The organism is Metabacillus schmidteae, from assembly GCF_903166545.1.
GTDB lineage: Bacteria > Bacillota > Bacilli > Bacillales > Bacillaceae > Metabacillus > Metabacillus schmidteae.
Genome location: NZ_CAESCH010000002.1, coordinates 230,687 through 288,357 on the forward strand (window position 1 = coordinate 230,687; position 57,671 = coordinate 288,357).

The 57,671-nt window shown below is 36.2% G+C and carries 58 protein-coding genes and 1 pseudogene (2 of these 59 running past the window's edge); 55 read left to right on the plus strand and 4 right to left on the minus strand.

Annotated elements, in window-relative coordinates:
- Positions 1-447, plus strand: partial view of a glycosyltransferase family 4 protein gene (locus HWV59_RS21950; RefSeq protein ID WP_102230874.1) — the final stretch only. It extends 633 nt beyond the left edge of the window; only the last 447 of its 1,080 coding nucleotides appear in the window; its start codon lies beyond the left edge, outside the window; its stop codon occupies positions 445-447.
- Positions 448-518: 71 nt separating this feature from the next.
- Here HWV59_RS21950 and HWV59_RS21955 read toward each other — a convergent pair whose 3' ends face one another.
- Positions 519-1,553, minus strand: coding sequence for an LCP family protein (locus tag HWV59_RS21955; protein WP_175640266.1), 1,035 nt, complete (start codon positions 1,551-1,553; stop codon positions 519-521).
- A gap of 21 nt (positions 1,554-1,574) precedes the next feature.
- Positions 1,575-2,213, minus strand: coding sequence for a YigZ family protein (locus HWV59_RS21960; protein ID WP_175640267.1), 639 nt, complete (start codon positions 2,211-2,213; stop codon positions 1,575-1,577).
- Between the two features lie 163 nt (positions 2,214-2,376).
- Between HWV59_RS21960 and HWV59_RS21965 the strand changes: the two genes are divergently transcribed.
- The 46 genes and pseudogenes from HWV59_RS21965 (at position 2,377) to HWV59_RS22190 (ending at position 48,048) form a co-directional block, all read left to right on the plus strand.
- Positions 2,377-3,513 carry a sensor histidine kinase gene (locus HWV59_RS21965; RefSeq protein WP_235991898.1) on the plus strand — a complete coding sequence of 379 codons (1,137 nt, stop codon included), beginning with the start codon at positions 2,377-2,379 and terminating at the stop codon, positions 3,511-3,513.
- 80 nt (positions 3,514-3,593) lie between these two features.
- A complete protein-coding gene (locus HWV59_RS21970; RefSeq protein ID WP_102230878.1) occupies positions 3,594-4,280 on the plus strand; it encodes a response regulator in 687 nt (228 codons plus the stop codon).
- A 355-nt stretch (positions 4,281-4,635) separates the two neighbouring features.
- Positions 4,636-5,478, plus strand: coding sequence for a DegV family protein (locus HWV59_RS21975; protein WP_175640269.1), 843 nt, complete (start codon positions 4,636-4,638; stop codon positions 5,476-5,478).
- Between the two features lie 124 nt (positions 5,479-5,602).
- On the plus strand, positions 5,603-5,812 hold the full coding sequence (locus HWV59_RS21980) for an SANT/Myb-like DNA-binding domain-containing protein (protein WP_175640270.1): 210 nt from the start codon (positions 5,603-5,605) through the stop codon (positions 5,810-5,812).
- The gene (locus HWV59_RS21985) at positions 5,809-7,293 is read left to right on the plus strand and encodes a DEAD/DEAH box helicase (RefSeq protein WP_175640271.1); all 1,485 of its coding nucleotides are present in this window, start codon (positions 5,809-5,811) and stop codon (positions 7,291-7,293) included. The genes HWV59_RS21980 and HWV59_RS21985 overlap by 4 nt, the downstream gene beginning before the upstream one ends.
- A gap of 68 nt (positions 7,294-7,361) precedes the next feature.
- Positions 7,362-7,634, plus strand: coding sequence for a late competence development ComFB family protein (locus HWV59_RS21990; protein WP_102230882.1), 273 nt, complete (start codon positions 7,362-7,364; stop codon positions 7,632-7,634).
- Positions 7,635-7,643: 9 nt separating this feature from the next.
- Positions 7,644-8,342: a ComF family protein gene (locus HWV59_RS21995; protein WP_175640272.1), complete on the plus strand. Its 699-nt coding sequence runs from the start codon at positions 7,644-7,646 to the stop codon at positions 8,340-8,342.
- Between the two features lie 56 nt (positions 8,343-8,398).
- Entirely contained in the window at positions 8,399-8,818 is a 420-nt protein-coding gene (locus HWV59_RS22000; protein ID WP_175640273.1) for a TIGR03826 family flagellar region protein, read from the plus strand.
- An 80-nt stretch (positions 8,819-8,898) separates the two neighbouring features.
- Entirely contained in the window at positions 8,899-9,162 is a 264-nt protein-coding gene (flgM, locus tag HWV59_RS22005) for a flagellar biosynthesis anti-sigma factor FlgM (RefSeq protein WP_175640274.1), read from the plus strand.
- A 92-nt stretch (positions 9,163-9,254) separates the two neighbouring features.
- Entirely contained in the window at positions 9,255-13,019 is a 3,765-nt protein-coding gene (locus HWV59_RS22010; protein ID WP_175640275.1) for a rhoptry family protein, read from the plus strand.
- Positions 13,019-13,315 carry an EscU/YscU/HrcU family type III secretion system export apparatus switch protein gene (locus HWV59_RS22015; protein WP_407941661.1) on the plus strand — a complete coding sequence of 99 codons (297 nt, stop codon included), beginning with the start codon at positions 13,019-13,021 and terminating at the stop codon, positions 13,313-13,315. Before HWV59_RS22010 ends, HWV59_RS22015 begins: the two co-directional genes overlap by 1 nt.
- A gap of 44 nt (positions 13,316-13,359) precedes the next feature.
- A complete protein-coding gene (gene fliS, locus HWV59_RS22020) occupies positions 13,360-13,815 on the plus strand; it encodes a flagellar export chaperone FliS (RefSeq protein ID WP_175640276.1) in 456 nt (151 codons plus the stop codon).
- Positions 13,816-13,818: 3 nt separating this feature from the next.
- Positions 13,819-15,612, plus strand: a complete 1,794-nt coding sequence (locus tag HWV59_RS27440) for a flagellin N-terminal helical domain-containing protein (protein WP_175640277.1) — start codon at positions 13,819-13,821, stop codon at positions 15,610-15,612.
- A gap of 133 nt (positions 15,613-15,745) precedes the next feature.
- Positions 15,746-16,183: a YaaR family protein gene (locus tag HWV59_RS22030; protein WP_102230890.1), complete on the plus strand. Its 438-nt coding sequence runs from the start codon at positions 15,746-15,748 to the stop codon at positions 16,181-16,183.
- Between the two features lie 65 nt (positions 16,184-16,248).
- Complete coding sequence (locus tag HWV59_RS22035; protein WP_175640278.1) at positions 16,249-16,734, plus strand: flagellar protein FlgN; 486 nt, start codon at positions 16,249-16,251, stop codon at positions 16,732-16,734.
- Positions 16,735-16,751: 17 nt separating this feature from the next.
- Positions 16,752-18,338 carry a flagellar hook-associated protein FlgK gene (gene flgK, locus HWV59_RS22040; protein ID WP_175640279.1) on the plus strand — a complete coding sequence of 529 codons (1,587 nt, stop codon included), beginning with the start codon at positions 16,752-16,754 and terminating at the stop codon, positions 18,336-18,338.
- A gap of 14 nt (positions 18,339-18,352) precedes the next feature.
- Positions 18,353-19,231: a flagellar hook-associated protein FlgL gene (gene flgL, locus HWV59_RS22045; protein WP_175640280.1), complete on the plus strand. Its 879-nt coding sequence runs from the start codon at positions 18,353-18,355 to the stop codon at positions 19,229-19,231.
- 40 nt (positions 19,232-19,271) lie between these two features.
- Positions 19,272-19,832, plus strand: a complete 561-nt coding sequence (locus HWV59_RS22050) for a DUF6470 family protein (RefSeq protein WP_175640281.1) — start codon at positions 19,272-19,274, stop codon at positions 19,830-19,832.
- Positions 19,833-19,850: 18 nt separating this feature from the next.
- Positions 19,851-20,288: a flagellar assembly protein FliW gene (fliW, locus tag HWV59_RS22055; protein ID WP_102230895.1), complete on the plus strand. Its 438-nt coding sequence runs from the start codon at positions 19,851-19,853 to the stop codon at positions 20,286-20,288.
- Between the two features lie 12 nt (positions 20,289-20,300).
- Positions 20,301-20,534 (plus strand): carbon storage regulator CsrA, encoded by a 234-nt coding sequence (gene csrA, locus HWV59_RS22060; RefSeq protein WP_102230896.1) that lies wholly within the window; start codon positions 20,301-20,303, stop codon positions 20,532-20,534.
- 248 nt (positions 20,535-20,782) lie between these two features.
- Positions 20,783-21,559: a flagellin Hag gene (gene hag, locus HWV59_RS22065; RefSeq protein ID WP_175640282.1), complete on the plus strand. Its 777-nt coding sequence runs from the start codon at positions 20,783-20,785 to the stop codon at positions 21,557-21,559.
- A gap of 346 nt (positions 21,560-21,905) precedes the next feature.
- A pseudogene (locus tag HWV59_RS22070) lies at positions 21,906-22,019 on the plus strand (flagellin); the annotation flags it as partial.
- A 144-nt stretch (positions 22,020-22,163) separates the two neighbouring features.
- Positions 22,164-23,810: a glycosyltransferase gene (locus tag HWV59_RS22075; protein WP_175640283.1), complete on the plus strand. Its 1,647-nt coding sequence runs from the start codon at positions 22,164-22,166 to the stop codon at positions 23,808-23,810.
- Positions 23,811-23,898: 88 nt separating this feature from the next.
- A complete protein-coding gene (locus tag HWV59_RS22080) occupies positions 23,899-25,014 on the plus strand; it encodes a CDP-glycerol glycerophosphotransferase family protein (protein ID WP_175640284.1) in 1,116 nt (371 codons plus the stop codon).
- A gap of 79 nt (positions 25,015-25,093) precedes the next feature.
- Positions 25,094-26,152, plus strand: a complete 1,059-nt coding sequence (locus tag HWV59_RS22085; protein WP_175640285.1) for a glycosyltransferase family 2 protein — start codon at positions 25,094-25,096, stop codon at positions 26,150-26,152.
- A gap of 208 nt (positions 26,153-26,360) precedes the next feature.
- Entirely contained in the window at positions 26,361-27,713 is a 1,353-nt protein-coding gene (ispD, locus tag HWV59_RS22090; RefSeq protein WP_217708543.1) for a 2-C-methyl-D-erythritol 4-phosphate cytidylyltransferase, read from the plus strand.
- Positions 27,714-28,923: 1,210 nt separating this feature from the next.
- Complete coding sequence (gene flaG, locus HWV59_RS22095; RefSeq protein ID WP_175640287.1) at positions 28,924-29,265, plus strand: flagellar protein FlaG; 342 nt, start codon at positions 28,924-28,926, stop codon at positions 29,263-29,265.
- Between the two features lie 13 nt (positions 29,266-29,278).
- Complete coding sequence (locus HWV59_RS22100) at positions 29,279-30,844, plus strand: flagellar hook-associated protein 2 (RefSeq protein WP_102230902.1); 1,566 nt, start codon at positions 29,279-29,281, stop codon at positions 30,842-30,844.
- 18 nt (positions 30,845-30,862) lie between these two features.
- Positions 30,863-31,264: a flagellar export chaperone FliS gene (gene fliS / locus HWV59_RS22105; RefSeq protein ID WP_102230903.1), complete on the plus strand. Its 402-nt coding sequence runs from the start codon at positions 30,863-30,865 to the stop codon at positions 31,262-31,264.
- A complete protein-coding gene (locus HWV59_RS22110; protein WP_102230904.1) occupies positions 31,264-31,617 on the plus strand; it encodes a hypothetical protein in 354 nt (117 codons plus the stop codon). The genes fliS (HWV59_RS22105) and HWV59_RS22110 overlap by 1 nt, the downstream gene beginning before the upstream one ends.
- Before the next feature lie 9 nt (positions 31,618-31,626).
- A complete protein-coding gene (locus HWV59_RS22115; protein WP_175640288.1) occupies positions 31,627-32,010 on the plus strand; it encodes a hypothetical protein in 384 nt (127 codons plus the stop codon).
- Between the two features lie 120 nt (positions 32,011-32,130).
- On the plus strand, positions 32,131-32,352 hold the full coding sequence (locus HWV59_RS22120) for a hypothetical protein (protein ID WP_175640289.1): 222 nt from the start codon (positions 32,131-32,133) through the stop codon (positions 32,350-32,352).
- A gap of 326 nt (positions 32,353-32,678) precedes the next feature.
- The gene (hpf, locus tag HWV59_RS22125) at positions 32,679-33,233 is read left to right on the plus strand and encodes a ribosome hibernation-promoting factor, HPF/YfiA family (RefSeq protein ID WP_175640290.1); all 555 of its coding nucleotides are present in this window, start codon (positions 32,679-32,681) and stop codon (positions 33,231-33,233) included.
- Positions 33,234-33,285: 52 nt separating this feature from the next.
- Complete coding sequence (gene rbsK / locus HWV59_RS22130; protein ID WP_175640291.1) at positions 33,286-34,179, plus strand: ribokinase; 894 nt, start codon at positions 33,286-33,288, stop codon at positions 34,177-34,179.
- 100 nt (positions 34,180-34,279) lie between these two features.
- Positions 34,280-34,876, plus strand: coding sequence for a CBO0543 family protein (locus HWV59_RS22135; RefSeq protein WP_235991868.1), 597 nt, complete (start codon positions 34,280-34,282; stop codon positions 34,874-34,876).
- Positions 34,877-35,027: 151 nt separating this feature from the next.
- Positions 35,028-37,538 carry a preprotein translocase subunit SecA gene (gene secA, locus HWV59_RS22140; protein WP_175640292.1) on the plus strand — a complete coding sequence of 837 codons (2,511 nt, stop codon included), beginning with the start codon at positions 35,028-35,030 and terminating at the stop codon, positions 37,536-37,538.
- A gap of 309 nt (positions 37,539-37,847) precedes the next feature.
- Positions 37,848-38,949, plus strand: a protein-coding gene (prfB, locus tag HWV59_RS22145) for a peptide chain release factor 2 (protein ID WP_102230910.1) whose coding sequence is annotated in 2 segments (ribosomal slippage) — positions 37,848-37,919 and positions 37,921-38,949 — 1,101 coding nt in all. Because the reading frame shifts where the segments join, the coding sequence is not laid out codon by codon here.
- A gap of 119 nt (positions 38,950-39,068) precedes the next feature.
- Positions 39,069-39,350, plus strand: coding sequence for a hypothetical protein (locus HWV59_RS22150; protein ID WP_175640293.1), 282 nt, complete (start codon positions 39,069-39,071; stop codon positions 39,348-39,350).
- A 223-nt stretch (positions 39,351-39,573) separates the two neighbouring features.
- Positions 39,574-40,431 (plus strand): YitT family protein, encoded by an 858-nt coding sequence (locus HWV59_RS22155; protein ID WP_175640729.1) that lies wholly within the window; start codon positions 39,574-39,576, stop codon positions 40,429-40,431.
- 53 nt (positions 40,432-40,484) lie between these two features.
- Positions 40,485-40,820: a cytochrome c551 gene (gene cccB, locus HWV59_RS22160; protein WP_175640294.1), complete on the plus strand. Its 336-nt coding sequence runs from the start codon at positions 40,485-40,487 to the stop codon at positions 40,818-40,820.
- A 288-nt stretch (positions 40,821-41,108) separates the two neighbouring features.
- Positions 41,109-41,795, plus strand: a complete 687-nt coding sequence (gene ftsE / locus HWV59_RS22165) for a cell division ATP-binding protein FtsE (RefSeq protein ID WP_102230913.1) — start codon at positions 41,109-41,111, stop codon at positions 41,793-41,795.
- Entirely contained in the window at positions 41,788-42,678 is an 891-nt protein-coding gene (gene ftsX / locus HWV59_RS22170; RefSeq protein ID WP_102230914.1) for a permease-like cell division protein FtsX, read from the plus strand. The genes ftsE and ftsX overlap by 8 nt, the downstream gene beginning before the upstream one ends.
- A 79-nt stretch (positions 42,679-42,757) precedes the next feature.
- Positions 42,758-44,116, plus strand: a complete 1,359-nt coding sequence (locus HWV59_RS27445) for a murein hydrolase activator EnvC family protein (protein ID WP_175640295.1) — start codon at positions 42,758-42,760, stop codon at positions 44,114-44,116.
- Between the two features lie 663 nt (positions 44,117-44,779).
- Positions 44,780-46,240, plus strand: coding sequence for a S41 family peptidase (locus tag HWV59_RS22180; RefSeq protein ID WP_175640296.1), 1,461 nt, complete (start codon positions 44,780-44,782; stop codon positions 46,238-46,240).
- A 203-nt stretch (positions 46,241-46,443) separates the two neighbouring features.
- Positions 46,444-46,791, plus strand: a complete 348-nt coding sequence (locus tag HWV59_RS22185) for a swarming motility protein SwrAA (RefSeq protein ID WP_102230917.1) — start codon at positions 46,444-46,446, stop codon at positions 46,789-46,791.
- Between the two features lie 81 nt (positions 46,792-46,872).
- On the plus strand, positions 46,873-48,048 hold the full coding sequence (locus HWV59_RS22190) for a PDZ domain-containing protein (RefSeq protein ID WP_175640297.1): 1,176 nt from the start codon (positions 46,873-46,875) through the stop codon (positions 48,046-48,048).
- A 76-nt stretch (positions 48,049-48,124) separates the two neighbouring features.
- Here HWV59_RS22190 and HWV59_RS22195 read toward each other — a convergent pair whose 3' ends face one another.
- Positions 48,125-48,697 (minus strand): hypothetical protein, encoded by a 573-nt coding sequence (locus HWV59_RS22195; RefSeq protein ID WP_175640298.1) that lies wholly within the window; start codon positions 48,695-48,697, stop codon positions 48,125-48,127.
- Positions 48,698-49,258: 561 nt separating this feature from the next.
- Between HWV59_RS22195 and HWV59_RS22200 the strand changes: the two genes are divergently transcribed.
- On the plus strand, positions 49,259-49,813 hold the full coding sequence (locus tag HWV59_RS22200) for a tyrosine-type recombinase/integrase (protein ID WP_102230922.1): 555 nt from the start codon (positions 49,259-49,261) through the stop codon (positions 49,811-49,813).
- A 283-nt stretch (positions 49,814-50,096) separates the two neighbouring features.
- On the plus strand, positions 50,097-51,425 hold the full coding sequence (locus tag HWV59_RS22205; RefSeq protein ID WP_235991869.1) for a hemolysin family protein: 1,329 nt from the start codon (positions 50,097-50,099) through the stop codon (positions 51,423-51,425).
- 173 nt (positions 51,426-51,598) lie between these two features.
- Here the strand turns inward: HWV59_RS22205 and rpsN are convergent, their stop codons facing one another.
- The gene (rpsN, locus tag HWV59_RS22210) at positions 51,599-51,868 is read right to left on the minus strand and encodes a 30S ribosomal protein S14 (RefSeq protein WP_175640299.1); all 270 of its coding nucleotides are present in this window, start codon (positions 51,866-51,868) and stop codon (positions 51,599-51,601) included.
- A 528-nt stretch (positions 51,869-52,396) separates the two neighbouring features.
- Here rpsN and HWV59_RS22215 point away from each other — a divergent pair.
- The 6 genes from HWV59_RS22215 to HWV59_RS22240 form a co-directional block, all read left to right on the plus strand.
- Complete coding sequence (locus HWV59_RS22215) at positions 52,397-52,585, plus strand: hypothetical protein (protein WP_175640300.1); 189 nt, start codon at positions 52,397-52,399, stop codon at positions 52,583-52,585.
- A 278-nt stretch (positions 52,586-52,863) separates the two neighbouring features.
- Positions 52,864-54,348 carry a nickel ABC transporter substrate-binding protein gene (gene nikA, locus HWV59_RS22220; RefSeq protein WP_407941662.1) on the plus strand — a complete coding sequence of 495 codons (1,485 nt, stop codon included), beginning with the start codon at positions 52,864-52,866 and terminating at the stop codon, positions 54,346-54,348.
- Complete coding sequence (nikB, locus tag HWV59_RS22225; protein WP_175640301.1) at positions 54,349-55,293, plus strand: nickel ABC transporter permease; 945 nt, start codon at positions 54,349-54,351, stop codon at positions 55,291-55,293.
- Positions 55,293-56,138, plus strand: coding sequence for a nickel transporter permease (nikC, locus tag HWV59_RS22230; RefSeq protein ID WP_175640302.1), 846 nt, complete (start codon positions 55,293-55,295; stop codon positions 56,136-56,138). Before nikB ends, nikC begins: the two co-directional genes overlap by 1 nt.
- Before the next feature lie 71 nt (positions 56,139-56,209).
- A complete protein-coding gene (locus HWV59_RS22235; protein ID WP_328824386.1) occupies positions 56,210-56,938 on the plus strand; it encodes an ABC transporter ATP-binding protein in 729 nt (242 codons plus the stop codon).
- A protein-coding gene (locus HWV59_RS22240; RefSeq protein ID WP_175640303.1) for an ABC transporter ATP-binding protein crosses the window boundary here: on the plus strand, positions 56,935-57,671 show its 5' portion. The gene runs 25 nt beyond the window's last position; the window shows 737 of its 762 coding nt (coding positions 1-737); it begins with the start codon at positions 56,935-56,937; its stop codon lies off the right edge, out of view. The genes HWV59_RS22235 and HWV59_RS22240 overlap by 4 nt, the downstream gene beginning before the upstream one ends.

Below are 57,671 nucleotides of genomic sequence, written 5' to 3' on the forward strand. Positions count from 1 at the left end.
GATACAGGTGCTTTGTTTTTGGGTTATTCAATATCGATCATATCAATGTTAGGATTGTTTAAAAACATTACTTTATTCAGCTTTATTATACCAGTTATTGTCCTAGCTGTTCCTATATTTGATACAATCTTTGCGATAATTAGAAGGCTTCTGAATAAGCGTAATATTGCTGCACCGGATAAACTACATCTTCATTATTGTTTAGTGGATCTGGGGTTTAGTCACAGATCAGCTGTTTTGGTCATTTACTTTTTTAGCGCATGCTTTGGATTATCAGCAATCATTTTCTCAAATGCGACATTATGGCTATCTTTATTGATTTTAGTCATATTATTAATTGCTATTCAGTTTATTGCAGAAATTGTAGGATTAATTGGGATGAATCGCAAGCCGCTAATTAATACGTTTAAACGTATAATGGGAATGAAGCCACAAAAGGATAATTAAAAGGATCAGTCGGCCGACTGATCCTTTTTAATATGAAAAAAGAGGACCATTTATTTGGTCCTCTCAATATTTTATTCAGTTGCAGCAGAATTTTCGAAATCGTTTGTTGTAGGATCTGTTTCATCAGAACTATCAGTCACTGTAATACCTAAGTGTCCCTTTAATTCATCTTGAACTTCTATCACACTTTCTTCTTCAGGTAACCAATATGAAATGCCATTAATTTTTTCACCAACACCGTCTAACGTAATGGTTTCGATATTGCTTGTGCTAAATCCAGAGTATTTCTGATAAAAACCTAGTAACTCAGAAACCTTCATATTAGTTTCGACATTATTACCAACTTCATTTGTTAGTTTGTCAACCTTTAAAAGCGTATCAGCAGAGGCAATTTTATCAATAACTGCTTTCACAACTTGTTGCTGTCGTTCATTTCGTCCGATATCACCTCTAATGTCTACCATTCTCATCCGTGCATAGGCAAGTGCGTATCGCCCATCTAGCTCCATTGGTCCTTCATAAAATTGAAGCTTTTCTGCTTTACGGTCATCACTGTTCTGTTCAAAGCTAAATGGAACATTAACCGTAATACCGCCAACAATATCGACAATATTTTTAAACCCGTCAAAGTTAACTGTTGCATAATAATCAATAGGAATTTCTAAAAAGTCTTCAACAGTTTCAATTGTTAGCTCTTTTCCACCTTTGGCAAAAGAGTGGTTTATCTTATCTAATCCCTTACCAGGAATCTCTACTCTGGTATCACGTGGGATACTTAAAAGCTTCATTGTTTGATCTGCGGGATTAAACGTAGCCACCATTAATGTATCTGAGCGTCCGCCTTTCCCACCACTAGAATAATCTTCAACACCCAGTAACAAGATAGAAACAGGATCATTTGAGATACTTACAGCACTCTCACGAAGCTTGGATTTTTCTCGACCAAGATCATCATATGAGTTATTAGCTGCTTCTAATGTTTGATAAAAGACATATCCGACGTAGGATCCAATTCCTATTAACAATAAAAGTGTAAAGAAAAGTAACCGCCTAAGAATTGGGCGTTTCTTTTTCTTTTTCACTCTCTTCATTTCTTTTCTATTCATATATACGTTCTCCTCTAACCATTAAATTTGGACATCTTCTTCCAAATAAACAACATCACCCTCCGAAATTTCACTCTGTCCATTCGTCAGTTCTGTCATCCACTCAATAAAGTCTGTCTTTTTCTCTTCTTCTACATAGGCTTCCACATTTACGTCATTTAAATAGTGGATTTCCTTTATTAAAAATGTGGAAGATCGTAATTCATTTTCCACCTTTCCAAGCCAGGTATAGTCAATGTTCGTATTCATAATGCGCATGAGCTTTCGTTCCACCATTCCAGTCGCCTGCAAGCCCTCTGAAACGGATTTTCCATAGGCACGAATTAACCCGCCGGTTCCAAGCTTTATGCCGCCGAAATAGCGTGTAACAACGACAACTGTGTCTTTTAGTTTCTTTTTCTTTAAGACCTCAAGCATTGGCACCCCAGCAGTCCCGCTTGGTTCGCCATCATCATTTGCTTTTTGGATTTGGTCATTTTCCCCGATTAAATAGGCTGAGCAATTATGATTTGCATCATGATGCTTCTTTTTTATTTTTTGAATAAACTCAGATGCTTCTGATTCAGTTGTAGCACGTTCTACATAACAAATAAAACGTGATTTTTGGATAATTATCTCATGCTCTCCATAGTCTTTTACGGTATAATAATGTGAAAGCATGCTTGTACACCTCCTGACAAGCAAGCAAAATTAGAATAGCACATTCTTTTATTATAAAACGACATAATTTTTACTTCAATCGTAAAAAATGTGGCAAACTAAAAATAACTGTCGAAAAAACGGAGGGGTATGCGTGAACTCCAGTAAAAAAATAGATAGCGAAATGCTTGATCTCATTTTAGATAAGATGATCGGAACCGTTGCCGGAAGCAAGGACGAGATTTTTAAAATCGGTGAACAGTCCCGGCAGCAATATGAATCATTGGTCGAAGAGTTAAGGGAAATAAAAATTCAAGTAAGCAAAGTGATCAATGAAGGAGATAAGCTTGAAGTACAAGCCCGACTTGCTCGAAATCGTCTCTCACAGGTGAGTAAGAATTTCCAGCAATTCTCTGAAGATGAAATTAGGGAAGCGTATGAAAAGGCGCATGGGCTTCAGGTTGAACACACGATGCTTCAGCAGCATGAAAAACAGCTTCGCGATCGCCGTGATGACTTGGAGAGACGTCTGTTAGGCCTTCAGGAAATTATTGAACGGTCAGAGTCCCTTGTTGGCCAAATTTCCGTTGTGCTGAATTATTTAAACAGTGATTTACGCCAGGTTGGAATGCTTTTAGAAGATGCACAGCAAAAGCAGGATTTTGGCTTGCGAATCATCGAGGCACAGGAGGAAGAAAGAAAACGTGTATCAAGGGAGATACATGATGGACCGGCACAAATGCTTGCGAATGTGATGATGCGTTCTGAGTTAATCGAGCGAATTTTTCGTGAGCGTGGGACAGAGGAAGGCTTTAAGGAAATTAAGAGCCTTAAGGTAAATGTTCGAAACGCATTATATGAAGTAAGACGAATTATTTATGACCTAAGGCCAATGGCTTTAGATGACTTAGGACTCATCCCGACCCTCAGAAAATATATGGATACGATCGAAGAATATAATGGTAAAATTAAGATTCATTTCCAAAGCATAGGGAAGATGGAAGAAAAGCGACTTCCTCCCCGCTTTGAAGTGGCTTTATTCCGCCTTGCACAGGAGGCTGTCACCAATGCGTTAAAGCATGCAGAGGCAACAGAGATATCTGTCAAGGTCGAGATCACCTGTGAAAGTATCACCATGGTCATTAAAGACAATGGAAAAGGGTTTAATATTAAAGATACTAAAGTAAATAAAGATAAGAAATCATTTGGGCTTATTGGTATGAAGGAGCGGGTTGATCTATTAGGAGGAAAAATGACAATTGACTCCAAAATTGATCTAGGGACTTTTATCATGTTCCAGGTTCCGTTTAATGGAAATTAAGCCATGTTGCATGACTATAGGCATATTGACGTAGGAATGAACTGGCAACTAGACTATAAGAGATATGGGGAGGCGTAAGCATGAAGACGAAAATTGTTATTATAGATGATCATCAATTATTTCGTGAAGGTGTAAAACGCATTTTAGATTTCGAACCAAGCTTTGAGGTAATTGCAGAAGGTGATGACGGAGAAGAAGCATTAGCACTCGTTGATGCACATAAACCGGACGTTGTCATCATGGATATCAATATGCCGAAAGTAAATGGTGTAGAAGCCACGAAGCAATTGATTGAAGCAAACGAAGAAACAAAAGTGATTATCTTATCAATACATGATGATGAAAACTATGTAACACATGCATTAAAAACAGGTGCAAGAGGCTACCTATTAAAAGAAATGGATGCTGATACGTTAATTGAAGCAGTCAAAGTTGTCGCAGACGGCGGCTCATACCTGCATCCAAAGGTTACACATAATTTAGTAAATGAATTCAGACGACTTGCCGCATCAAGTGGACAAGCTGCATCCATGCAGCCATTACAGCCAGAAATTCGTCGACCATTACATATTTTAACACGTCGCGAATGCGAGGTTCTCCAAATGCTTGCAGACGGAAAAAGCAACCGCGGTATAGGAGAAGCACTATTTATTAGCGAAAAAACAGTTAAAAACCATGTAAGTAACATTCTTCAAAAAATGAATGTGAATGATCGTACGCAAGCCGTTGTTGTGGCGATTAAAAATGGTTGGGTTGAAGTGAAGTAATGATGATGAATTAGAGTCAGAATCTTTTTTAAGGTTCTGGCTTTTTTGTTTACGCTGAACCAATCTTCGGTTCTTGTTTTGGCACTTTGTGGATTGGAAAGGAAGGCATGAGACTCCTGCGGGAGTGCGAGTCAAGGGGAGACCCCGCAGGAGCAAAGCGACGAGGAGGCTCCCGGACCGCCCGCGGAAAGCAAATGCCTGCAGAGGAAATCCACAACCATGTACAGAGCCTTATAGTTACATTGAAAAAAGTCATAATAATCCGAACTTCCCCCATATACTAAACGAATAGTGAAATTTTAACGTTTATCCGTTAAAATGAGATAGAAAATATGGACAAGGAAGGAATAAAAACATGAAAACGGCTATTGTCACAGATAGTACTGCCTATATACCCGAACAAGTTCGCGAACAGCATGACATACATATGATTCCGCTAAGTGTAAACTTCGGAAACGAAACATATCAGGAAGAAGTAGAAATCACCTCAGAACAATTTTTTGAAAAGATGCGAGGACAACAACAGCTCCCAACCACATCACAACCACCAGTAGGAAAATTCGTTGAATTATTTGAACAACTGTCTAAAGAATATGATGCCATCATTTCCATCCACCTCTCCAGCGGAATTAGCGGGACATACAACGGAGCAGCAACAGCAGGAGATATGGTCGAAAACATCGAGGTTTTTGCGTATGACTCAGAAATTAGCTGTATGGTTCAAGGCTTCTATGCGCTTGAAGCAGCAGAAATGGCTCGCACAGGAGCTGATCCTAAGGAAATTTTGGCCCGCTTGGATGAAATGAAAAAAACAATCAAAGCTTACTTCATGGTAGATGATTTAAGCAATCTTCAAAAAGGCGGTCGTTTAAGCGGAGCTCAAGCCTTAATTGGCAGCTTGCTTCAAGTAAAACCAATTCTACATTTTGAAGACAAAGTCATTGTTCCTTTTGAAAAAGTACGCACACGTAAAAAAGCATTAAATCGAGTATTTGAGCTTCTTGATGAAGTAGCAAGCCAAAACGATCCAATGCGTGTGGTCCTTATCCATGGAAATCGACAAGAAGAAGCGGAAAAGATGCAGCAGGAACTTATCAAGAAGTACAGCAATATCGAATGTATGGTCAGTTATTTTGGTCCTGTGATCGGTACACATCTTGGTGAAGGTGCAATGGGGATCGGCTGGTATAAAAAGTAAATATTTATAAGAGGAAAGTACTATTTATTCATGGTGCTTTTCTCTTATATTTAGGTAAAATCATAGACATATGGTTAAAATTCCCTCATACTATGTATAGATTATGCAAGGAGGCTTTTAACCGTTGAATAATAGTTTAAACCAAGCAATGCAAGTACAGGAAGAAAAAAAACGTACATATCGTCACTGGACAACCCTTGAGGATCGAAAGCTTTTACAATTACGTCAAAGTGGAATGAGATTCAGACATATTGCAGAACAATTATCACGCACACCAATCAGTGTAGAAAAGCGTTATCGAAAAATTTGTCAAACCTATATAGGTGGATCATGAGATTTACCATGATAAATGGTTCCCTAACCCCGATATTCTCCAAAGAAGAAGGCCAGCCAATTTCACACTACAACCAACTACCAGAGATAAAAACAAATCCACAATTTCAATTTTTACCAAATCTTCAAAAACATCTAGCTGGAAAAGAGTTGCTTTTAACGGAAATTCCTTTCTCACTAGAAATATTACAAGCTCACTATGAGCAGGGCTATGTCAAAGTAAGTGCAGGCATTGAAAAACGAAAAAGCTTAACATGTAATCGTTGTGATAATTCAAATCCTTCCTTATTTTCTTCATTTTCATGTGCAAAATGCGGGGAACAGAATTGCCACTACTGTCGAAACTGCATAATGATGGGGCGTGTGTCCGAGTGTACACCACTTTATAGCTGGAGTGGTCCGCCTGTTCTAGAATCTCAAGCCTCATATCTTTCTTGGGAAGGGGAGTTATCAAAAGGACAAGCTCTTGCATCAGATCGTGTTGTCACAGCAGTAAATGATTATACTGAGCTGCTGGTTTGGGCAGTTTGCGGCGCTGGAAAAACAGAAGTTCTATTCAAAGGAATCGAGCAGGCCCTCTCTGACAACAAAAGAATCTGCATCGCAACTCCACGCACAGATGTCGTTTTAGAACTAGCACCACGTCTTCAAAAAGTCTTTCCATCAACCTCTATCTCGGCATTATACGGAGGAAGTGAAGACCGCCACAACTATGCATCCCTCACAATTTCGACCACACACCAGCTCCTGCGATTTAAACAAACGTTTGATTGCATCATTGTTGATGAAGTCGACGCCTTTCCATACTCAGCTGATGCATCCCTCCAAATCGCAGTACAAAAATCCCGAAAAGAAAAAAGCTCTCTCATCTATTTAACAGCAACTCCTAATAAGAAATGGAAAAATGAAGTTCAGCAAAAGAAGCGGGAAGCCGTGCGAATCGCGGCAAGGTATCATGGTCATCCACTTCCTGTCCCTGAATTTGTTTGGGCAGGTAACTGGAAAAAGCAGCTTGAAAAAGGGAGGTTGCCTCCTAAAGTAATAGAGTGGCTAAAGATGAGAATCTCGACTAATAAGCAGGCATTTCTATTTATTCCATCTATCTCAATCATTGATGATGTTGTTAAGCTTTGTAGAAAACTGGATGAAAGAATAGAAGGGGTTCACGCAGAAGACCCTGAACGACGCGACAAAGTGAAGAAGTTCCGAAGTGGGAGCATGCCGGTTATTGTCACATCTACCATTCTGGAAAGAGGAGTAACGATTCCTAACAGTGATGTTGCTGTTTTAGGCAGTGAGGATGAGATTTTTACAGAAAGTGCCCTCGTGCAAATCTCAGGCCGGGTCGGGAGAAGTGCCAGTTACCCAACCGGAAATGTTACACTCTTTCACTATGGGAAAACACAAGCGATGGTAGAGGCCAGAAGTCATATTTTGAAGATGAATGAGGAAGCGAAACAAGGAGGCTTTCTAGAGAGTTGAAACTTTGAGAAACCTGCTCTCTATGGCATAATATAGTATTATCTAGATGCACAAGGAGAGCAAGTTTAATGGTCATTAACGCAATGGAACGAATTATGAAGGATTTATTAGATGAATACAAAGGCCGCCTGCAATTAAATTGTACATGCAGCACATGTCTGGACGATATTCTTGCTTTGAGCCTTAACAAAACCACTCCTCGCTACGTTACAAACCAAGACAAAGTGATGTATATAAAAGCTCAATTCATAGATAAACAAGAAATGACATCTCTACTAGTGAAACTGGCAGAATGCGCAAAAATTGTATCTGATAACCCGATGTGTGATACCTACAAATAAAGGGGGGAGATGTCCATTTCATATTGCTTAATCTGTAAGGAGCAAGTAGATCTTCAAATCACATGGAAAAGCCTTATACCTGGATCCGAAACAAATACCTGTGACTCATGCTATCAAACCCTCGTGAAAATTAACATGCCAACCTGTCCAGGCTGTTTCCGCCCTCAAAATAACCACGACCTTTGCCCGGACTGTCAATCTTGGGAAAAAGATACTGCCTGGAAAGGGATCCTAGAGCGTAATGTCTCTGTCTATGAATACAATGACGCCATGAAGGAGATTCTCTCAACATATAAATTCCGCGGTGATGCAGCCTTAGTTGCAGTCTTCGAAAAAGATTTCTACATAAGCTATAAAGCAAACTTCAAGAAGAAATCAATCGATGCGACAATCCCAATACCGCTAAGCCCAGAACGACTCTACGAACGCGGCTTTAACCAAGCAAAGCTTTTAGCCGATTTTCTCCCCCTCCTACAGCTGGAAGTCCTCGAGCGAACCCATCATGAAAAACAATCAAAAAAATCCCGTCATGAACGACTCTCCTCTTCAAATGTGTTTTCTATTACGAACCGTAGTATAATAGAAGGGAAAAACATCTTATTAATAGATGATATCTATACGACAGGAACCACACTAAGACACGCGGCTCAACGCCTAAAAGAAGTTGGTGCAGCATCTGTTTCTTCTTTAACATTAATTAGAAGTTAAAAAGTGAAAATCCCAGCCGATATAATAAATAGATTATATCGATAGGAGAAATGACAATGGGTGAATTAGCGAATTGTCCGAAGTGTAATGCGTTGTTTGTGCAAAGCCAATTTAGAACTGTGTGTGATAAGTGTTATAAAAAAGAAGAGGAATCTTATGAAGCTGTATTTAAGTATCTTAAGAAGCGTGAGAATCGAAAGGCTCAATTAGATGAAGTTGTAGAAGCAACAAATGTTTCTAAAGAACTTATCTTAAAATTTATTCGTCAGGGAAGAATTCAGCTAACAAATTTTCCTAACTTAGGATATCCTTGTGAAAAATGTGGGAAGACAATCAGAGAGGATCGCTTATGTGGAGATTGCAAAAAGAATATTCATAAGCAAATCCATCAAATGGAACAGGAAAAAATGATTAGTGAACGTAATAAGCAATCTAACCGGAGGACGACCTTTTATTCCCAAAGTCCTAAAAAGTAATGGAAAGCTTAATGTTTTTCTATAAATGCCGATACTATAATTAATGACAATGCACCTTCGAATGAAAGTGAGGGATATTTATGAAAATAAACAACATAGGTTCCATGGGTGTCAATCCGTATAAAAAAAGTATGGAAAAAAATGCAGCTACACCATCAAAAGCACAACCGAGAGAAGATAAAGTAGAAATTTCCTCAAAAGCGATAGATTTACAACAATCAAATGAACTGAATAAAGCAAGACAGGAAAAAGTACAAGCGATTAAAGCTCAAGTAGAGAATGGATCTTATACGATTGATCCGCAGGCGATTGCGAAAGGGTTGCTAAACTTTTATAAAAAGTAAAACTATTAGCATTTCTTCTAAACAAGGATGTTTACTATAGCTCAAGGACGAGCGTACCTATAACATTCAATAATTGTGGAGAGTGAGAAAAAGTGCAAATTAATCAAGACCTTAAAGTCTCTTCTCAAATCCCTTCTACAAAATCAGTACAATTAAGAGAAGGGGACATTTACAGTGCGCTCGTCAAAGAAAGATTGCCTCAAAATGAAGCTATTCTACAAATAAGAGGGCAGGATATAAAAGTAAAATTCGAAGGAGAGCCTCCTAAACAAAATCAAGTGACAGTTGAGGTAAGAAACAATGAACAGAATATTCCAAGAGTAAAAACAATTCCTTTGCCTACGTCTACAGCACCACAGGCAAATGCTCAGAGTAATGCAAAGGTATTAGCTCGTCAATTAAATGGGGGTACGCCTGTTTCTTCAGAAACACAAACAGCTGTCGATTCACTTCTTTCAAAAGGGATTCCTCTAAATAAAGTAACCTTTCAGCATATCCAATCCTTTATAGATAATCATCCTAGCACACTCGATCAAAAGCTTGAAACAATTTCAGCTTTGATGAAAAAAGGACTAGAGCCAACTGCTACTCATTTAAAGGCTGTTTTTCGAGCATTGCATGATAAGTCATTTGCAAGCTCGATTGAGGAACTGATAAAGGAAATAGATCCAGAGTTCCGCTTTAAGGTACAAGAAAGCCCTGCAAACTCAATTAAATCTGCTGATCAATTGACTGAGCAAGCAAAGCGGCAACTAAAAGCGGCTGTTCAACGAGTGATAGAAGCAATAAATCAATTAGAAAAGAAAATGATCGATCCAAAAAAACTTGAAATGCTCCAGCAAATTAAGAATGGGATCCATAAGAATGATGTTACCACAGCTGTACAAAGTCTAAAAAAATCATTTTCATCAGAGATTATCCAAGCTCCTGAAGTTTCTTCAAAATTATCAGATGCAATAAAGCTAGATAATATGGTGAAAGCAGAAAGCCAGAATCAACTGGCTAAAAACCAATCCAATACTCAAGCGATGGTTTCCGCTCCAAAACAAATAGCTCAACAAGCTTTATCAAGACTTAACCATGCAATCGATCAACTAGGAAAACTGATCGTAGATCCAAAAAAGTTACAAATGCTGCAACAGATAAAAAACAATATTGGTGAGAAAGATATCGCGATAACTGCTCAGAACCTGACCAAACTATTTGCAACAGAGGTCATGAAAACACCTGTAGTTTCTTCAAACTTAACAGAAGCAGTTAACTTAGATCGTTTGGCAAAACTAGAAACGCAAGTATCTACTGTGAATCAATCGGCAAAATTAGAACAAGCTCAACAATTAACCAGTCAACCAAACAGACAAGGCATTGTAGCCAATAATCAAAATCAATCAGCACAACAAGCTTTATCACGGCTAAACCAAGCAATCGATCAACTAGAAAAACTGATCGTAGATCCAAAGAAGTTACAAATGCTTCAACAGGTAAAAAACTCTATTGGCAAACAGGATGTCACGACAATAGCACAGAACGTAACAAAATTATTTGCAACAGAGGTCATGAAAACACCTGATGTCTCTAAAAACATAACAGAAGCAGTTAACATAGAACGTATGGCAAAAATAGAAGCTCAAGCATCTACTCTTAATCACTCGACAAAACCTGAACAAGCTCAACAGATAACAAATCAAATAAGGGAACAAAAGGGTTCAACTATTGAGCAGCGGTCGATTGTGCATCAAATTGAATCACGAATAAGAGCAGCAATCAATCTATTAGAAAAATCAATAGCAAGTCCGAAAAAGTTAGAAATGATCCAACAGATTGAAGCAAATCTTAATGCGAATAATATCAACACAGCCGTTCAAAACCTAAGAGAATCATTTATTAATGAAATAAAGCAAACACCAGAAGTCTCATCAAAGCTATTAGAAGCAGTTAAGTTAAACAATCTATTGAAAAATGAAAGTCAAAGTATAGTACAAAATCAATCTGCTAATTCTGAATCTAATCAACAACTAAATAAAGCATCTCAACAGCTTCCTATCGACCAGGCCATAAAGCAATTAAAAAGCAAAATAACAGATCCAGCCTTACCACAAGCAAGAGAGATACAGAAAGCTGTTTCACAGGCCGAGAGCATTAATAATCTGGCTCGCCAAGAAGTCAACAAAGTCTTACACACACTTGCTAAAGAAGATCTGTCGCCAAAGAATATGAAAATCATAAAAGAAATCCAAGAAGGACTACTGCAAGGGAAGAGTATAGAACAGACGGTTGGAAAGCCATCAACTTTAATAGAAAATAAACTACTTTCTCAGCAACTCGAAAATGCAATGAGAATGGAAAAATCAGCTGTAGCATTGTTGCAGAGGGAATTAGGAAAAGTAGATAACATTCAAACTAATGTAGGTAATGCTATACAAAAAGCCATGCAAGTTCTTAGAAAAGAACCAAATATGAAAGAGGTTTTTAATAAGCTAACTGCTCTTCTTGATCAAAATACTATCTTAGAGAATAAGCAAAGAGAAACACTAGCAACCTCAGTACAAAAGGCTGAAGAGTACTTGCAAAGTGGAAAAGAACTTGGTGCGAGACAAGAATTGATGAATACTTTAACTAAAATGAATCAAGAAATTCCTGCTTCACAAAATCAACATACTGTAGTTGAGCAGGCAGAGCAAACTGAAGCGTATAAAATGCAAGAAGACTTGATTGCCTCTCTCCCAATTCAATCGAAGGACTTTATCGTTGAGACTGTATCAAAAAAGCTTTCTCAAGTGGCAATAGACTTTAAAAATTTTAAAAATGACATATCAAAAAGTTTGAATACTGTAGAACAGCTTGTTCAACAGTTTAAATCAAAATCTACCGTAGCAGCGAAGCCGATGCTTGAAACAATCATAAAAAAATTAGATCAAGCTATCTTACGTAGTGACTTTATGCTCTATGCCGATATGAGAACAGAGAAAAAACTACTAACAGCAAGCACTCAGCTAACAGAAGCCAAGAAACTTCTTTTGAGAGGTGACCATAGCGGAGCGAATAAACTTGTATCAGAAGTACGTACAGTACTGGATAAGATGCTATATAAACCTTCAGATGTTCGTGTCAAACACTTTGTTTCACAAGAAGTTGGGAAAATTGAAAATATTCCAATTACAAAAGAAGTAACTCAAAACTTTGAACAGTCAATGAGTGCATTAAAACAGGAACCATCTGCAAGGAACTCCTTTGAATTTTTACGAAATCTGGGCCTCACCCATGAGGCAGATCATGCTCAAGCACTAGTAGCTAATGAGAGAAATCAAGAAGGGTTATCACCTTCGCTAAAAAGTCTTCTACTTAAGATGACTCAAAATGATGGAGAGCTACTTCAATCACAAAAAGCCGATCAGATTCTTAGCAATTTAACTGGTCAACAATTGTTAAGTAAAAACGATGCAGCAGGTCTTCAAAATTTAATGTTCACTTTGCCGCTGCTACTACAAGATAAGTTGGAAAATGTAAAAGTTTTTGTAAACTCCAAAAATCAAAATGAAAAAATTGATTGGGAGAATTGCAGTTTATTCTTCCTATTTGAAACGAAAAAGCTTGGAGAAGTGGGAATAGCTCTTACATCAAACGATCGAACATTATCAATAAAAATAAAAAACGATCAAAAAGGTTTTCGGGAAAAAATGGAGCCTCTTGCCGTTCTTGCAAAAGAAAGGCTTAGTGATATCGGATATAACATTAGCGGTATAAAATTTGAACCCCTTAACAAACTTGACAAAACAGAAACGATGTTATCGTCATCAAATGTTCAACAAACTCAATTGTCAAAAATGACAGAGAAAGGATACGATTTTTCAGTATGATGGCTCAACACTATTTTAACCAAAAAAATCGTCGGCAACTCAATGGTCCTTCAGCTGCAGTTATACGCTATGACGAATCAAAAGACAGTTCACCAACTGTCATAGCCCAAGGACAAGGGATGTTGGCAACAAAAATTATAGAATTAGCAAAACAACATAACATCCAAATGCAGGAAGATGAAGGGCTGGTTCAACATCTGTTAGATATTGATTTAGGGGAAAATGTGCCACCACAGCTTTATTCTGTTATAGCTGAAATTCTACTTTTTATTGAAGAGATGGAAAATAAGTATTAAAAGTTGACCGGATATACCGATAAATAAAATAGGAGGTAGAATTTATGGATTTTTTAACAAAAGAAATGATTTACCAAAAATCTTCTCAAGAAATTACTTCATTATTATATGAAGCATTAATAGATAATACACAAAAAGCAATACAAGATATACAGAATAAAAGTTTCATAAAAGCAAATATAAAGTTAAAAAAGGCGAATGATATCTTAGAACGTTTAGGTGTGGGCTTAAACTACGAAGCTGGCATTATGGCTGATCAGTTAGATGCTCTTTATAACTATATGGCCAATCTAATCGTAAAGGCTAACATACAAAAAGAAATTGAGCCGCTAAAAGAAGTTTTGTCTATTATAGAGGATATTGCCCAAGCATGGCAAACAGCGATGGAAAATAATAAATCAGGTCAAGTACAGCAACAGCTTCTTAGGAAAGCAAATGCATATGAAAAAAATGTGATGGTATATGAAAGAGAATTGAACACGCTGGAAGAAGGGAAATAAGAGATGAGAATTAATAATAATATTCAAGCACTAAATGCGTATAGAAATTTATCTCAAACAATGGGACATACATCAAAACAATTAGAAAGATTGTCTTCTGGTTTACGTATTAATAGAGCGGCTGATGATGCGGCAGGTCTAGCGATATCAGAAAAAATGCGTTCACAAATTCGTGGCTTAGAAATGGCAGAAAGAAACTCACTTGACGCGATTTCATTAATTCAAACAGCAGAAGGCGGATTAAATGAAACACACAGCATCTTACAAAGAATGCGAGAGTTATCTGTTCAAGCATCAAATGGAACATTAGAAGACGAAGATCGAGAAGCTATCCAAAAAGAAATCAATCAATTAACATACGAAATCGACCGTATTGCAGATACAACACAATTTAACCAAAAAATATTATTAAGCGGTTCACCTGAAGGAAAATCATTTGCTGAAGTGAACTCTGATCAAATTGCATACAATGGTAATGGTACTTGGGAAGGTGTTGTGACGGCAGAGGCTACTGAGCCTGCGAGAGTAGAAATCAATTTTGATAGCAATGTAGGAACATTAAAGGCAGCTGACCTTGAAGGGAAAACTTTTGTCATCAATGGGAAAACATATGAAATTGATTTTATTAACGGTGCTACATCTGGAATAAACAATAATAATATCGCAGTAAACCTTGCGTCATGGAATGATTCACCTGCTACTGATGCTGGTATTACAAGTAATATCACAAACCTTATGAACGCATTAGAAAGTGCAATTAATCAAAATGACAGCCAATCACTTACTGTATCAAAAAGTATTCCAATGGATTCCGCAGCACCAGGAGACGGACTAATTGTTGATGGAAAATTAACTCTTTCAACTACTAATTCAATGTCACCAAAGGATGTACAAGATCTCGGTACTCGTAGTCAAGTATCAACAAATATTGGATCTGGTGTAACATTTATCGATCCATTAACAAACACAGCAACGACAAGCATAGTAGCAAATCCGGAAGCAGATCAAGCTAAACCAATTGCTATTACATTCTCAGAAGTACCTAAAGCAGGAGATACATTAAAAATCGATGGATTAACAATCAATTTTAATAGCCCTGCAGCATCATATAGCAATGGTGCAGCAACAATTGATGTAACAAATAAAGATTTAGATGCAGTCCTTTCTGAAATTGATGCAATCATTAATCAAGCTGAAAATGATACTCCAAATCCAGTCTCAGCATTAGCTCCTGTACACTCTGTTTCGAACAATAGCTTAATTTTAGGGACGGTAAAAACGGATGATGGTGCTGCAAATGGCCTTGATATTCAACTAATTGACTCTGATTTTGAAGCAGATAAAGGTAAAGAATTAGATGTACAATTACAAATCGGTGCAAATGCATCTGAAACATTATCTCTTTCACTTGGTATAATGGATGCTGCGTCACTTGGAATTGCTCGTAATGCAGATTACTCCGCACTTTCAACAGCTGGAGTAAATGCTGTTCTCGGTGTGAATGTATCAACACCAGATGCAGCTAGATTAGCCATTACTGCTATTGATAAAGCAATAAGCCTTGTTTCTGAAGAACGTGGTAAGCTTGGTGCGGTTCAAAATCGTTTGGAGCATACAATTACTAACTTGCAAACAGCAAACGAAAATTTAACTTCTGCTGAATCCCGTATTCGTGATACAGATATGGCACAATCAATGACAGAATTCACAAAATATAATATTTTAAACCAAGCTGGACAAGCTATGCTTGCACAAGCAAACCAATTACCACAAGGAATTTTACAACTATTGAAATAATGACGAAAGAGGAGGTAAGTCAACTTTTGGCTCCTCCTCTTTTTATTTTTTAAACGTTCGGATAGAATAAGGGGTAACTAACGGGAAGTACTGTAGTGAGGTACTCAATTATAACCAATTTGAGGTGAAAGAATTGGATGTTCAAAGAGTCGGTAAGGCAAGTTTAAATAAAGTCGAGAGAAAACAACAAGTTGCAACGGAATCGGTGAATTTCACAGAAGTTATGGCGAAAAAAAGAGAAGATGCGTTGTATGATAAGTTTGCAAAATTAGCAAAAGAGATAGAAGACCAAGGCAAGGTTCTATATGAATCAAGAACAGTTGAAGATCTAAAAAAATATAAAAAATTAGTCAAATCTTTCATGGAGGAAGCTGTAAATAATGCTCTCCAACTAGAAAATCAACGTGGGTTCAATCGAAGAGGTCGTACAAAAGTCTATAAAATAGTAAAAGAAGTTGATAGCAAGCTAATTGATTTAACAAATGAAGTTCTTAACAAGCAGCAAAAAGGATTAAATATCCTAAATTTAGTAGGTGAAGTACAAGGTCTTATAATAAATATCTATACATGAGCTGCTAAATATTTTTAAAAGATTGCCGATATAAAAGGTAGTGAATTAAAGTGAGGGGTTTATTTATGTCTGCAGAAAAACAGCTATTTGATTGTTTAGGAAAAATACTAAAGCTGCAAAAAAGCCTATTTCAGATTGCGAAAAAGAAAACAGATATTATTAAAGCGGATGATATTGATGCCCTCGGTCAATTATTGAAGGACGAGTTAAAACATGTTAAAGCAATCGAAATGTTAGATAAAGAACGCGAAAATGTTCAACTTCAGTTAGGTTCACATTCTTCCGTTCACATTACGATTTCTGATTTGTTACAATCATCAAGCTTAAACGATAAAGAAGGACTAAAAGTTCTTCAACACCAACTAGTTGAACAAACACAGAAATTAAAAGAAGTTAATGAATTGAATCAGCAACTACTTCAACAATCATTAAACTATATCAACTTAAACCTGGATCTGCTTCTTGGACAACAGGAATCCAGCAATTATACGGACAATAATTCAAATAAAGAAGAAGGAACAAGTCGCTCTTTATTTGATTCTAGAGCTTAAAGATAGGAGGAAATAGAATGGTGTCTACCTTCTCGGGGTTAGAAATCGCGCGTCGTGGAATGTCCACACAGCAAACAGCTTTAGGTGTAACAGCTCATAATATTGCAAATGCCAACACCCCTGGTTACACAAGGCAGAGAGTTAATTTTGAACAAACTGATCCATACCCATCACCTGGTCTTAATCGACCGCAAATCCCTGGCCAGCTTGGTACAGGAGTTGAGGCCGGTAATATTCATAGAGTAAGAGATTCCTTTTTAGATGTTCAATACCGAAATGAGGAAAATAAAGTAGGGTATTGGGAAACTAAAGTGAATGCGATGAAGCAAATGGAAGAAGTCATGAATGAGCCTTCTGACTCAGGACTAGCTCAAACGATGGATTTGTTTTGGCAATCGATTCAGGACCTTGCTGTTAACCCTAAAAACCCAGGAGCACGTGCCGTTGTTCGTGAGCAGGGAGTTGCCCTATCTGAAACATTTCAATATTTATCTACGTCCCTCTCGGCTATTAGACAGGATATTGGAAAAGAAATCGATGTAACAGAAAAAGAAGTGAATACACTATTAGCTCAAATCAATAATGTGAATGAGCAGGTTGCAGCTGTTGAACCACATGGTTACCTTCCAAACGATTTATATGATGAAAGAGATCGGTTAATTGATCAATTATCCAATCTGGTCAATGTGAAAGTTTCTTATAAGCCAACAGGAGGTAACGCTGTTAGTGGCGCAGAGGGGAAGGTTATTATTGATTTAGTAGGACCGAATAATGGGAAAATTACCAATCTATTAGATGAAACAGGATATGAAACAATAAAAGTGAACTATACCCCAACAAACGAAGATTCTTACGTAACAAGTGTCTCTGTTGGTAACGATAAATTTGAGTTTACATCTGAAGGAAAATTAATGGGCTTAATTGAATCATACGGAATGAAAGACAGTAATGGCGTAAGCGGAACATACCCGAAAATGTTAGAAGAACTAGATAATCTAGCTTTTACATTTGCTGTTGAATTTAATAAGGTCCACTATGCAGGAATGAGTCCTAACGAAATATTAAATAAAGAAAACGAAGAAATTCCGTTTTTCCAAGACAGCAGTGAGTCACCTCTTTTGATAAGAGACGATAACGGAAATCCAGTAGCAGATGAATCACTTCGAAAAAACTTTGCACAACGTATGGAAATTTCTGATGAAATTCGTGCTAGTCTTGATAATATTGCAAATGCACAAGCAGAGAATCCAGAGGATGCAACAACTGGTGATGCAACTGCGTTGTTAAATTTAGCGGAAGTGATTAACCAAGAGTATGATTATGGTAATAAATCAGAAAGGGCAAACTTCCGAAACTACTATGAGGTATTAATTGGTGGAATGGCGGTTGATACACAGAATGCAAACCGCCTAGCTGAAAACAGCAATGCACTAAAACAAGCAGTAGAGGAAAGAAGAATGTCAACAAGCTCTGTTTCTTTAGATGAAGAAATGACAAATATGATTCAATTTCAACATGCCTATAATGCATCAGCGAGAATGATTTCTCTTCAAGATGAAATTCTCGACAAAATCATTAACGGCATGGGAGTTGGCGGAAGATAGGTAGGTGTAAATAAATGCGTGTAACTCAAGGGATGTTAGCTATTAATTCATTACGACATCTAAGTAATAGTTATGATCGTCTTGGAGATCTTCAAAATCAATTATCAACTGGGAAGAAAATTACCAGACCTTCCCAAGACCCGGTTGTAGCGATGAAAGGAATGTATAATCGATCTAACTTAAGAGAAATCGAACAATACCAGAGAAACCTTTCAGAAGCTTATTCGTGGATGGATAGTTCAGAAGCTGGATTAGAACAAGCGAACAGTGCTTTTCAACGAATTCGGGAATTGATTGTCCAAGGTAAATCAGACACATATACAGATGAAGATCGATTTGCCATTGCAACAGAAATCGAACAATTGAAACTTGATCTAAAGGAAACAGCAAATACCAAGGTTGCAGGTCGCTATATCTTTAATGGTACTAATGTTGATCAGGCGCCTGTTCGCTCCGTAAATCCAGTCGATGTTGTCATAAATTCAGATGATTACATGATTGAAGTGTCAGCAGGTGTAAAGCTAAAGGCGAATATAGATTCAGAACAGCTTTTCAACGAAGGATTATTTGAAACCTTAAACGATCTGACTCAAACGTTAACGGAAAATTACGATGCAGGAAAACTTGATCAAATACTTGGAGATATTGACAGTCGACTCGATACTCTCCAAGCCCAAAGATCTGAAATGGGAGCCCGCTATAATCGATTAGAAATGGTCGAAAATCGATTAAGTAAATCAGAAATCATGGCGAATCAAATCATCTCCGATAATGAAGACGCTGAAATTGAAAGAGTCATTACTGATTTAACAACCCAAGAAAGTGTGCATCGCGCAGCGCTAAGTGTAGGAGCAAAAATAATACAACCAACTTTAATGGACTTTTTACGTTAAGCTATCTATCTATATAGCTTTTTCACTAGGAGTGATTGTCTTGCAAATACCTCAGATTAGACTTGAAAGCACAAATGCCCAAATCTCAATCGAAAGTAGAAGTGCCACTACACAAGTACAGCAACAAAAGGCAGATATGTCAATCGAACAACCAAAGGCAAATCTTTCATTTCGAACAAATCCAGGAAAATTAACAATCGACCAAACACAGGCAAGGGCCGATGTCGAAATAAAGTCAGTTTTTCATAGTATTGAGGAAAATACACAAGAGGGCAAACAAGGTTGGTCAACAGGAATTAAAAGAATAGTTCAAGAAGGCGAAGAACTTATGAAAATAGAAAATGGTGGGAATCCTATTGCTACCCAAGCACAGAGAAATGGGTACAAACCTATGAAAGAGTTCGGAATAGGATTTGTGCCATCAGTAGGAAGTGTAAAAATTAACTACCAGCCTGCAGTGGTAGAAATTACGATAACTCCTAACAAACCAATCATTTCAGTAGCTGTAAATAAACCAATCCTTGACTATCAAGCTGGGAATGTAGAAATAAACATAGCAAAAAAGAATGACTTGAAAATTGACTTTGATATAAAGGTATAACAAAAAGGATGATGATGAATGGTGATAGAAACAAAATACCATGGTGAGATAACCATAGAAGAAAATGAGATTATCAAATTTGAAAACGGGATACCTGGATTTATTAATGAAAAGAAATACACTCTACTCCCTTTAGATAAAGAGTCTCCCTTTTCAATCCTTCAATCGATTGAAACAACAGAATTAGGCTTTGTCGTAGTTAATCCATTTCACTATACGAAGGAATATGAATTTGATTTAACAGATGGTGAGAAAGAGGCAATTCAGTTAACAAATGCAGAAGATCTAGAAGTATTGGCTATAATGACAGTAAAAGACTCACTAAAGAACTCAACAGCAAATCTACAGGCACCATTAATAATCAACTACAAGAAAAAGCTAGGAAAACAAGTCATTCTAAATAATTCAAACTATTCCATTAGATATCCATTATTTGCTGAGGCTGGAGAAAAATAAGGATGTGAAATCATGTTAGTCTTAACTAGAAAAACAAATGAATCCATTAAAATTGGCGAAGACATAGAAATTACAATCCTTTCAATTAATGGTGATCAAATTAAATTAGGAATTAATGCCCCAAGGGATGTAGAGATTCATCGGAAGGAGATATATCTTTCCATTCAAGAATCGAATAGTGAAGCTGCTTCTATCTCACCAAATGTTTTAAATGAAATTATGAATAAACGAACGGACCCTAAGTGAAAATGCTTAGGGTTTTTGATTTTTTTATTGCTGGTATGTTTGAAGTATTTATAAGGAAGGAAAAACTACCCATTTATAAATATAAATTTCTTTTAAAAAACTATTAAACAATTATCTAAAGTGTCGATAATAATAGTGTAAGGAAGGAACACAATTTGGCGGCCGACAATGAGTAATTCCTTTCGAACTCAATTAAACTTTCATCCACAAGGAAGTGGAGGAACTTATATTCAAGGAGGAAATTTAAAATGAGAATTAATCATAATATTGCAGCGCTTAATACGTATCGTCAGTTGGGTGCTGGTCAAGCTGGGCAAGCAAAATCAATGGAGAAATTATCTTCAGGCCTTAGAATTAACAGAGCAGGAGATGACGCAGCTGGTCTTGCAATATCTGAAAAAATGCGTGGGCAAATTCGTGGTTTAGATCAAGCATCCCGTAATGCACAAGACGGTATTTCTTTAATTCAGACTGCTGAAGGTGCTTTAAATGAGACTCATGATATTCTTCAACGTATGCGTGAACTTGTAGTTCAAGCAGGAAATACTGGTACACAAGGATCAGATGATTTAGAAGCTATTCAAGATGAAATTGATGCACTTCAAGAGGAATTAGGTGGAGAAGCTGGATCTAAGGGTATTGCTGATCGTACTCAATTTAATGGTAAAAACTTACTAGATGGTACGTTTACAAGTGGTACCTTCCAAATTGGTGCAAATGAAGATCAACAAATCTCACTTTCTATTAATGATATGTCAGCTGATGCATTGGGAACAACAGATTCTGCTGGTTCTGTTACTGTTTCAGTTTCATCTATTGATGTAACTGATTTTGCTGGAACAGGTTTTGATGACCAATTAACAGCTATTGATGATGCAATTAAACAGGTGTCTGCAGAACGTTCTAATTTAGGTGCTACTCAAAATCGTTTAGAGCATACTATTAATAACTTAAGCACATCTTCTGAAAACTTAACTGCTGCGGAATCTCGTATCCGTGACGTTGATTATGCTTTGGCTGCCTAATGTAGTGACAAGCACAGTCGTCCTGGCTGGTAACGGCTAGTGATTATTATCGGGTGAATTGCTGGGAAATCCTTAGAGCTTTTCTTACCACAACGTAGTTGGAAACGACAAGCGTGATGGTTTGAAAAAAGAAAAGATTGGGCAATCAGCATCCAAGCTCCTATCTCGAAAGAGTGGAGAAGGTTCAACGACTAGGGTAAACCATCTAAAAGCTAAGCTCATGATGATGAAACCCGTAGGTGAAACAATGACCATCAGCATTGTGACCCCGAAGCTCCCGACCCCTACTTAATCCCTAAAGGGTGAAGATATAGTCTAGTCATTTGTGAAAGCAAATGTTCGCACGATGGCGAAAGAAATGATGGAACAAACAAAGAATTCAATTCTATCGCAAGCATCACAAGCTATGCTTGCTCAGGCGAATCAACAACCTCAAGGTGTTCTACAATTATTAAGATAATACATTGGAACCTATCTCAAGTAAGAGATAGGTTCATTTACAAAGGTTTTATAATTTATTTATAAACCCTTTGTAAATGAGTATATATACAAGAAAAATTAATAATAACTGTTCAACATAAAAAGCCATGTAGGAAGTGTCATCATGAAACCTTTTTTATCAGTTTGTATGATTGTAAAAGATGAAGAAAATGTAATTAAGAGATGTCTGGAGTCAATTACTGGAATTGCCGATGAGATTATAGTTGTTGATACAGGTTCAAAAGATAAAACGAGAGAAATTGCTTCTGTTTATACAAATTTAGTCTATGATTATAATTGGAATGATAACTTTTCAAAGGCAAGGAATTTTGCAGCATCTAAGGCGTCAGGAGAATGGATATTAGCACTAGATGCTGATGAATATGTAGAGCGTGAGAGCTTTTCCAGATTTAAAAGAACATTTTCCGGCAAATTAATAAAGGAAAATATTTTTTCCGTTCAAATAGTTAATTTTGTAGGTTTGTTAGGAAATCAAACTGTGCAAAACTATCATGAAAGATTTTATAAAAATGATGACAGTATATATTATGACCGTAAAATCCATGAAAAATTGCAACATGTTGATGGCAATGAAAAAAGAGGAATACTAGAGCTAGAAATTTTTCACTCCGGTTATCTTGTTTCTGCAAAGAAAGATAAAAATAAAACTGCGAGAAATTTAAAGCTTTTAAAATCAATTCATGATAAGACAGGCATCGACTACTACTACTTAGGCAATGAATATTTTTCATTAGGCGATTTTGAAGAAGCAATAGTCTACTATAAAAAAGGCTACCAACATAAAGATTCTTTTGAATTTGAATGGGTTGTCAAGCTATTAATTCGAATGGTTATCAGCTTGCATGAACTAAACCGAAATAGTGAAGCACTATCTATTATTGAAAGCTGCGAAGGTGTATACGATAAAATAGCAGATTTTAAATTTAATAAAGCGAAAATTCTGCTTGATTCTGGAAAAAATAAAGAAGCCATCCAACTATTAGAATATATTATTGAACATAAAAATAGGCTGCAGGTATTTTATAGTAAAGATTATCTGGAATATTTACCACATAAATATTTAGGAGAAATATATGAGAAGGAAGGAAATATTCAGTTAGCTGTATTCCATTATTCTAGATCATTATCGGTAAATGAAGCTGATAATGATAGTTGGAATAAATTAATTACACTGCTTGGAAAATTTAGTTCAAAGCATGAAATGCTTCAATTTATTCAATCTAATGTGTTAACTAGAAAATCAATGAATACATCTAGGCTCTTGACTATATTAGTAAGTACACCGCTACTAAATATTCAAAAATTGATTAATGAGTATGTACCGGAAAAATCCTCGTCCACGAAAGAGGTGGATGCAATAAGGCTTAAATTTTGGCTTTTAAATAAACAATATGAACAAGTTTCTGAAGAGATCAGTGGTATTTCAACAGAAGAATTAAAGTCACTGCTATTAACCAACATTTTTACTGTTTATGATTTTATTTTGTTAACTTTAAAGCTTCGAAATACTAATAATAAAATGTTAATTAAACAATTAAAATTTGATTTCTCAATAACTAGTCTACTAGATGTTTTATTTTTAAATAAAAAGAAAAAATTATCGAAATATGAATTAGATGTATTTTGTAAAATATACCAGCAAGCAATTGTTATTAATGATTCTCAATTAATTAATCTTTTTATTAATAAGCAGAATTTACTGGATAAAGATTATAAAGTAATGATAAAGAAGAGAATTAAAAACATTTAAGATGAAATAGAACCTAAAATAATATCAAAAGATTGTCTAATTTTTTTATATTAGACAATCTTTTTCACTAAATGAGTGGGGAGTAAGGATGGAAAAAAAATATACTGTAGGTTTTTATATTGAGACAACATTTCATTATTATGTCTATGAATCAATCATTAATGAGCTGATAAAAGCAGGGATAAACTGTCACTTGGTAATTAATGATTATTTTGTTGACAGAAGAGAAATGTTTTACATGTATCAGGATGTATTAAACTTTTTAGAAAAATTAGACCGTAATGACATAGAAGCTTACACCGTTTCTGCAATTAAGGATCAAACTTTCAAATATGATTGCATGGTAAGTCCTTACTATAACGGAAATCTTATAGATACTGCCGAAAGACATGTTAGAACAGTTTATGGTTTGTTAGCTAAGGAAGATTGGAATTATTCATGGTGGAATGTTTTTTATGATAAGATTTTATGCTATTCCGAATACGACCATGAACGGTTAAATATTTTTAACAGCTCTGCACTAGTAGGAAATCCTAAATTTGATAAATGGTTTAAAGATGAAATAGATAATATGAAAATTGTAAGTGGAAAATTTGTCATGGATGATCAGAAAAAAACGATTGTTTATGCTCCAACCTATGGAGAATTAAGCTCTATAGATGATTGGATAATGGAAATAAATCATCTTCAGGATCAGTATAATGTCATAATTAAGCTACACCATGGCACATCGTTTCGAGATAGTGAAGACTACAGAAGAGATTATATTTATAAAAATTTCAAAAACATTACAATGGACCAGGGAGATCTATTTGCTCTTTTTAAACTAGCTGATTTTATTATTACGGACAATAGCAGTATGATATTTGAATCAATGCTTGCGAGAAAAAACATCCTTCTATTAAATCCGATCACCAATGAGCCTCTATCTGAGGCAGATGGTGGCGAATATTTGTTAAGAAAAAACTTGATCAACTTAAATAAGGGAGAGAATATCGAGTACTTTCTTAACGATTCAAGATTGTTTGAAGAACAGCTGTTGAATGTCGATTATTTTATGAATAATATTTACAAGCTAAGAGATGGAAAATCAGGTGAAAGAGCTGCAAATGAAATTATCAACCTTTTAAATTTTGAAGCTGACACAAACAGATATCTAAGAAGCCTAAGAAATTTAATTTTCCGTTTTGAGGAAAAGCGTTGATAATAAGTAAGTAACAATAGCCTTTCTTTTGGTGTAAACAGAATTTGTTTTGAACGTAATTTTGGAGGAATAATTAAAAATGATTAGTAAAAAGATAAGTATAATAATTCCAATGTACAACGTAAAGGACTATATTGTAGAAACAATTGAATCAGTTATAAACCAAACTATGGAAGATATTGAATTAGTTTTAATAGATGATTGCTCTAGTGATGGAACTTATGAAATAGCAAAAAAATATCTAGAGAGATATCCGAACATTACTTTAATAAGAAACAAGAAAAATCAAGGTGTATCTGCATCGAGAAATATTGGCTTGAAACTATCAAAAGGGCATTATATATATTTTCTAGACAGTGACGATTATATTGAAAAGGATGCAATTAAAAAATTGTACATGGCAGCACAGAGAGAGAATGCTGATTTAGTTATTGGAAATCATTTAATTTATCAAAATGAAGAGACTAAGTCACCTTGGATGTTGGAAAAATTTCCTTCCTTAACAATGGCTGGAGAAAAAAATTTGCTGAAAAACCCTGAACTTTATTTCTTAATCTATTCATGTGGAAAGTTATTCTCCAAAGAATTAATTAATGATCTAAAATTTTCAGAACAAATTTATAATGGTGAAGATCAGCCTTTTACATTATATGCTTATTTAAATGCTAAAAAAATTTACTTGGAACCATGTATAACTTTTTATTATCGGATGAGAAAACCAGGAGATGTGTCATTATCACAAACAGAAGGGTTGTTAGAAGAAAAAATTACAGGTTTTATAAATATGATTGAACTATCAAAAAAATACATTGATGAATCACCTAATGAACCGAATATAAAGGAAGATTTATTTATTTTCTATTTAAATCGTGTATTGACACTGAATTTATGGAATCCCTTATCAAAAGCTTTAAAGTCACCATCAAAGTATAATTGTTTCTCGATAATCAGAACGTTAAATATTAGCGTGAACAATTTGACCGATGAGGTTGTTTTAAAAACACCAGCCATAACTGAATATATTAGAAATATTAAGCCTTACGTTTACGCATTGAATAAAGAGGTCGCAAAGGAATATCTTAAATTACTAAAGACTATAAAGGAGAAGAGAGACAGGGCAAAAAACAGGTTGTTATAGTCTCATCTCTTGTAGATCATTACGATAGGTATTATTTTTAACAGGTGGTCTATTCATATCTTGAGTATTAGCTGAACCAAGCTGCTGAATGTAACGAACTGTATCAAACTCAGTTTTAGCTTCTAGATGAATCTAAAACTCTTAGGTAGGAATCCTACAACTAGTTAATGTGATACAATTACAATTTATTTAAATGTGGTGGTGTAATTTGGAAAAGGTTCATGTAATCATATTAGCATCAGGTAAAGGTAGAAGATTAGGTAATCAAATACCAAAACAATTTTTAAAATTAGCAGGTAAGACGATTGTTGAACATACAGTAGAAGTTTTTGAAAAACATCCGCAAATTGATGAAATAACAATTGTGGTTCCTCAGCAATATCGATATCTGCTTGAGGAAATCTTATTAAGAAATTCTTTTTCAAAGGTTAAAAGGGTTTTGAATGGTGGGAAAAGCAGAAAAGAAAGTTCATTCATTGGTCTTTCAGCCTTAGACGACGAGGATAAAGTACTAATACATGATGCTGTTAGACCATTTGTTTGCAACAGGATTATTGATGACTGTCTTTCAGCTCTGAACCACTACGAGGCTGTCGATGTGGCAATTCCAACCTCAGATACGATTATTCAAATTGACCATCGACATTTCATTAAGGATATTCCTAATCGAAATAAATTAAAAAGAGGGCAAACACCACAAGCATTTAAAGTGGGTCTGATAAAACAAGCGCATATACTTTCAATGGACGACGGATTTGATAATGTAACCGATGATTGTGGATTAGTCTTAAAGTATCAATTAGCTGATGTATTTGTTGTTAGTGGTGAAGAAATTAATATTAAAATTACTTATAAAGAAGATCTTTATCTAGCAGATCGACTATTTCAGCTCAGTTCGAATACTGAATATGGAAACATAAATCTATTAGATATAAAAAATAAAGTTATTGCTGTGTTCGGCGGTAGCAATGGAATTGGAAGAGAAATTGTTGATCTAGCTAAAAAATATGGAGCCAAGGTCTATTCATTTTCTAGAAACAATGGAGTCGATGTTACAGACTACTGTAAAATCAAGGAAGTATTGAATGAGATTTTTCTGAGGGAATCTAAAATTGATTATATTGTTAATACAGCGGGAATATTAAATATAGGAAGTATTGAGAGCCGGGATATAGATGATATTACTTATGAAATAAATGTGAATTATTTAGGTGCTATTAATGTTATAAAAGCTGGAATTCAATATTTGGAGATGAGTAATGGCGCTTTTCTGTTGTTTACATCTAGCTCATACACTAGAGGAAGGTCTCTATACTCAACCTATTCATCTACAAAAGCTGCAATCGTAAACTTAGTACAAGGCATTAACGAAGAATTTTCAATTAATAAGAACATAAGGATAAATGCTATAAACCCTGAGAGAACGAATACACTTATGAGAATAAGAAATTTTGGGAATGAGCCAGAAGAATCGTTATTAGATCCATTTAAGGTAGCGGAAATTTCTCTACAAACGTTACTATCTAAAATATCTGGGCAAGTAATCGATGTTAGAAAGTAGAAATGGTATGATATATATACTTTGATTGAATTTCTATTTGTTTTACAAAAAGTTAACTTAACCTTTCTATTGTTAATGAACTGTATAAATACTTGTTGAAATTGAAAAAGAATGTGAATTAAGATTTATCCGAAGAAGTTATGCTAGTTTGGTTTTTGAAAAATTGGTGCATTGTAAATTGATTAAATATAAAAATAGGATTTATTGTTTGGAGAAACAGTTACATTCTGTGATGTAGCTGTTTTTAGTTTAGGTAAATCAAGAGAGACGAGTAAGTGTTATTCGTTTAAAGTTAGTGAAAAAATCTAGTCTTTTGTTCAAGAGAAGAGCAATTCGTTCTCCAGAAGGGCTACAAACTACTAAACCAGTTTTTTATGTTTCGGACCGGCTATTACAAGATAATCAATTTAAAAAGTTACTTCTTCGAATTTAATGTAATACTTTACAATAGCTGGAAGTTGATGAGGTACTTCTACAGAGAAATTCCCATAAATTAATCAAGAATTTTCAGTTAAATATATTTTGCTTCTTAGATTCCAAAGAGTAATGCAACATTATTTCTATGTATATTCTTTATATTAAATTTTTTGGTTTATTATAAGTATTCATTGGACTTGATTTAAATAATTTATTTCGATAGAATCTTTGTTCAATTTGCTCAAGAGACCCTATTATCACTGTAGAGTTTTTACTTTATCCCCTTTTTTATAATATTCATCTTTGGAAGGGGACAATTTCCAGTATTAAATTAATAGATATTAATCGCATTCTTCTTCCGTTTTCTTGTTTTAATGATGGTCAAAATTTCTAATCTACATGCATGCTACTTGGTTATAGATGATTCATCTCCTTATTATTATTTGAGGTAATTTTTATTTAATTTTCATTTCTGCATAAAAATTAATTGATAAGATACTTTCTAACACTTTTTCTCCACCTGTAATCACTGACTTAAGCTCTACGTGTTTTATACATAAAAAAGATGGCATAGCATCATAGACTAATAGAGGGTTTTGAATTTTTGGTTATATATTAAGAATTTAATTAATTTGACATTTCTTTGGTTTGTAAATTAGGGAATAATAGATTCTTCTATTAGTGTTTATGATTAATTTTATATCAAGGTATATTAAAGTAAGTAAATCACTAAAACTCTAAAATAATTTACCGATAATAAAAATAGATAACCTAATTAAGAGGAGTGTTACCCATGTCAATCGACAAAATAACTTCACAACTAACACTTCACAACACAGAACAAACAAAATGGCCTGTAGAAAAAAGAGATTCAGAAAGTAATAATTTAATAGAAAATAAAGTAATACAAAATGAAGAAAGTCTAAAAAAAATCGTTAAAAGCTTAAATGATTTTCTGCAACCTACCAATACACATATTAAGTTTGAGCTTCATGAAGAATTGAATAAGTATTATGTAACAGTAGTTGATAATCAGACAAATGAAGTCATAAAAGAAATTCCATCAAAAAAAATACTTGATATTTATTCAGAAATGAAAGAATTCATGGGCATTCTATTTGATAAAAAAATCTAGAGGAGGTTAAAACATGGTAAGAATAGGTGGATTAGCCAGTGGAATGGATATCGATACAATTGTAAGTGATTTAATGAAAGCTGAAAGAATTCCGCTAGATAAACTTACTCAAAAAAAGCAAGTTCTTGAATGGCAACGAGATGACTATCGTAGCATGAACACTCTTTTAAGTGACTTTGATGATTATATTTTTGACAATATGACACTACAAAAGGACTTCTTAAAAAAGACTGTAACAAGTTCTTTGTCTAGTGCGGTTACTGCGACAGCAAATACAAATTCAGGAAATGTAAATACAGCAATTGTTGTAGATAAATTAGCTACTTCAACTAACTGGATTTCAAACTCACCAATAACATATGACCAAAACACATTTGCATCAGACACTGTAATTCAATTAAAGGTTACAAATGGCGATGGTACACAATCAATGGTGACGAATAGTGACGGTACAAAATCCGATGTTATTGAATTAACAATTAAAGCAGGTTCTACATTAGAGGATGTTTTAAAACAGCTATCAAGTAAAAAAGAATTAGGAATTAATGTGTTCGCAGAAAATGGTAAAGTAGCTATGACGAAAAATGATACCGGAAGTGGTTCCTCTATTACAATCGTAAATGAAGCTGCAAAAACGTTATTTACTGACCTGGGTTTCCAAGATGTAGCTAATAGTGCTGTTCCTTCTACTCTTACCGCTACAACAACAGGAGATAATGCTGAATTTACGATAAACGGACTAGCTACAAGCAAAGCTAGTAATACATTTGAAATTAACAATGTAACCTATACTTTGAACGATGTAACGAATGGAAAAGCAGCTACTATATCTGTTTCAAATGATACAGACAATATGGTTGATAAAATTGTCCAGTTTGTTAATAAATACAATGAAATGATTGAAAAAATAAACGGGAAAGTAAGTGAAACACGATACCGTGACTATCAGCCTCTTTCAGATGAAGAAAAAGAGGCAATGACAGAGAAACAAGTTGAGTTATGGGAAGAAAAAGCAAAAAGTGGTCTAATAAAAAATGATTCAATTTTAGCATCTTCGCTAACAAAGATGCGTACTGCTTTATATTCCCCTTACACAGGCACTGGAGGAAATAGTGATTTTAATCAGTTAGCAGAAATCGGGATTAAAACCACTAATAACTATCGAGACAATGGGAAATTAACGGTTGATGAAACTAAGTTAAGAGAAGCTATTACAAAAGATCCGCAAGCTGTTTTCCAAATGTTTAGTGGTGCAACACGTATTACGACAACGGCAGCAGATGGTTCAACATCGACCAAGGATAGTACCGTTCTGTCAGAACTAGGATTAACAAAAAGACTTCGAAATATCATTAGTGATACCGTAGAAAGCATTGAGAAAAAAGCAGGTAAACTAACTTCATCAAATTCACAATTTTTAATTGGACGTAATATCGTTGATTTAAACTCCCAAATTGACCGTTTTGAAAATCGTCTCACACAGATTGAAAATAGATATTGGAAACAATTTTCAGCGATGGAATCAGCCATTCAAAAGGCTAATTCTCAATCTGCTTACTTAATGCAACAATTTGCTTAAAGAAAAGGAGTGTTATAAGTGGCTATCAATAATCCGTATTCAACCTATCAACAAAACGCAATTACGACAGCAGCGCCAGGTGAAATTACGTTAATGCTTTATAATGGATGTATTAAATTTATTTCACAAGCAGCAAAAGCAATGCAGGAGTCAAATATTGAAGAAAAAAATGTAAACATTCAAAAGGCTCAAAAAATTATTACAGAGTTAATGATTACTTTAAATAAAGATTATGAAGTCTCTAAAAAATTTGAAGTGATGTATGAATATATGAATCATCGATTAATAGAGGCAAATATTAAAAATGACCAATCTATCTTGAAAGAGGTAGAAGGCTATGCCGTTGAATTTCGAGATACTTGGAAACAAGTTGTACAAATGAATCGTCAAAAACAACATGGACAAGGTGGTCAAGCTTAGTGAGTTCTGTTCATGAAATACACAGAATTACTGAAAAACTACTTAACCTAGTTGAAAAACAAGTTGATCCAACTCGCAGAGAGGACATAATCGAGCAAATTACGTCCTTATTAGAAGAACGAGAACTGTTTATAAAAGAAAATGAAAAACCACAAAACGAAGAAGAAAAACAACTAGGTAAGCAAATTGTCATATGGAATAAAATAATAATAGAGAATCTGAATCAATTGAAATTTCAAGTGCAACAAGATATGGTACTTCTCAAGAAAACAAGTGCATCAACTAAGCAGTATGCCAATCCGTACCAAGATATTTCGGTGTCTGATGGTATGTTCTACGATAAACGAAAATAGGTGAAAGACATGACCTTATCAGGCAACCACTATGAAATGATTCATTTTTACAACAATCTCTTAAACACCATTGAAGAAGGCTTTGACTATGTCATTCAAAGCTTCACAAATTTTGAATTAACTGAAGCGGATCGCATCTTTAAGGATATTTTAGCCGCTTTTTATCATGTTGATTCCACTCATAAGACACTTCATGCTGTATTACAGGAAGAACGTGAGCTTATTGAGGAGATGGACAAGTTTGATGGAGTGATCTTAGCTTTAGATGAAGAGTCATCGATTTTCACATCCTTAGATGCTCATCAAGATTTTGTAAAAAATCAATTGTTTCCTGCTTATTTATCCTGGAAGGAATCTGTTCAGAATCAATTGCAGCCTTATATTACACATTAATACTCGTCGATTGGCGAGTTTTTTTATTTCGTTGATAGGAAAAGGCTTGCCTACATAATCTAGAAAAACAATGTAAATTTCGATATAATAATGTTGAAAAATAGTGAAGGAGGTGCAGTCATGGAACAAGAAACTATGTTAAAGGAAATTCTACATGCCTTAAAGTTGCATTCAGACAAAGTGGATCAAAGATTTGACCGACTTGAAGGACGATTAGACAGAATGGAGAAAAAAATGGACGGTTTTCGCGTTGAATTAACCGAAACACAAGAAACAGTTGATTTTATTTCTGTCAAAACGTTACAACATGAGAAAAAGCTTCGTGAACTAAACCAATCTTGATTCACCTAAACCACTTTCCTCTAAAGTTTGCCCCTTTAGCCACTAGACCAAATATAACCCAGAGAGAGAAAAAATTTCAGAAAGGAATCCTTATGATTCCAGTTAAAAACTCGTTTAAATTTGGCGAGTTTTTTTCATTTAATCAATCCGCGAATCATAAACTATTTACATACCCTTAACGTCCCCTTCACAAACTTAACCCAACCATACAAACTTCTACAAATTATTTCAAAATTTCACAAACTTTTTTCAAGTTTATGCAGGAGACAAGCAGGGAAGTATAGAAGTAGTACTACATAGCTTTATCATAAAGGAGGAGTTCAATCATGAGATATAACGTCCGAGGGGAAAACATTGAAATAACTCCAGCATTAAGAGAATATGCAGAAAAGAAAATTGGTAAGCTTGAGAGATACTTTGAGGAGTCAGTTGACGCGAATGTCAATGTTAACTTAAAGTATTATAATGATCAGGAATCTAAAATAGAGGTTACAATCCCAATGACAGATCTGGTCCTGCGTGCTGAGGAAAATCATCAGGATATGTACGCGGCAATCGATCTTGTTGTGAATAAATTAGAACGTCAAATTCGTAAGCATAAAACAAAAGTGAATCGCAAGCTGCGTGAGCAGGGTACTCCAAAGTTTGTGTTTAGCAATTTCCAGCCTGAGGATGCACCACAGGATGAAGTGGATGAAGCAGAAGAGGTTGTTCGTACAAAACGATTTAATCTGAAGCCGATGGACAGTGAGGAAGCAATTCTTCAAATGGACATGCTTGGACATAGTTTCTTCGTTTACACAGATGCAAAAACGAATAAAACAAATGTTGTATATAAACGTAAAGATGGAAAATACGGCTTAATTGAGCCACATGTATAAAAAGCAGCAGCGCCTTTAGGGCGCTGTTTTGACGTTGAGGGGGCAACTTACAATGAAAACACCTAACATCCTTGTCATAGGCAGCATTAACATGGACCTTGTTACACAGACAAACACGATCCCAAAAGTTGGTGAGACTATTCTAGGAGAACATTTTTTCACAGTTCCAGGTGGAAAAGGGGCCAATCAAGCGGTAGCTGCTGCAAAACTGGGAGGAGATGTTACCTTACTTGGCTGTGTTGGAGATGATGCTTTTGGCAACGAATTAAAGCAGCATTTGCAAACTCAAGGCATACATACCGATTACATCCACACCATTTCAGCTATTTCTACTGGAGTTGCATCCATTACCTTATCAGAAGGAGACAACAGTATCATCGTTGTTCCAGGCGCGAATCATAAACTTACACCACAACTAGTTCTTCAACATGAAGAACTGATCTCAAATGCCGATATTCTATTACTACAATTAGAAATCCCATTAGACAGTGTTGTCAAAGCAACTGAATTAGCACAAAAACATAAGGTTCCGGTTATTCTAAATCCAGCACCAATGCAGGAACTGCCAGAAAACTTAATACTCCAAGCAACCTACATCACGCCAAATGAACACGAATTAGAAAGTCTTTTGGCTAGTACGAACCTATCCCAGGACGAAGCTGAAGAGTTAAAAGCAAAATCCATTGTCACGAGGGGATCAAAAGGAATTCAGCTACACCAGGATGGCAAGGATCAGCTTATTAGCGGATATGAAGTGGAGGCGGTTGATTCTACTGGAGCGGGGGATACATTTAATGGAGCATTGGCCGTATCTCTTAGTAAAGGATTATCATTGCTTGAGGCCAGTGAGTTTGCAAATGCTGCAGCGGCACTTTCTGTCACAAAACTCGGTGCTCAATCGGGGATGCCGACAAAGGATGAAGTTGACTCTTTTCTAAAATCATAGAGATCAAGCCTAAAATTATTTTTTGTAGAATTAAAAATAGAGATTTTATTTCCATACATTTGCCAATAATAAAATGACCAACTATTTAAGAGGTGGATGTATGAAAGTAAATCTCCCACAAGAACAACTGGATCAGCTTCATGAGTTAAAAAGTACGCAAGAAAAGGTCTCAAACGACTGGATTGATTATTGGTTTGAATATTCATCATTTGATACTTGGCAATTTTGGGTTAATGTCAGCTTTATCATTATTCCACTAATTGTTCTTTATATTTTCATTGATAAAAAGAGAGTATTTTTGTTAGGTTTCTATGGTTTTAATATTCATGTGTGGATGGTCTATACGGATGCAATAGGGACGAGATACAATTTCTTTGAATATCCGTATAAAGCAGTTCCGTTTTTACCGATTCATGTTGGAATTGATACATCTTTAGTACCCGTGCTATTTATACTTTTGTATCAATGGATATTACATAAAAAGAAAAATTTTTATCTTTATAATCTTGGATTAATCCTTTTTTTATCATTTATATTTAAGCCAATAATCGTTTCACATCACCTTTTTCATTTGAAAAATGGCGCCAATTTTTTATATATTTTTTTGTTATATGTAATTGTTGTTCTAATCTCCAGAGCAATAACAAATGTGTTCATATATCTACATTCTAAGTCTGAATTGAAAGAAACGCACTAGAAGCACTCTTAAGGTGCTTTTTTTGATCGTTTTAGCCAATTTCCTACTTAGACATCTGTTCAGTTGTCCCACATCCCAAATAGTGCTAAAATAAAGGGTAGACAATGAGTAGTAAATGATCTTTCACTCTAAATACAGAGGAGCGTATTACATGCTTGGAATTTTGAATAAGGTGTTTGATTTTAACAAACGTGCTTTAAATCGTTATGAAAAGATGGCTAATCAAATTGATGCGTTAAGCGGTCAAATGAGCGGCTTATCTGATGAAGCGTTAAGAGCGAAAACAGAAGAATTTAAAGATCGTGTAGCGAAAGGTGCTTCGCTTGATGATTTATTAATAGAGGCGTTTGCTGTTGTTCGTGAAGCAGCGAAGCGTGTATTGGGATTATATCCTTATAAGGTACAGTTAATGGGGGGTATTTCTCTACATGAAGGAAATATTTCCGAGATGAAAACAGGGGAAGGGAAAACGTTAACTTCCACAATGCCTGTTTATTTAAATGCGCTTTCCGGTGAAGGTGTACATATTGTTACAGTCAATGAATACTTAGCAAGCCGTGATGCTCATGAGATGGGACAGCTATTTGAATTTTTAGGCTTAACAGTTGGGCTTAATTTAAATTCATTAAGTAAAGATGAAAAGCGAGAAGCTTATGCAGCTGATGTTACGTATTCCACAAATAATGAATTAGGCTTCGATTACTTACGTGATAACATGGTCCTTTACCGTGAACAAATGGTACAGCGTCCACTTAATTTTGCCGTAATCGATGAGGTTGACTCGATCTTAGTCGATGAAGCGAGAACTCCGTTGATTATCTCGGGACAGGCAGCAAAATCTACAAAGCTTTATATTCAAGCAAATGGATTTGTGCGTCAACTTAAGCAGGAAGAAGATTTCACATATGATGTAAAAACAAAGGCAGTTCAGCTGACAGAGGATGGTATCACAAAGGCTGAAAAAGCGTTCGGAATTGAAAACCTTTATGATATTTCACATGTTGCACTTCTTCACCATATTAACCAAGCGTTAAAAGCACAGTTTGTCATGCAAAATGATGTCGACTATGTTGTTGAAGAAGGACAAGTTGTTATCGTTGACTCGTTCACAGGCCGTTTAATGAAGGGACGTCGTTACAGTGATGGACTTCACCAGGCGATCGAGGCAAAAGAAGGTCTTGAAATTCAAAATGAAAGTATGACACTAGCAACAATTACATTCCAAAACTACTTCCGTATGTACAAAAAGCTTTCTGGTATGACAGGTACAGCGAAAACAGAGGAAGAAGAGTTCCGTAATATTTACAACATGCAGGTTGTTGCTATTCCAACGAACAAGCCAATTGCCCGTGATGACAGAGCGGACTTAGTGTACCGTTCAATGGAAGGTAAATTCCGTGCTGTTGTAGAAGAAGTGAAGCAGCGCTATGATTTAGGTCAGCCTATTCTAGTAGGGACAGTTGCGGTTGAAACATCTGAATTAATTTCCCAGCTGTTAAAGAAAAAAGGCGTACCTCATCATGTTTTAAATGCGAAAAACCATGAAAAAGAAGCAGAGATCATTGAAAACGCAGGTCAGCGCGGATCCGTCACAATTGCGACAAATATGGCCGGTCGTGGTACAGATATCAAGCTTGGCGAAGGTGTTCGTGAGCTTGGCGGCTTAGCTGTTATTGGTACAGAGCGTCATGAATCTCGTCGTATTGATAACCAGCTTCGTGGACGTTCAGGTCGTCAAGGTGATCCGGGTATTACGCAATTCTATCTTTCAATGGAAGATGAATTAATGCGTCGCTTCGGCTCTGAAAACATGATGAACATGATGGATCGTCTTGGTATGGATGATACACAGCCAATTCAAAGTAAAATCGTCTCACGCGCGGTTGAATCAGCACAAAAACGTGTAGAAGGTAATAACTTTGATGCACGTAAACAGCTTCTTCAATATGACGATGTTCTTCGTCAGCAACGTGAAGTTATTTATAAGCAACGCTTTGAGGTTCTTGATTCTGACAACCTTCGAGAAATTGTTGAGAAAATGCTTAAATCCACAATCGAGCGTGCTGTTGACATGTACACACCTAAAACTGAGGATGAGGACGATTGGAATCTTGAGGGAATTCTTGATTTTATGAATGCCAACATTCTTCAAGAGGATGAGCTAAAAATTGGTGATATTCGCGGTAAAGAACCGGAAGAAATCGCTGAGCTTATCTATAACAAAGCACATGCACACTATGACACGAAGGAAGAAGATTTCGGTCAAGAGCAAATGCGCGAATTCGAAAAAGTTATTCTTCTTCGTGCAGTTGATACGAAGTGGATGGATCATATCGATGCAATGGAACAGCTTCGTCAAGGTATCCATTTACGTGCCTACGGCCAAAACGATCCATTACGCGAGTACCAAATGGAAGGCTTCGCAATGTTTGAAAACATGGTCGCTTCAATAGAAGAAGATGTAGCAAAATACATTATGAAAGCCCAAATCCGCAACAACCTAGAACGTCAAGAAGTTGCACAAGGCCAAACAGCTGTACACCCAAAAGAGGGAGACGAAGCGCCGAAAAAGAAACCAACCCGTAAAGTAGTCGAAATCGGCCGAAACGAACCTTGTATTTGCGGAAGCGGAAAAAAATATAAAAACTGCTGCGGACAATAACTAGCATTTCACAGCTGTTACAGGATATAATAAACAATTATTACAGAAGAGAGAGGTTGATAAGTAGATCACCTCTCTCTTGTTTGCGAGTTTAAAGTAGTTATAAATTATTTCAAGAGTTACTATGTATATAGCAATTAGTTGATTGGAGCGGAAGGTGTGAGACTCCTGCGGGAGTGCGATTGAAGGGAGACTCATGCAGTGCAAAGCGCCGGGAGGCTCCCGAACACGCCCGCGGAAAGCGAACACCTACAGCGGAAATCAACGGCCAATTTTTAGGAAACATATTTTATAAACGGAGTGAACAAAATGGAACTAGTAGAAATTCGCCAGGAACTTGAAAAAACAGCTAAACGATTAGCGGACTTTAGGGGGTCTCTTTGACCTCGATATCAAAGAAGCTCGAATCCAACAACTAGAAGCACAAATGACAGCCCCTGACTTCTGGGATAACCAAAACGCTGCTCAAGCTGTTATTAACGAAACAAATGCACTAAAAGAAATGGTGGACCAATTCCACAACCTAAACGAATCATATGAAAACCTTCAATTAACATACGAACTCGTCAAAGAAGAGGAAGACGAAGATCTACAAGGTGAACTTGTATCTGAAATGAAAGAGCTCGTCTCACAACTAAACGACTTTGAGCTTCAACTATTATTAAGCGAACAACATGATAAAAATAACGCAATCCTGGAGCTCCATCCGGGTGCAGGTGGTACCGAGTCACAGGACTGGGGTTCCATGCTTCTTCGTATGTACACTCGTTGGGCAGAGAAAAAAGGCTTTAAGGTTGAGACACTTGATTACTTACCAGGTGATGAAGCGGGAATAAAGAGTGTTACCCTTCTTATAAAAGGTCATAACGCATATGGCTATTTAAAAGCAGAAAAAGGGGTACACCGTTTAGTCCGTATTTCTCCATTCGACTCATCAGGCCGTCGTCATACATCCTTCGTTTCCTGTGAAGTCATGCCTGAATTTAATGAAGAAATCGACATTGAAATCCGCACAGAGGATTTGAAAATTGATACGTACCGTGCAAGTGGAGCTGGTGGACAGCATATCAACACAACTGACTCTGCCGTTCGTATCACACATACACCAACAAACATTGTTGTGACATGTCAAACAGAGCGTTCCCAAATTAAAAACCGTGAACGTGCCATGAAAATGCTTCAAGCAAAGCTCTATCAAAAGCGTATTGAAGAGCAGGAAGCAGAGCTTGCGGAAATCCGTGGTGAACAAAAGGATATCGGCTGGGGAAGCCAAATCCGTTCCTACGTGTTCCACCCATACTCAATGGTTAAAGACCACCGTACAAACACTGAAATCGGTAACGTCCATGCGGTTATGGATGGAGAGCTGGATCCATTTATTGATGCTTTCCTTCGTTCAAAGCTTTCATAAAAATAGAAAAATCACACGGAAACCAGTGTGATTTTTCTATTTTGGGTATTTTTCAAATGAATAAAAACATGTCATAATAATAGTTGATTAAGGGAAAAAATTAATGGAGGTGAAAGGATATGGAGAAACAAATACTTAATGTTTTATTAGAGGTGCAAAAGAATATAAATGATCTACAAAAAGATATGAATACTCTCCAAAAAGATATGAAAGATGTAAAATCCGATGTAGTTGATATTAAAGGAACAGTAAATCGAATTGAAACATCTCAAACAGAAGATGTGGTCGCTTTATTAAAGCTCATAAACAAAAAAACAGATGATGATTTCCACTATTTAAACAACCGAATTACACAAAACGATAAACGACTTTTCATCCTCGAAAATCGCGAGAATAAATAACTGATCTTCAACTTTTATAACGTCGCAAACAAGCGCGTTTTTTATTTTTCCCAAAAACAAATTCCCTTACCTTTCCCCCGTGTAAAATCTCCATTTCTGCCAACACTATACATAACTTTACCCCATTACCACGTTATCTAGCTGTTATTCACATAGAAAAGCACCGATGCTATACTCTTCTTGGATAAGTCGCTATGTGAATTAGGAGGAAAATGGTTTGAACATGAAAAGAAGAAACATCGATAATCCTAAATTTGAGAAATTCCTGGAGTATATATACATACTAGTTGGTTCTGCATTTGTTGCAATCGGATTTAATTTATTTTTGCTGCCAAATCGTGTAGCTTCTGGCGGAGTCAGTGGAATCAGTACGATTCTTGATGCAACATTTGGTTTTGAACCGGCATATGTGCAATGGGCTTTTAATATCCCTCTCTTTATTGCAGGTGTCGTGTTTCTAGGAAAACAATTTGGATTTAAAACGTTGATTGGGACCATATTCGTTCCCTTCGTCGTGTACATGACAAGAAATTGGGAGCCGGCCACAATGGATCCACTACTAGGATCACTCTTTGGAGGTATTTGTATCGGACTTGGTCTTGGCATTGTGTTCCGTGGAAAAGCTTCTACAGGAGGAACTGATCTCGCGGCACAGATTATTCATAAGTTTACAGGGTTATCGCTCGGTACATGTGTGGCGTTAATCGATGGGTTAATTGTGTTGTCAGCCGCTTTTGTGTTTGATATTGAAAGAGGACTTTATGCATTAATTGGTTTATATGTGACAAGCAAAACAATTGATATTGTTCAAATTGGATGGGGACGTTCAAAAATGACAATGATTATTACCAATAAACAGCAGGAAGTTCAAGATGCAATTCTCCATGAAATCGATCGTGGTGTGACAAGACTTGCAGCCCATGGGGGGTTCACAAACAATGAACGCCCTGTGTTAATGTGTGTGGTTGACCAAACCGAATTCACAAAATTGAAACAAGTGGTCAGACATATCGATCCACATGCTTTTGTAACGGTTACTGATGCCTCAGAGGTGCTGGGTGAGGGTTTCAAACGAGTATAGTTAGGTTATAATATCCTTGGATTGGAATTTTTACCATGCAGGGAGTGGCAATGATGAAAAAAAGGTTAATGGCATTATTATTCGGTTCAGCTCTTGTGCTAAGTGCTTGTGGTGGTGCGGAAGAACCGGAAGATGAAGCAAGTGAAGGCGGTTCTACTACAACTGAAACAGCCGGGAGTGCGGAGGAAATTGTGCAACAAAGCTGTATCGGCTGTCATGGACGTGAACTTGAAGGTGGATCAGGTCCAAATTTACAAGAAGTTGGCGCTAAATACAGTGAAGAAGAAATTAAAAGCATCATTATTAATGGACAAGGTGCTATGCCAAAAGGATTATTAGAAGATGCAGATGCAGAAGTTGTAGCGGCATGGTTAGCTGAAAAAAAATAAAATGAGAAGCAAAAGAGATAGCCTCAAAAGGTTATCTTTTTCATTTCCTACGTTAAATGTTTGTTACATTATCCCAATATATTTGCAGAAAATCCCTTATATATCAACATTTCGACGCTTCTTCACACAGATGAAACAAAAATGTAATATAATTTAGTCTATATTTGCCGAAATTTGATGGTATAATTAATTTTGTATTTTAAGACAAGGCGTTACTATGTCTATTTTGTCGACATTTATCGACATAGATTGACATTGTATTAAAAAACAACTTTAGGTGGTTTATATATGATTGAAATGTCAGAAGTATATAAAACATATCCAAATGGTGTGTTAGCTATAAATGGTATAGATATTATGATTAATCAAGGTGAATTCGTATATGTGGTTGGACCGAGTGGTGCAGGGAAATCAACATTTGTAAAAATGATGTACCGTGAGGAAAAGCCTTCTAGTGGGAAAATCGTCATTAATGGTGTTGATCTTTCAACTTTGAAAGAATCAAAGGTTCCGATGTTAAGACGTCAAATCGGTGTGGTTTTCCAGGATTTTAAACTTCTAACAAAACTAACAGTCTTTGAAAATGTTGCGTTTGCATTAGAGGTTATTGGTGAAAACCCAAAAACGATAAAAAAGAGAGTACTAGATGTTTTAGATTTAGTTCAGCTTAAACATAAAGCAAGGTTTTTCCCTGATGAATTATCAGGTGGGGAACAGCAACGTGTTTCTATCGCTCGTTCCATTGTCAATAATCCGGCAGTTATGATCGCGGATGAGCCAACAGGAAACCTTGACCCTGATACTTCCTGGGAGATTATGAATCTTTTTGAGGAAATTAATAATCGTGGCACAACCATTGTGATGGCAACTCATAATAAAGAGATTGTAAATACATTGAAAAAACGTGTTATTGCTGTTGAAGATGGGAAAATTGTGCGTGACGAAGCAAGAGGGGAGTACGGTATTTATGATTAATTCTCTTGGACGTCATTTTCGTGAAAGCTTAAAAAGTTTAGCAAGAAACACATGGATGACATTTGCCTCCGTTAGTGCAGTAACGGTCACGTTAATTTTAGTTGGTACATTCCTTGTGATTATGATGAACCTGAATCATGTTGCAGATAATCTTGAAAAAGACGTGGAGATTCGCGTTTTAATTGATGTAACGGCTGATGAAAAAGCACAGCAAACATTAAAAAGTGAAATTGAAAAAATAAGTCAAGTAGATTCAATTGTTTTCTCACCTAAGGAACAAGAGTTGGATAACTTAGTTGAAAGCTTGGGAGACGAAGGACAGTCATTTGAGTTATTTGAGCAAAATAACCCTTTAAATGATGTATTCGTTGTAAAAGCAAAGAATCCGCGTGATACAGATGCTGTAGCAAAGAAAATCGAAAAATTAGAATATGCATCAAAAGTTCGTTATGGACAAGATCAGGTTGATAAATTATTCAACGCGATCTCTGTTGCACGAAATATCGGGATCGGATTGATTATCGGATTAATTTTCACTGCTATGTTCTTAATTTCAAATACAATAAAAATTACAATTATTGCCCGCAAGCGTGAAATTGAAATTATGAAATTAGTAGGGGCAACAAACGGTTTTATTCGCTGGCCATTTTTCCTTGAAGGTTTATTATTAGGTGTACTTGGTGCAGTTGTTCCAATCGTATTAATTTGTATCAGTTACCAATCATTATATACATGGGCACTTCCTAAGCTTCAAGGCTCATTTATTGAAGTATTACCATTTAGTCCGTTTGTATATCAAATTTCGGCAATTCTATTGTTGATTGGTGCTTTAATCGGTGTTTGGGGAAGCTTAATGTCTGTTCGTAAATTCTTAAAGGTGTAAACTAGCAATTTTTTATTGCTAGTTTACTAGTTTTTACTCATATTCCTAGAGATTTACAAAACATGGGGGAGGATGAATAATGAAAAGAAAGCTAGTTGCGTATAGCTTGGCTGCTGTAATTGGGACAAGCGGGTTGTTACTTCCAAATAACCTCGCTCTTGCAGAATCATTACAGCAGAAAAAACAGGAGATTGAAAATAAGCAATCAGATGTGTCATCAAGCTTAAGTGAAAAAGAGAGCGAAGTTAATGAACTTAAGGGTCAGCAAGCAAATATTGATTCTGAAATACAAAAGATTGACACACAATTTTCTGAAACAAATGGGAAAATTCGGGAGCAGGAAGAAAAAATAAAAGAAACACAAAAGGAAATCGAAGCGTTAAAAGTAAAGATTGCCGAAGTAAAGGCACGTATTGAAGAGCGTAATAAGCTGCTTGAAGATCGAGCACGAGCACTTCAGGAAACAGGCGGCATGGTTAGTTATTTAGATGTGCTTTTAGGTGCTCAGGATTTTGGAGACTTAGTTGGCCGTGTTAATGCCGTAACAACGATTGTCGAGGCAGATCGTGAAATTCTTAAAGCCCATGAAGCAGATAAAAAGCTTTTAGAGCAATCAGAGGCAGATCTAAATAGCAAGCTGAAAGATTTAGAGACAGCTTTAACAAACTTAGAAACTCTTAAAAAAGAGTTAGCTGTTCAAAAGAAGAAAAAAGAAGAATTAATGTCACAAGTTATGCAGAAACATGATGATGCTCTACATGAAATACATGAATTAGAAGATGAAGCAGCTTTCTTAGCTGAACAAAAAAGTGCAATTGAAGCAGAAGAAAAACGCCAACAAGAAGAAGCAGCACGAGCAGCAGCGGAAGCAGAAAGACAAGCAGAAGCAGCGGCTGCCGCAGCAGCTGCGGCTAAAGCAAAAGCTAAATCTAGTTCTAATTCTAGTTCTAGTTCATCTAGCTCATCTTCATCATCATCAAGCTCAAGCAGCAGTAGTTCAGCATCGTCTGAAAAACCAGCAGTAACGGGTGGATCATTCATGTGGCCAGCATCTGGAACATTCACTTCAGGCTATGGCTACCGTGAGCATCCAGTAACAGGCGGAAGAAAACTGCATGGCGGTATTGATATTGCCAACAGTGCGGATGTACCAATTGTTGCAGCAGCGAGCGGAACAGTTATACGAGCAAACTATTCCTCAAGCTTCGGAAATGTTGTATACATCTCACATAGAATAAATGGACAAGTCTTTACAACTGTCTACGCTCACCAAGAAAGACTTATGGTAAGTGCAGGACAATCTGTATCAAAAGGCCAACAAATTGGAATCATGGGAAATACAGGCCGTTCAACAGGACAACACTTACACTTTGAAATTCATAAAGGTGCATGGAATGGGTCTTCTAGTTCTGTAAATCCTTTAAACTATTTACAATAAATATACCCGGATCAAAACCTCCTAAAACACTTAGTTTTAGGAGGTTTTTTGTGTTAAAAAATGACACTCTTGTGAGAAAGGATAAAATGAATAATAGTTTAAAGGAAGGTTTGTTTTTTTAATATATGAAAGACAAAAGAAGTGAGAAACAAAGGAGAAACGTCTTTCATAGAGTGGATGAAAGACAAAAGAAGTGAGAGACAAGGAAAAACGTCTTTCATAGAGGGGATGAAAGACAAAAGAAGTAAGAAACAAAGGAGAAATGTCTTTCATAGAGGAGATGAAAGACAAAAGAAGTGAGAGACAAGGAAAAACGTCTTTCATAGAAGGGATGAAAGACAAAAGAAATGAAAATCAAAGAGGAAACGTCGTTCATAGAGGGGATGAAAGACAAAAGAAATGAAAATCAAAGAGGAAACGTCTTTCATAAAGGGAATGAAAGACAAACCAAAAGAAATCCAAAAGAGAAACGCACTTCATAACCTCTAAGTCAATTTATCTACATCATAAAGTGTTATATACCACTACTTTACAACGAAAATCCACATAATCGCCACTTCCAACATTGCCTTACATGATTTGGCCAAGCTTGTCATATACTAAGATAGTCTAAATAAAAACGGTATGACATAACCTGGCGACGTTGGAAATAGGAGGTAAACGATGAATCAGAAAATCACAGCACTGTTAATGACCCTAGCCTTAATTGTTGGCGCAGGTGGTATGTATGTAGGATTGGAATTAACACAAACCAAACCTCCACAAGAGGTAGAAGCAGTTCCGACCTTCGGAAATGTGTTTCAAGCAGAAGAAGAACAAGCAACAGAAATTGAAGGATTTGAAAAGTTTCAGCAGGCACTTGAATTAATTTCAACAAAATATGTAGAGGAAGTGGATCAGGAAGAGCTATTAGAAGGTGCAATACAGGGGATGCTTTCTACATTAGATGATCCTTACTCTGTGTATATGGATAAAGAAACAGCCAAGCAGTTCTCTCAAGCACTTGATTCATCCTTCGAAGGAATCGGTGCAGAGGTTGGGATGAGCGATGGCAAGGTGACGATTGTGTCTCCTTTTAAAGGTTCGCCGGCGGAAAAAGCAGGTCTGCAGCCAAATGATCAAATTATTAGTATTAACGGAGAAAATGTTGAAGGCTTAGATCTTCATGAGACCGTTTTAAAAATTCGCGGCAAAAAGGGAACGAAGGTAGCCATTGAGGTGCTTCGCCCAAATTCAAAGGAAAAGTTAACCTTTGATGTTGTTCGTGATGAAATTCCACTTGAAACAGTGTTTAGCTCGACGAAAGATTATCAAGGTAAAAAGGTCGGATATATTGAGGTAACGTCCTTCTCGGAAAACACTGCAGAAGATTTCAAAAACACATTATCCAAGCTTGAAAAAGAAAAGATTGAAGGATTAGTTTTAGATGTACGTGGAAATCCGGGCGGATATTTACAAAGTGTTGAGGAAATTTTAAAACAGTTTGTGACAAAAGATCATCCATACATTCAAATTGAAGAACGAAACGGAGATAAAAAACGTTACTTCTCAAAACTTTCTAAGCAAAAAGACTATCCGGTAACAGTCTTAATTGATAAAGGAAGTGCTTCAGCTTCTGAAATCCTTGCCGGTGCTCTAAAAGAAGCTTCAGGTTATGACATTGTTGGTGTAACTTCTTTTGGAAAAGGAACAGTTCAGCAGGCGGTACCGATGGGAGATGGAAGTAATATTAAATTAACGCTTTATAAATGGCTCACACCAGAAGGTAATTGGATTCACAAAAAAGGAGTAGAGCCGACAATTAAAGTGGAGCAGCCGGAATTGTATCAGGCAAGTCCGCTTCAGATTGAAAAAACATTAGTACCGGATATGAACAATGAACAAGTCAAAACAGCACAAGTTGCTTTAAAAGGATTAGGCTTTGAGCCGGAACGAGAAGACGGGTACTTCAGTAAAGGAACAGAAACAGCTGTCAAAGCATTCCAACAAACAAACGAGCTTCCGATTAGCGGGAAAATTGATCAGCAAACAGCTAATACTCTTAATCAAAAAGTAATTGAGCAAAGAGGAAAAGAAGAAAATGATGTACAACTGAAAATGGCGATTAAAGCTCTCTTTAAATAAGGATGAAAATAAGAACTGACAGCAGTCAGTTCTTATTTTTATGATTTTAAGGATGATAGTATAAAAAACTAAGGCTTTCTCCATTAGGACTTGGCGAGAAGCCAAGTTTTTTTCATGTAAGGACGTAAAATCCCGAATGTTTCCGAACCTATATAAATAGATTGATTTTCGTCGTAATCGGGCAAATTTGGGAGGTTTTATAAATGAGAAATTCAAGCTTTCAAAAGGAGCAGGTATATCAGGAGATTTTTTCACAGTTAACCGAAAGCAGTTCGGCACAGCCGTTTCATTCGAGCCCAAGTAAGCCAATTCGGCTTTTTAGTATGTATGTTGCAAACTACACTCAAATTAAGAAGGTCGAACAAATTGACGAGGACTGTGTAAAAGATTTTTTTCAATATTTACTGCAAAATCATAAACGATTGTCACTTTCTCTAAGCGATATTAAAAAATCGATGAAAGTGATTGTCGATTTACTAGGTATGGAAGAAGTTCATAGCTTTAATGATTTTTCTCTTTCAAACAGCAGTCTGTGGGAGAACTTAAAATAAGCATACTCAATTACACCTTGAGGTGGTAAAATATGAGTAACCTAGTAGAAACGGGTAGAAACAGTAAGGTGGGATTCTGTTTTGATTGAAAATTGGTTACTAGAGTTGCTGTGGGCAATTGGTCGCTTTTTTATCCATCCGCTCTTTTATTTATTTTTCCTCATTTCACTTTTTTACGGTATGCTTCGTGTGAAGCGTGAACGAAATTCGTTTCACATTCGTGTTCAGGATTTATATGATGAAATGAAGTTTACGTATACAAAGGGACTTTTGATGGGACTGTTTGTGTCAGTCTTTATTTTCGCGCTTGGCCTGAGCCTTCCGTTTGGAACAGTCGTTATTCTAGCCATCATAACAGCGCTTTTGAGCTTTACGCTCCAGCTAAGGTGGTTGTCTGCCGCTTTTACTATTGGGCTAACCTTATTGGCAGTTGCGTTTATTCCGGAACGATTTGACTCATTTTTTGTGGGCTTTTCCGGGACAAGCCTTGCTTCTCTTAGTATTTTAGCAGGGGTATTGGTAATAGCTGAAGGAATCTTAGTCATGCGAACAGCACATCAGAAAACATCTCCTTCTTTAAAAACAAGTACAAGAGGATTGCCGATCGGTTTCCATCAGGCAAATCGAACATGGATGCTGCCGCTCCTTCTTCTTGTACCAGGTGGAGATCTGACTTCAACACTTGCTTGGTGGCCGATGTTATCGATTAACGGTGAACCGTTCTTGCTGCTGGTGATCCCCTTTTTCTTAGGGTTTAGTCAACGGGTTCAAGGTTCATTGCCACAGGAGAGCATAAAGGTTACGGGACTCCGAGTTGTATGGCTTGGTGTACTTACTTTAGTATTGGCGATAGGTAGTATTTGGTGGACACCACTTGCAATTATGGCTGTCATTGTTGCAATGCTAGGTCGTGAATTCATTACCATTCGCCAACGAATTAATGATGTTTCTGCTGCCTTTTATTTCTCGAAGCGAGATCAGGGCTTAATGGTATTAGGCATCCTGCCGCATTCACCAGCCGAAAGAATGAATCTCGTGGTAGGCGAAATGATCATGAAGGTGAATGGATATTCTGTTCACACTGTTGATGAGTTTTATCAAGCACTTCAAAAAAATCGAGCCTTCTGCAAGCTGGAAGTGGTTGATATTAACGGGGAAATCCGCTTTGCACAGCGGGCATTATATGATGGCGAGCACCATGAATTAGGGATTTTGTTTGTACAAGATCATAAGAAATGGGAAGATGAAGCGGTTTAATTGTGAATTTTTAAAATTTCAAAGGGTGTAAGAATATTAATTTATTCTTACACCCTATTTTTGCCTTTGTTAACTATTATTCTATATCTGAGTTAATTGATTGAAAGATGCCTATAAGGGCCTCTTTATCAGGATGATATTTGTAGTTAAACATCAAGAAGTTACCATTTAGAATTACTGATGATTGATCTAACAATCTACCTGTTTCATTAATGCGTTTCATTGTTTCTGCTGCTTTAGGATTATTTGGATCATACTCATAAAATTCTAGATCAGTACCGTTAATTCTTGCTCTGACTCCTTTCTTTGCATCTACCATATCTGCTTGCATATCATTTATAATTTCAACAGTATATCCGAAGTTTTCAAAATAAGTAAGAACCTCTGATAAATCTTCAACCTTTTGCTGAGTAATGAGTTCTCCCTCAGATGCTTCATATACATCACCAGACTCTGTTGATGCTACTTCTAATGCTTCAGATGATTTATTTATTTGATCTTCTGCATGGGTATCTCCAGTGGTGTTTTCCTTAATTTCCTTAGATACGACCTCTTTTACTTCCTCTTCATCAGTTGCAGTATTATTACTGCATGCTCCTAACATAGTTGCAATAAGTATTGCAAAAAATATTAATAATAGCTTATTCATGTTTTATTTCCCCCAAAGAAGTTAATTTTTCCTTTTGTATAATATCATAATGGTAAAAAAAGGGGAGTGTTTTTTGTGAAAAGTTGATCAATTTTATCAGTCTAGTACAAAGTAATCTTAAAAAATATGATAGTCACCCCCATTTATATATAGAAAAATATTGTAGAGGGTAAGGTGCAAATAAAATAGCAAACATCTAAAATGTTGAAATAGCTAAATTAAAATGCGTAAATATTACTCAGAAATAATTAAATAATAAATATTGCTTATATTTAACAATGCAAAAAATTTACTAAATTGATAATAATTATACTGTGTGTTGTGTTATATGAAAACAAGAGAAACGCTCATGAATAATTGAGGAACCAATCCTGAATAGGAAAAATTTTAAATAGTAACAGCATTTAATAGAGTAAGGCTTTTCATAGTTATTTAAATCGCTTTTCATATAATCCCTCCAATCCAAAATTTTTTAGACTTTCTGAAATAAAAATAATTAGGTATGATGGGTAACAGAGTAAGGCAAAAAAGCACGTGTTAAGAAATAAGGAGGAAATTCCTGTGGAATATGTCGACCCTATAAAAGACATTGAAAAAATTAATGCAATTAAGGAAAAATTGAAAAACCATTCACAAAGGGATTTATTGCTTTTTGTATTGGGGATTAATACAGGTATAAGAATTAGCGATTTACTAGCTTTAAAAGTAGGGGATGTTTGGGATGGAGAAAAGGTAAGGGAATTTCTTTATATTAAAGAGGATCAAGAGAAAGCATATTATATAAATAGGTCAGTAAAAAGTGAAATAGAAATTTATTTAGCCAAAGATGATTATAAGGATGAGGATTTCCTTTTTAAGTCTAAGAAAGATCTCAAACCTATAACACGACAACAAGCATATCGGATTATTCATAACGCGGCAAAGGAAGTAGGAGTTGTAGAAAAAGTAGGAACTCATACACTTCGAAAAACATTTGGGTACCATGCTTATCGTAAAGGAATTGCGATTTCGTTATTAATGTCTATTTATAATCACCATTCTCCTGCTGAAACATTACGCTATTTAGGAATTGATAAGAATGATGAAAAATTAATTAAAATAGATGTTAATTTATAACTATTTTTGATCGGGAAATGAGTAATTGTGAGTACTAATCAAAAATGTAATAACTGAAATTAAATTTAGCATGGGGATTATGTTTTTAATTATCACCTTAGAGGGTATAGACAATTAGAGTTTGACTATAGAAATAGTTATAGCAATTTCCTCTATACTGTATACGAAGTAAATCTGGGGAAAGCTACCAGTTTCTTCTGAATCATATGATATAATAATAACGATTAGGTACAGTATAGACCTAAAATTTTCTACTATAAAAATAAGGAACGGTGAAGATTTTTTGGACAGTAGTATATTGGTTTCCATTTTGATTGTTTTAATTCTTATAGTAGCAAATGGTATATTTGCTATGACGGAGATTTCGATTGTAACCTCCAAAAAAAATAGACTTGAAAAACGGAAAGAAGAAGGTGACTCGCGTGCAGGTTTCGCCTTAAAATTAGCTGAAGATCCGAATCAGTTATTGTCAACGATTCAAATTGGGATTACGTTAATCGGTGTTATTACGGGGGCATTTGGTGGTGCAACAATAGCTGGACAGTTATCTGTTTATGTTGAAAAAGTTGAGCTACTTGCACCTTTTAGTGACACGTTGAGTTTTGCCGTAGTTGTCGGACTCTCCACATACTTATCATTAATCATAGGTGAGTTAGTTCCAAAAAGGATTGGAATGGGAAATCCTGAGAAAGTAGCTCTTATCGTTGCTAAGCCAATGTATTATTTTTCTAAAGTTGGAAGACCGCTCATTTGGTTTTTAAGTAAATCTACAGAAATCGTACTGAAATTACTGAGAATCAAACCGAACGATGAACCAGAAGTGACAGAAGAAGAAATTACTCAACTAATTGAACAAGGTGTTTATAGTGGAGTTTTGGAAGAAATAGAGCAGGATATGGTTGAGCAAATTTTTGATTTGGGAGACAAGCACTTAGGAAACATCTTAACTCCAAGAACAAAACTTGTTTGGCTCGATTTAGAAGATTCATTTGAAGAAAATATCAAAATCATGACAGAAAGTCCTTATTCAAAGTTTCCTGTTGGAAAAGGAAGCTTGGACAGCTTTGAAGGAATCATACATACAAAAGATGTTTTTTCTAAAGTTATGCAAGGGAAAGAATTTCGTTTAGAAGAATGTATTGAACAAGCCCTTGTTTTGCCGGAATCGATGAAAGTATTTCAATCGCTGGAAAGCTTAAAGACGTCCGGTCAGCATCAAGCAATGGTTATAGACGAATACGGTGGAATTGAAGGATTTGTTACCCTTCATGATATTGTAGAAAATATCGTCGGTGACATGCCTGACGAAGATGAAATAGACCCTCAAATTATTAAAAGAGATGAAGAAACATGGTTAGCAGATGGATTTGTTTCTTTTAATGCATTTATTAAATATTTTGATTTAGAGGACATCTCCATTCAATTGAGTAATAAATCATCATTTCACACATTAGGTGGGTTTATTACAAATCAAATCGGGGATATACCGAAAGTCACAGATACTGTACAAGTAAAAGATTTAAAACTGGAAGTCATCGACATGGATCAGTTTAGAGTCGATAAAATAATGATTTCAAAGGTCGAGAATAAAGAAGAGGTAGTACAACAATAAAAACGATTGGTAGACGAATTTGATTTGTCTGCCAATTGTTTTTACTTTTTTCTGGCATGATTTTGGATCATATCCTCTCTCATTTTTTCCTCTATTCATTTAAAACAGTTTGTAGTGTTCCTAAGTTTTTCTCATGATACTGAAGTAATCCTGATTACTATATAGCTACACTGTTACCAGCTTGATTTTTTGACTCCAGGAAGCTGGCCTTTATGAGCTAATTCCCGGAAAGCAATACGGGACATTTTAAACTTTCTTAGATATCCTCTAGGTCTCCCAGTAATTTCACACCTGTTATGCAATCGAGTAGGAGCGGAATCTCTTGGCAAATTTCTTAATGCTTCATAGTCACCTTTTTCTAGTAACTCTTTTCGAATTTCTGCGTATTTTTTAACCATTTCCTGGCGTTTTCTTTCTTTAACAATTTTCGACTTTTTCGCCACTTGAAAACAACTCCTTAGATTAGAATATATGAATCAATTTAAAACGTAATAATTACGATTTATGAGTTATTTTATCCTTTTTTTCAGTAAAATGCAAATAGGCATATTTTTATTTTAGAAATGATGACATGTTTTTTACATGAAGTTGAAGATCTTTTCATAAGGATCGCTAAGGAGAAATCGATAAACATTTGCTCTTATCTTAGCAATACCTTTAGTGAAGAACTTTTGAACCTAAGTGAACCAACACCATCCATCGTGGTAGTTGGCAGAGGTATTCCAGCCGCACACTTTGTTATCAATCTGTGTCGAACTTTCCCGGGAAATGTAACACATTGGGCTCGAAGTATATGACATCATATTCACAGATAACTGACTATAGATATTCTGGAATGAACTTAATATCTCTTACAGAGAGGATTGGATAAAGAATAGCTAAAGAGGGAATGGTTTGAGCTCGAAATACATAATGATTAAGAAGGTGTAAATGCTTCATTGAAAGAAGACCGTGTATAAGGGGGAATAACATTGGGGAAAAAGCTTCGTGAAGCTATTGTGAAAAGAAAGAAGTTTCTACTTCTGGAACTTTCTAAATACAATAAACATGTAAAAGGTACTAAACCATTATGCGAGCTTTGTTTAAGTGATTTAGAAAGGGAGTATCGTCATGCATTAGAAGAGGAGAGAGAAGATGAACTGTTTGAAGGAAACTCATGAAATAAGGTAACATAGTTCTCACTATTCAATTCAGTAACGAATTCCTAAGCTTATAAAAGCCTTTTTTACATTCGTTTTATTTAAATACTAGTCCCACATCTTGATAAATTTCTATAAATAGATAATAAGACTTGATAAATCGTAATTATTACGATAATATTTAAAACGTAATTATTACGATTTTGAAAAGGGGTATTATCATGAAATTATTAAGAAGGAGAAAATGGTCCAAAAGTGGATTGATGATGAAGCTTATTGTCTTAATGATTATTGCAAGTATGTTAACAGCTTGTGCTGACACAAGTAATAGCACTCAAAAAGAAGATAGTAAGCATATCAGTTTTCTTTATAATTTTTCAACGAATTCTCTTGATCCACATGTTGACACAAGTTATGTTCCACTAAGAGCAGGGATAACGGAAACGTTAGTAAGGTTAGATGAAGAGAATTTAACCGTTGCTCCTTGGCTTGCGAAGGATTGGAGTGGTGAAGATGGAGTTCATTGGACAATTAATCTACGTGAAGGAGTTACCTTTCACAATGGAAAAGAGATGGACGCTAATGCAGTAAAAGCCTCTCTTGAACGCGCTCTTAAAGAAAGTGTTGCGATTCAAAATGCATTGAAAATCGACAGCATTGAAGCAGAGGGATATACATTACATATCACAACAATGCAGCCTTTTCCGGAGTTCATATCTGAACTTGTAAACCCAAATGTATCTATCATAGACGTATCAGAGGCCGATATGATCAATCATCCTGTCGGTACAGGACCGTTTGCTTTAACGTCATTTGAACCGGGAAGTAAGCTTGAGCTTGAGCGATATGATGATTATTGGGACGGACCTTCAAATCTTGATTCTGTCACATTCGCGTTTAATGAGGATGCAAATGCCAGGTCACTTGCTCTTAAATCAGGGGAAGTTGATATTGTGTATCGTCCAGAGGTTGAAAGCATAGACTCTTTAAGCGCACAGGATGGCATGAAAGTGGAAGCAACAGAGACGTTCCGAGTTCATCAAATGACGATGAATATGGAGCGCAAAAGCCTTCAGGATGTGAATGTCCGCCGTGCCGTTGACGCACTGATCGATCGCCAAAAGATTGTGGATACGATTCTATTAGGTTATGCAGAGCCTGCTGTTGGTCCATTTGCTCCTTCATTACCGTTTGCTCCATCTTATGAACAAAGTGAAACAGCTAGTAAAGAAGCAGCTGTTAAGTATTTGGAGGATGCGGGCTATACACTTAAAGATGGAAAAATGCAAAAAGACGGGGAGCAACTTATCTTTACTCTACTAACCTACAGTGCACGAGCAGATTTACCTTTAATTGCTCAAGTATTCCAATCAGATGCAAAACAAATTGGAATTAATGTGGAAATTCGTCAGATTGATATTCCGGAAGAATATATGGCGTCAAATCGTGATTGGGACTTGGCTACATATAGTAATTTAACAGCTCCTCGTGGCGATGCGGGCTATTATTTAAATGCCACTTATCACCCAACTGGTGCTCTTAACTTTAGTGGTGCCGAGGAGCCTGAGTTAACAAGAATTATTGATAAACTAAACCAAACAGTAAACCAGGAGGATCGAGCTGTGCTTGCAGAGCAGGCAGCTAATTATGTTCACGAAAATGTGATTAACTCGTTTGTTTTACATCCTTCTACAATTGTTGCCTTTAACGAAAACAAGGTGAAAAATTGGGTTACGACACGTAGTGAATATTACATGATCACAAATAAATTGGATGTGAAGTAAATGCTTCGAATCATTGCAGGGAAATTTTTTGAAGTACTCACTTTTATGTTGTTTCTTACATTTGTTAGTTTTTTATTTGTCCGACTTGCACCTGGTGATCCTGTCTTAACGATTTTAAATGTTGATGAGTTATCCGTTAGTCAGGAGCAGGTGGAGGAATTGAGAGAAGACATGGGCTTTAATAAGCCCTTGCTTACTCAATATGGACTTTGGTTGATGAAGTTTATCCAATTGGATTTAGGAACATCCCATGTCACAGGTCAACCTGTTATGGACATGTTTTTGCAAAGTCTTCCAGCCACAATTGAATTATCATTAGGTTCGTTAGTTGTCATGCTGGCTGTTGCGATCCCATTAGGCTCGCTATCTGCTCTTTATCGCAATAGCTGGATTGATCAAGTAAGTCGTACTTTATCGATTCTTGGTGCTGCTGTACCAAGCTTTTGGCTAGGTTTAATCTTAATTGATTTATTTGGCGTTCGGTTTAGCTGGTTCCCTACAATGGGAAGGGATGGATTCTCATCAGTGGTTTTACCTTCGTTAACACTTGGATTAGCTATTTCAAGTGTTTATGTTCGTTTACTTCGTTCAAGTTTACTAGATTCATTGAGTCAGGAATTTGTACGATCAGCAAGAGCGCGTGGATTGTCAAAAAAACGTATTTTTGTGCTGCATGCTTTTCGCCATAGTCTCCCACCTGTTATTACAGTGTTTGGGGTTAGTTTAGGAAGTCTAATCGGTGGGGTCGTCGTTATTGAGGTATTATTCGCCTATCCGGGAATCGGGAAGCTGGTGATCGATGCCATTCGTCAGCGGGATTATCCGATTATCCAAGGATATATTTTAATTATGGCTATTATCGTTTTTATTGTAAATACATGTGTAGATTTATCGTACCGCTATTTAAATCCTGAAATGAAATTAAAAGAAAGAGAGACCAACTGATGAAAGCAATGTCATTACGGTTACTGAAAGTGAAACAATACAGTTGGAAAATGATCGTGCTAATTTTGGCCATCATCATGATGTTAGGCGTAATGATCTATACATTTCTATACTTAAATCATGATCCGTTTTTAACAAATCTGGATGGACGGCTTCTCGGAATGAGTCTTCAGCATCCGCTTGGTACAGATCAACTTGGCCGGGATGTATTGACAAGGTTATTGCTGGGTGGACAGCAGACCATTGGGTATAGTCTACTGGCACTTGTTGTTGCGCTCATCATCGGTGTGCCTTTTGGTCTTATTTCAGGGTACAAACGAGGAATAGTTGATAAGATTTTTATGCGTATTGCTGATGGGTTTTTATCCTTTCCAGATACGATTGTCGCGATTGTATTAAGTGGTCTTCTTGGGCCTGGAATTGGAAACCTGGTTCTTGCTATCGTTTTTGTTAAATGGGTTAGTTATGCTCGATTAGTAAGAAGTACAGTATTGTCGGAATCTCAGAAGGAATATGTTTTAATCGCGAAAATTAACGGACTTTCCTCATGGAAAATTATGCGAAAGCATTTGCTTCCCCATATTGTTGGTCATGTTCTGGTCTTAGCCAGCCTTGACTTAGGGAAGATTATTTTACTTATATCTGCCTTCTCGTATATTGGACTTGGTGTACAGCCGCCAACTCCTGAGTGGGGTGCGATGTTAAACGATTCTCGTTCTTATTTTCAATCAAGACCTGAGTTAATGGTCTATCCTGGTTTGGCGATTGTTCTGGTTGTGCTGTTAACAAATATGCTGGGAGATTATTTACGAGATATTTTTGATGTGAAGAAAGAGGTGCGGTAAGTGATATTATCGATTGAACAACTATCAATTGCGAGCAAGGAAAAAAAATTGTTGATACTGTATCACTTTCGATTAAGGAAGGAGAATGGTTTGCCCTTGTTGGTCAAAGTGGGAGCGGTAAGAGCTTACTTTCTCAGGCAATCGGGCAACTGCTGTCACCGAATTTAAAGGTAACTGGAAAGATTCTTTTTAAAGGCGAGGATCTGCTGACCTACACACAAAAAGACATGAGAACCATTCGCGGACGTAAGGTGTCATATATTTTCCAAGATTATCAAGGCTCATTTACTCCTTTTCGAACAATTGGCCAGCATCTTGACGAATACCAGAAAACACATGGCATAAAGGATAAAAAAGAAAGAAAACAACATTCCATTGATGCTTTGGAATCTGTCGGTCTAGACGCAACACTATACAAACGTTATCCATTTCAATTGAGTGGAGGCCAACTGCAACGGGTTTCCATTGCAATCGCACTTTTGTTGTCACCAGACTTAATCATTGCTGATGAAATGACAACGGCACTTGATAGTGTTTCGGGACATAGAATTCTTGAACTACTAGCAAAAAGACAAAAGGAAACAGGTTGTACGATTTTATTTATCACCCATGATTGGCGTCATGTGAGGCGGTATGCCGATCGACTTGCGATCATGAAGGATGGACAAATCGTTGAAAAAGGAAATAAGCATCGTATCCTCGACCATCCTGGTCATCCTTATACAAAGCAGCTTATCTCTGCTGCACCTATTTTAGGTAGTGGCCTGCGGTCAGGATTAGAGGAGGTGGAGCATGTATGACTCTGCTTACTGTTAAAGATTTGACGAAGACATTTACATCTGGAAAAGTAGCTCTGAATCATGTGTCATTCCATGTGAATAAGGGTGAATGTCTTGGTCTTGTAGGAGAAAGTGGCTGTGGGAAAAGTACGTTGGCCCGTTGTTTATTACGGGTTGAAAAAATAGACAGTGGCTCCATTTCTTTTCAGGGTGAATCAATTGAAAAATTGGACGAACGTCGTCTGCATCCTTATCGTAAAAAAATACAAATTGTGTTCCAAAATCCCTCGGCTACGTTAAACCCTAAATTGAAAATAAAGGATTCATTAATTGATCCTTATGAACAGTATCATGATTCTCTGAATCTTACCCATTTCTCTTACACCTCTAAGGAGCAGTTTGTTTCTCAACTTCTTGATGCTGTTGAATTGCCGTCAGAATTGGCTAATCGATATCCACATGAATTAAGTGGAGGACAGAAGCAGCGTGTAACGATTGCCCGTGCTATTAGTATAGAGCCGGAACTTATTGTTCTTGATGAGCCAACGGCAAGTCTTGATGTGATCTCACAAAAAGCTGTTTTGACGTTACTCACTGAGCTTCGTGAAACGTTAAATCTCTCTTATTTATTTATCTCTCATGATCTTGCGGCAGTAAGTCAGATGAGTCAACGAATCATTGTAATGAAATCAGGAGAGATAGTTGATCAATTTGATGAAGAGCAGATGTTTAGTCAGAAACGTCATTCCTATAC

Coding starts and splice junctions, on each gene's coding strand:
- HWV59_RS21955 (WP_175640266.1), bottom strand. CDS start 1,553: ATGAATAGAAAAGAAATGAAGAGAGTGAAAAAGAAAAAGAAACGCCCA.
- HWV59_RS21960 (WP_175640267.1), bottom strand. CDS start 2,213: ATGCTTTCACATTATTATACCGTAAAAGACTATGGAGAGCATGAGATA.
- HWV59_RS21965 (WP_235991898.1), top strand. CDS start 2,377: ATGCTTGATCTCATTTTAGATAAGATGATCGGAACCGTTGCCGGAAGC.
- HWV59_RS21970 (WP_102230878.1), top strand. CDS start 3,594: ATGAAGACGAAAATTGTTATTATAGATGATCATCAATTATTTCGTGAA.
- HWV59_RS21975 (WP_175640269.1), top strand. CDS start 4,636: ATGAAAACGGCTATTGTCACAGATAGTACTGCCTATATACCCGAACAA.
- HWV59_RS21985 (WP_175640271.1), top strand. CDS start 5,809: ATGAGATTTACCATGATAAATGGTTCCCTAACCCCGATATTCTCCAAA.
- HWV59_RS21990 (WP_102230882.1), top strand. CDS start 7,362: ATGGTCATTAACGCAATGGAACGAATTATGAAGGATTTATTAGATGAA.
- HWV59_RS21995 (WP_175640272.1), top strand. CDS start 7,644: ATGTCCATTTCATATTGCTTAATCTGTAAGGAGCAAGTAGATCTTCAA.
- HWV59_RS22000 (WP_175640273.1), top strand. CDS start 8,399: ATGGGTGAATTAGCGAATTGTCCGAAGTGTAATGCGTTGTTTGTGCAA.
- flgM (WP_175640274.1), top strand. CDS start 8,899: ATGAAAATAAACAACATAGGTTCCATGGGTGTCAATCCGTATAAAAAA.
- HWV59_RS22015 (WP_407941661.1), top strand. CDS start 13,019: ATGGCTCAACACTATTTTAACCAAAAAAATCGTCGGCAACTCAATGGT.
- fliS (WP_175640276.1), top strand. CDS start 13,360: ATGGATTTTTTAACAAAAGAAATGATTTACCAAAAATCTTCTCAAGAA.
- HWV59_RS27440 (WP_175640277.1), top strand. CDS start 13,819: ATGAGAATTAATAATAATATTCAAGCACTAAATGCGTATAGAAATTTA.
- HWV59_RS22035 (WP_175640278.1), top strand. CDS start 16,249: ATGTCTGCAGAAAAACAGCTATTTGATTGTTTAGGAAAAATACTAAAG.
- flgK (WP_175640279.1), top strand. CDS start 16,752: ATGGTGTCTACCTTCTCGGGGTTAGAAATCGCGCGTCGTGGAATGTCC.
- flgL (WP_175640280.1), top strand. CDS start 18,353: ATGCGTGTAACTCAAGGGATGTTAGCTATTAATTCATTACGACATCTA.
- fliW (WP_102230895.1), top strand. CDS start 19,851: ATGGTGATAGAAACAAAATACCATGGTGAGATAACCATAGAAGAAAAT.
- csrA (WP_102230896.1), top strand. CDS start 20,301: ATGTTAGTCTTAACTAGAAAAACAAATGAATCCATTAAAATTGGCGAA.
- hag (WP_175640282.1), top strand. CDS start 20,783: ATGAGAATTAATCATAATATTGCAGCGCTTAATACGTATCGTCAGTTG.
- HWV59_RS22075 (WP_175640283.1), top strand. CDS start 22,164: ATGAAACCTTTTTTATCAGTTTGTATGATTGTAAAAGATGAAGAAAAT.
- HWV59_RS22080 (WP_175640284.1), top strand. CDS start 23,899: ATGGAAAAAAAATATACTGTAGGTTTTTATATTGAGACAACATTTCAT.
- HWV59_RS22085 (WP_175640285.1), top strand. CDS start 25,094: ATGATTAGTAAAAAGATAAGTATAATAATTCCAATGTACAACGTAAAG.
- flaG (WP_175640287.1), top strand. CDS start 28,924: ATGTCAATCGACAAAATAACTTCACAACTAACACTTCACAACACAGAA.
- HWV59_RS22100 (WP_102230902.1), top strand. CDS start 29,279: ATGGTAAGAATAGGTGGATTAGCCAGTGGAATGGATATCGATACAATT.
- HWV59_RS22115 (WP_175640288.1), top strand. CDS start 31,627: ATGACCTTATCAGGCAACCACTATGAAATGATTCATTTTTACAACAAT.
- HWV59_RS22120 (WP_175640289.1), top strand. CDS start 32,131: ATGGAACAAGAAACTATGTTAAAGGAAATTCTACATGCCTTAAAGTTG.
- hpf (WP_175640290.1), top strand. CDS start 32,679: ATGAGATATAACGTCCGAGGGGAAAACATTGAAATAACTCCAGCATTA.
- rbsK (WP_175640291.1), top strand. CDS start 33,286: ATGAAAACACCTAACATCCTTGTCATAGGCAGCATTAACATGGACCTT.
- HWV59_RS22135 (WP_235991868.1), top strand. CDS start 34,280: ATGAAAGTAAATCTCCCACAAGAACAACTGGATCAGCTTCATGAGTTA.
- secA (WP_175640292.1), top strand. CDS start 35,028: ATGCTTGGAATTTTGAATAAGGTGTTTGATTTTAACAAACGTGCTTTA.
- HWV59_RS22150 (WP_175640293.1), top strand. CDS start 39,069: ATGGAGAAACAAATACTTAATGTTTTATTAGAGGTGCAAAAGAATATA.
- HWV59_RS22155 (WP_175640729.1), top strand. CDS start 39,574: ATGAAAAGAAGAAACATCGATAATCCTAAATTTGAGAAATTCCTGGAG.
- cccB (WP_175640294.1), top strand. CDS start 40,485: ATGAAAAAAAGGTTAATGGCATTATTATTCGGTTCAGCTCTTGTGCTA.
- ftsE (WP_102230913.1), top strand. CDS start 41,109: ATGATTGAAATGTCAGAAGTATATAAAACATATCCAAATGGTGTGTTA.
- ftsX (WP_102230914.1), top strand. CDS start 41,788: ATGATTAATTCTCTTGGACGTCATTTTCGTGAAAGCTTAAAAAGTTTA.
- HWV59_RS27445 (WP_175640295.1), top strand. CDS start 42,758: ATGAAAAGAAAGCTAGTTGCGTATAGCTTGGCTGCTGTAATTGGGACA.
- HWV59_RS22180 (WP_175640296.1), top strand. CDS start 44,780: ATGAATCAGAAAATCACAGCACTGTTAATGACCCTAGCCTTAATTGTT.
- HWV59_RS22185 (WP_102230917.1), top strand. CDS start 46,444: ATGAGAAATTCAAGCTTTCAAAAGGAGCAGGTATATCAGGAGATTTTT.
- HWV59_RS22195 (WP_175640298.1), bottom strand. CDS start 48,697: ATGAATAAGCTATTATTAATATTTTTTGCAATACTTATTGCAACTATG.
- nikA (WP_407941662.1), top strand. CDS start 52,864: ATGTTAACAGCTTGTGCTGACACAAGTAATAGCACTCAAAAAGAAGAT.
- nikB (WP_175640301.1), top strand. CDS start 54,349: ATGCTTCGAATCATTGCAGGGAAATTTTTTGAAGTACTCACTTTTATG.
- nikC (WP_175640302.1), top strand. CDS start 55,293: ATGAAAGCAATGTCATTACGGTTACTGAAAGTGAAACAATACAGTTGG.